This window comes from Pseudomonas sp. KH_021 (assembly GCF_057838865.1).
Window position 1 is genome coordinate 228,967 of sequence record NZ_CM174477.1, and the last position, 55,606, is coordinate 284,572.

Below are 55,606 nucleotides of genomic sequence, written 5' to 3' on the forward strand. Positions count from 1 at the left end.
CCGGGCGACGTAGGCGCTGGGGTGGCTGGCGCTCCAGTTCAGCGGGCTGGGCAATACCGCCGCGAGCAGGCTTGCCTGTTGGCGCGATAATCGTCCGGCACTGACGCCAAAATGGTGCTGCGCCGCCGCATCTGCGCCAAACACGCCGGTGTCCCACTCGACACTGTTCAGATACACCTCAAGGATCCGTTGCTTGGGCCAGAACACCTCGATCAGCGCGGTGAACCAGGCCTCCAGCCCCTTGCGCAGCCAACTGCGCCCCGACCACAGAAACAGGTTCTTGGACACTTGCTGGCTCAGGGTGCTGGCGCCGCGAATGCTGCCGCCGCGTTCATTGTGGGCAAAGGCGGCCTGGATGGCGCTGAAGTCAAAGCCCCAGTGTTCGGCGAATTTTTGATCCTCGCCGGCAATGACTGCCACTTTCAGCTCATCGGAGATCTCGTCCCAGCTGCGCCATGAGCGCTGCAGGTCGATTGGCTCGCCATCGACCCAGGATTCGATCTTGCGCTCCACCATCAGCGCAGTGCCCGGGGGTGGTACCCAGCGAAAGATCAAGACCAGCAGAACGCTGCCTGCGGCGAACCAGAGGAAGACCCGGGCGAGGCGACGGAGAATTGTAGGCAGCATAGATGGCTTGGCCGAACCGATTGAGCGGGCCATTATACAGGCCCTGCGCGTTCGAATGACTTTGACTGGAGTTTGCCCATGCTGCGTGCGTATCTGATGCTGGCCGCCTTTTTTGGGTTCACGGGGGTGGGGCTCGGGGCGTTTGCCGCCCATGGCCTGAAAAACCGCTTGAGCAGCGATTACCTGGCTATCTTCCAGACCGGCGTCACTTACCAGCTGGTGCACACGCTGGCCTTGCTGGGGGTGGCCTTGCTGAGCACACAGCTCTCGGGGCGCCTGGTCGGCTGGGCCGGTGGTCTGTTTGCGCTGGGCATTGTGCTGTTCTCCGGTAGCCTCTACGTGTTGACTCTGACCGGTTTCAGCAAACTGGGCATTATCACGCCCTTCGGCGGCCTGGCCTTTCTCGGCGGTTGGTTGTGCCTGGGGTTGGCAGCCTGGCGCTTGAGTTGAGTACGGAGACGAATGCGCCTTGGTCATACCGGCCGATCGGGCTAGAATGCTGACCCCTAAAAATGACGATGGCTGCTGTCCGCATGCACATTCAGTTGAACGGTGAACCCTACGCATTGCCCGACGGCGAAACCGTCTCGGCCCTGTTGACCCGCCTGGAACTGGCGGGGCGCCGAGTCGCGGTCGAACTCAACCAGGACATCGTGCCGCGCAGCCAGCACGACGCCACCGCCCTGCGCGAAGGCGACCAGGTTGAAGTCGTCCACGCCATTGGCGGCGGTTGATTCCTTATCGCCAGTTACCTGCACCGCCCCCGCACCCAGAAGAGGATTCCCGATGAGCAACGTTCGCAGTGACAAGCCCTTCACCCTGGCTGGTCGTACCTTTGAGTCGCGCCTGCTGGTAGGCACCGGCAAATACCGTGACCTGGAAGAGACCCGCCTGGCCATCGAAGCCTCGGGCGCCGAGATCGTCACTGTTGCCGTTCGTCGCACCAACATCGGCCAGAATCCGGGCGAGCCAAACCTGCTCGACGTGCTGCCACCGGATCGCTACACCATCCTGCCGAACACTGCCGGCTGCTACGATGCCGTCGAAGCGGTACGTACTTGCCGCCTGGCCCGTGAGCTGCTGGACGGTCATAACCTGGTGAAGCTGGAAGTACTGGCCGACCAGAAGACATTGTTCCCCAATGTCATCGAAACCCTGAAGGCCGCCGAAGTGTTGGTCAAGGACGGTTTCGACGTGATGGTGTACACCAGCGATGACCCGATCATTGCGCGCCAGCTGGCTGAAATGGGCTGCGTCGCGGTCATGCCTCTGGCAGGCCTGATCGGCACTGGGCTGGGTATCTGCAACCCGTACAACCTGCAAATCATCCTTGAAGAAGCCAAGGTTCCGGTACTGGTCGATGCTGGCGTGGGCACTGCCTCCGATGCCACCATCGCCATGGAACTGGGTTGTGAAGCGGTGCTGATGAACTCGGCCATCGCCCATGCGCAGAACCCGATCCTGATGGCGCGCGCCATGAAGCACGCCATTGAAGCGGGCCGCCTGGCTTACCTCGCCGGCCGTATGCCGAAAAAACTCTATGCCAGCGCCTCGTCGCCGCTGGATGGTCTGATCAAGTAAGAGCCTCTGATGACTGAATCGCAAGAAACGCCGATCACCGCCGACGGCGAAGAGCGCCAGCACCGCCGCATCAAGAGTTTCGTGATGCGCGCCGGGCGCATGACCGAAGGCCAGCAACGCGGCCTGGACCAGGGCCGGCCGCTGTTCGTGCTGGAGCTGGGCGACACACCGGTCGATTTCGATCAGGTCTTCGGCCGCTCTGCGCCGCGCACTCTGGAAATCGGCTTCGGCATGGGCCACTCCTTGCTGGAGATGGCGGCTGCAGCGCCTGAGCAGGACTTTATCGGCGTTGAAGTGCATCGCCCAGGTGTGGGCGCGTTGCTCAACGGCGTACTGACCCAGAAGCTCAGCAACGTACGGGTCTACGATTGCGATGCAATCGAAGTGCTGAACAAGTGCGTGGCCGACAACAGCCTCGACCGCCTGCTGCTGTTCTTCCCGGACCCTTGGCACAAGAGTCGTCACCACAAGCGCCGCATCGTCCAGGTAGAGTTCGCAGCGCTCGTGCGCAGCAAGCTGAAGGTTGGCGGTGTGCTGCACATGGCGACCGACTGGGAGCCCTATGCCGAGTACATGCTGGAAGTGATGGACGTGGCGCCGGGTTACCGCAACCTGGCCGAAGACGGCAAATGCGTCCCGCGGCCGACCGAGCGCCCGATCACCAAGTTCGAACGTCGTGGCGAGCGGTTGGGGCACGGCGTTTGGGATTTGAAGTTCGAGAAGGTCGACTGATTCGAGACGGTGTTGGATCTATTCGCTGTAGGAGCCAGCCTTGCAGGCTGTGTGAAAACTCAAAATTTGGTTGATTTAGGGGGTACTTGACCCCCTCCCGACTAGTCGATCGTCGCGTGTACGCGATTACAGGAGGTCGTTTTTTGAGTGGGTCGACTTTTGTCGGAGTTTTCACACAGCCTGCTTGGCTGCGATGGCCGCCCCGCGGTCTATCTGGCATCGGCGGTGATGCCATCGCGAGCAAGCTCTGCTCCTACGGGCGATGGCCGCCCCGCGGTCTATCTGCATCGGCGGTGATGCCATCGCGAGTAAACTCTGCTCCTACAGATGACCACACCGCGGCGCATCAGGGGGTCAGCGCCGATCCGCCACCACCCCGATCAACACCAGCACCACCAACAACACTGGCGCCAGGCTGTAGTTGTTGAACTGGCTCAAGCCCTTCACGATCCACGGCGTGGCATAGATCAGTGCCGCACCGCTGCCCAGCATGCAGACCAGCGCCATGAACGGCACGCGCAGCGCGCCTGCCAGCCCTCCCAGGCGTTGCTCCAGCCAGCCTTTGATATCCGCCCCAAATAGCACCAGCAAGCAACCCACTAGCGCCAGGGCGATCTCCGATAGATGGTTGCGGCTGTAGCGCGAGACGTTTGCAAGCAGATCGAGTACCAAGTCCATTCAGAATCCTTAAATCAGGAAATACTGCAGCAGGTCATTGAGGAACAATTGGCCGCGCGCGGTGGCGACCAGACGCGGGGTTTCGACCTGTAAAAGGCCCTTTTGTTCGGCCTCGCGACGGGCATCGGCCAGTTGCGACAGGTCCAGGCCCGTGCGCTCACTGAACAGCGAAGCGTCCACGCCATCGGTCAGGCGCAGGGCATTCATCAGGAACTCGAACGGTAGCTCATCGACGGGGAGCAGCTTTTCGCCGGCTTTATAGGCCTTGGCCGGGTTCAGGTAGTCCTTGGGCAGGCGGGTTTTCCAGGTGCGGACGATTCGCCCGTCCGGGTGGCTCAACTTGCCATGGGCGCCCGCACCGATGCCGATAAAGTCGCCAAAGCTCCAGTAGTTGAGGTTATGCCTCGCCGCCTTGCCGGGCTTGGCATAAGCCGACACTTCGTACTGGTGGTAGCCGTGCTCGGCCAGCAAGGCCTGACCGGCTTCCTGGATGTCCCAGAGGATGTCGTCTTCAGGCAACAGGGGCGGCTGGTTCCAGAACACGGTGTTGGGTTCCAGGGTCAACTGGTACCAGGACAGGTGCGTGGGGGCCAGGGCGATGGCTTGGCGCAGATCGTCCAGGGCGTCTTCCAGCGACTGGTCGGGCAGGCCGTGCATCAAGTCCAGGTTGAAGTTGTCAAAGCCGGCTCGGCGCGCCATTTCAGCAGCGCGAAGGGCTTCGTCGCCCGTGTGGATGCGACCCAAGGCTTCAAGCTTTTGCGGCTGGAAGCTCTGGATTCCGATCGACAGGCGGTTGATGCCCAGCTTGCGGTAGGCAACGAATTTTTCCTGCTCGAAGGTCCCGGGATTGGCTTCCAGGGTGATCTCGATATCGCTGACAAACGGAATGCGTTGTTCCACACCCTCAAGCAGCCGGCCCAAGGCTTTGGCGCTGAACAGGCTGGGCGTACCGCCGCCGAAAAAGATCGAGCTCAGGGGACGGCCGTAGACGGCGTGCAGATCCTGGTCCAGGTCTTCGAGCAGCGCATCGACGTACTCCTCTTCGGGCAGCACCGGGCTTGCCGCGTGGGAGTTGAAGTCGCAGTACGGGCACTTGCGCACGCACCAAGGGATATGGATGTACAGCGACAGCGGCGGCAAGTTCGGCAGGGCAGCCCGAGGCGCCTCGGAGCTAAAGCCCTCCGCGTTCAGGTGCAGCGGCTGGGCGGGCGAGTCAGTGGTCATGCCAGTTCCAGGCGCTGGCGCAGCAAGGCGATGGCGCGGGCGCGGTGGCTGAGCTGGTTTTTCTCCACAGGCGTCAGTTCGGCGCTGGAGCAGTCACGCTCCGGGACCCAGAACAACGGGTCGTAGCCAAAGCCGTGCTCACCGCTGGCCTGGGTGAGGATGCGGCCATGCCAGAGCCCTTCGCACAGAATCGGCAGCGGGTCATCGGCATGTCGCACCAGCGCCAGCACGCAGACGAACTGCGCGCCGCGCTGATCCTGCGGTACATCCTGGAGGGCTTCCAGCAGTTTGGCGTTGTTGGCCGCATCACCTTTGCCATCGGCATACCGCGCCGAGTAGATGCCCGGAGCACCGCCGAGAAAATCCACCGCCAGGCCCGAGTCGTCGGCCAGCGCCGGCAAGCCGGAAATTCGCGCGGCGTTACGGGCCTTGAGAATGGCGTTCTCGACAAACGACAGGCCGGTTTCTTCCGGTTCTACCTGGCTGAATTCGCCAATGGAGCGCAGTTTGACGCTGTCGCCAAGCATGGCCTGAAGCTCTTTGAGTTTGCCGGCGTTGTGGCTGGCCAATACGATCTGCTGGAAATTCATCACTCGTCCGGGAAGACTTCTTGGTTGAAGCTGACTTTGTTGGAGGTATCCCCGACCTTTACGTTCACGTCGAAGGTCAGGGTTTCTTGCTGGCGAACCGGGTACTGCGCGATGTAGTAGATCGCGCCCTTTTCGGTGATCTGCTTGAATGTCAGGGTGTCCTGGCGGCCGATGAGGTCCTTGACGGTACCGGTCACGGCGGCGGCGCTGGGCTGGTTGGCCTTGAGCACGGCAATGTTCAGTACGCCCTGGCTCTTGCTGCGTACAAGACCTGTGGCAGCGGCCACGTCAGGTTGCAGCATGCTGGAATTGAAGGCGCTGTAGTGGACCGTCACGTCACCGAAGACTTCCTTGCGTTCCGGCTTGGCGGCGTCGGCAGCCCATACTGGCAGGGCCAGGCACAGGCTGAGCAACAAAACGGCTAGGCGATGCATGATCGTTCTCCTCGAAGGGGCGCGGTTCAGACAGCGACCTGATGACCTTGCAAGCCAGGGCTGCTGACGCGGTAGATACCAATCTCACCTAGAAGATTAGGCCATAGCTTGCTTGCCCACCCATGCCGATGTTCGTGATCGACCGCCAGGCGGTTGAGGACCTGGGCGCGACGCTCGCTGCAGAGCGCTTCGAAGTCTTCGAAGGTGCAGAAGTGAATGTTCGGCGTGTTGTACCAAGTGTACGGCAGGAAGTCGGAAACCGGCATGCGGCCCTTGCTGGCCAGGTACCAACGGCAGCGCCAGTGGCCGAAGTTGGGGAAGGTAATGATGCACTGGCGGCCTACGCGCAGCATTTCGTCCAGGATCCGGTCAGGGTAGTGGACCGCCTGCAGCGCCTGGGTCATGACCACGACGTCGAAGCTGTTACTGGCGAAGTTGCCCAGGCCCTTGTCCAGGTCCTGCTCGATGACGTTGACGCCCTTGCTGACGCACTCGGCAATGTTGTCCGGGTCAATCTCAAGGCCGTAGCCGGTGACCTGTTTGTGGTCACGCAGCCAGGCCAGCAGGTCGCCGTCGCCACAACCGAGGTCGAGCACCCGGCTGCCGGCGGGGATCCAGTCTTGGATGATTTCCAGGTCGGCTCTCATGGGTTCCTCAGAGTGCAATGCGGTTCATGTAGCTGGAGAAACCCTGCAGGTAGCGCGGGATCGGGATCAGGAAGGCGTCATGGCCTTGCGGCGCGTCGATTTCCAGGTAGCAGACGTTCTTTTTGGCGGCCATCAACGCATCCACCAGCTCGCGCGAGCGCTCCGGCGAGAAGCGCCAGTCGGTGGTGAACGACATCACGCAGAAATCTGCCGTGACTCCGGCCAGTGTCTTGGCGAGGTCATCGCCGTGATTGGCGGCCGGGTCGAAGTAATCCAGGGCCTTGGTCATCAACAGGTAGGTATTGGCGTCGAAACGCCCGGAAAACTCCTCGCCTTGATAGCGCAGGTAGCTTTCGACCTGGAACTCCACGCTGTGGAAGTCATAGTTGAGCTTTTCGCTCTTGAGCCCGCGGCCGAATTTCTCGCCCATGGAGTCATCGGAGAGGTAGGTGATGTGCCCCACCATGCGCGCCAGCATCAGCCCGCGCTTGGGGATCACGCCCTTTTCCTGGAAATAACCGCCATGGAACTCCGGGTCGGAAAGAATGGCCTGGCGCGCCACTTCGTTGAACGCGATGTTCTGCGCCGACAACTTGGGGGCCGAGGCAATGGCCAGGCAATGACGCACCCGGTCGGGATAACTGATGGTCCACTGCAGCGCCTGCATGCCGCCCAGGCTGCCACCGACGATAGCGGCCCACTGGGTGATGCCCAAAAGGTCCGCCAGGCGTGCCTGGCTGTGTACCCAGTCTTCCACGGTCAGCACCGGGAAGTCGGCGCCAAACGGCTTGCCAGTGGCCGGGTTGATGCTGCTCGGGCCGGTGGAGCCGTTGCAGCCGCCCAGGTTGTTCAGGCTGACGACGAAGAACTTGTTGGTGTCGATCGGCTTGCCAGGGCCGATGCAACTGTCCCACCAACCGGGCTTGCGGTCGGTTTCACTGTGGTAACCGGCGGCATGGTGATGGCCTGACAGGGCATGGCAGATCAGCACGGCGTTGCTCGCCTTGGCGTTCAACTGGCCGTAGGTTTCGTAAATCAGGTCATAGGCGGCCAGCGAACGACCGCAGGCCAGCATCAGCGGTTCGCTGAAATGCGCCAGTTGTGGTGTGACCAGGCCAACCGAATCGGGGGGAAAGACAGTGGACATCGACCCTGCTCTCGCTTAAATGAGGCGTAAGTCTAAAGAGCGCGGTAGATAGCAGCAAGCGAAGAGCCTAAATGCATCGCGGGCAAGCCTCGCTCCTACATTTTCCCGGTAGGAGCAGAGCTTGCTCGCGATGAATTCCCCCCAATCCCAAAGCCAATCAGAAAAGATCAGATCAGCAAACGCAGGATCTCCGGCATGCCAGTCATGGCCGCCAGGTTGTTGATGACCAGCATGTCCAGCAGCTTGAGGACTATGAACGCCAGGATCGGCGAGATGTCCAGGCCGCCCATGCTTGGCAGGATGCGGCGAAACGGCGCCAGGGCCGGTTCGCAGATCTGGTTGACCAGCTCCGCGCCCGGGTTGTGGCTGCGCGGTGCGACCCAGGACAGGATCACGCTGATGATCATGGCGAAGAAGAAGATCTTCAGGAACAGCGCGGTCACCCCGATGATCGACCAGATCAGCAACTGCAGCGGGTTGCCGGTGGTGCCGTAGGCCAGCAGCAGGGTCAGGCCCATGACCAGCAGCTGGATGACGATCGCCAGCAGCAACGAGGACATGTCCAGGCCGAACAGGCTTGGAATGACTCGGCGCACGGGCTTGAGCAGGGGCTGGGTAGCTCGCACGGCGAACTGGCTGAGCGGATTGTAGAAGTCCGCCCGGACCAATTGCAGCACAAAGCGCAGGACCATGATCAGCAGATAAAGGCTGCCCAGGGTCTGCAGTACATAGATTGCAGCGGTGTTGAGTCCAATCATCTCAAGCTCCTTAGTTGCCCAGTTGCTCGGCCATTTCGGCCGAACGATGCGCAGCGGCGCCCAGCGCCTTTTCCACCAATGCTTCGAAACCACCGGCCTGGAATGACTTGATCGCCGCTTCCGTGGTGCCCGCAGGCGAGGTCACGCGACGACGCAGTTCGGCGGCATCCACATCGCTTGAGACGGCCATGTGCGCGGCGCCCAATGCGGTTTGCAAGGTCAGGCGCTCGGCGGTTTCGCGCGGCAGGCCAAGCTTTTCGCCGGCAGCAGTCATGGCTTCGATCAGCAGGAAGAAGTAAGCCGGGCCGCTGCCGGACACCGCGGTGACGGCGTCCAGTTGCTGCTCTTGCTCAAGCCATAGGGCAATACCCACGGCAGACAGCAGATCTTCAGCCTGCTGGCGCTGCTCAGCCGATACCCGTTCGGTGGCATACAGACCGCTCACGCCCTGGCGCAGCAAGGCCGGGGTGTTGGGCATGCAGCGCACGATCGGCTGGGCGCCGAGCCAGTTGTTCATGCTGGCGCAGGTGATGCCAGCGGCAATCGAAACCACCAATTGTTCAGGCTTAAGGCTGGGCTTCAAGGCTTCGCAAACGGCTTTCATGGCTTGTGGCTTGACGGCGAGCACCACCACGTCCGCGCCTTCGACGGCCTGGGCGTTACTTTCGAATAGCTCGATACCGTGCTCGGCGCTGACCTTGGCGCGCTGTTCGGCGCCCGGATCGCTGGCGCGGATCTGCGAAGCGGCCAGGCCCTTGGCCAGCAGCCCGCCGATAAGGCTGGCGGCCATGTTACCGGCACCGATAAAGGCAATACGGGTTTTGCTCATGACAAATCCTTAATAAAGAAAGGGAACGGCACCGGGGCTATGGCTGGCCATAGTCTCGGGCACCAAACAGGGCTGTGCCGATCCGTACCCACGTCGCGCCTTGCGCGATCGCCGATTCCAGATCGTGGCTCATGCCCATCGAAAGTGTGTCGAGCGAAAGAGCCAGGTTGTCTTGCAAGGCGCGCACGGTAGAAAAGGCAGCATCTTGTGCGGCACGGTCTTCAGTCGGCTCGGGAATCGCCATCAAGCCACGCAGTTTCAGCCGTGGCAGGGCCGCGATGGCCTGGGCCAGGGCTGGCAGGTCCTCGGGCGTGCAGCCCGACTTGCTGGCTTCGCCACTGACATTGACTTGGATGCAGATATTGAGCGGCGCCATCTCGGGCGGCCGCTGCTCGGACAGGCGTTGGGCAATTTTCAAGCGGTCCACGGAATGTACCCAGGCGAAATTTTCGGCGATTGCGCGCGTCTTGTTCGACTGAATGGGGCCGATGAAGTGCCAACTCAAGGGCAGGTCGGTCAATTCTGTCTGCTTGGCGAGGGCTTCTTGCAGATAGTTTTCGCCAAAGTCATGCAGCCCCGCAGCAAAGGCTTCGCGCACGGCGGCAGCGGGTTTGGTCTTGCTTACAGCCAGCAGGCCGATACTCGCCGGGGCGCGTCCGGTGGCCTGTGCGGCAGCGTCGATCCGCGCACGGACCGTCAAAACGTTGTCTGCTATGGTGGACATTACTTTTGTGCCAGCGGCTTTTGGGGTCTGCGGCATTCTACCTGCTTGTCTGTATTTGGGGAGTCTCATGGATATCACCGAGCTGCTGGCCTTCAGCGCCAAGCAAGGCGCCTCGGACCTGCACCTGTCGGCGGGCCTGCCGCCAATGATTCGAGTCGATGGCGATGTACGCCGCATCAACCTGCCGGCGCTGGACCACACACAGGTCCATGAATTGATCTACGACATCATGAACGACAAGCAGCGCACGGAATTCGAGGCGAACCTGGAAACCGACTTCTCCTTTGAAGTGCCCGGCATTGCGCGCTTTCGGGTCAACGCCTTCAACCAGAACCGGGGTGCTGGCGCTGTGTTTCGGACCATCCCCACCAAGGTCCAGAGTATGGAGAGCCTAGGTATGGGGGAAGTGTTTCGCAAGATTACCGAAGTGCCGCGAGGGCTAGTACTGGTGACCGGGCCGACCGGCTCCGGCAAATCGACGACCCTGGCCGCAATGGTCGATCATCTGAACAGCACTCGGCACCTGCACATCCTCACCATCGAAGACCCCATCGAGTTCGTCCACGAGTCCAAGCGGTGCCTGATCAATCAGCGTGAAGTGCATCGCGATACCCTGGGTTTTTCCAACGCCTTGCGATCGGCCCTGCGCGAAGATCCGGACGTGATCCTGGTGGGCGAGATGCGAGACCTGGAAACCATCCGCCTGGCGTTGACCGCCGCTGAAACCGGGCACCTGGTGTTCGGCACGTTGCACACGACCTCCGCCGCCAAGACGATCGACCGGGTGATCGATGTGTTTCCGGCGCAGGAGAAGTCGATGGTGCGCTCGATGCTGTCCGAATCATTGCAGGCGGTCATCTCTCAGACCCTACTCAAGAAGAATGGCGGCGGACGGGTGGCAGCCCACGAAATCATGCTGGGAACGCCGGCGATCAGGAACCTGATTCGCGAAGACAAAGTGGCGCAGATGTATTCAGCGATCCAGACCGGTGGGGCACTGGGGATGCAGACGCTGGATATGTGCTTGAAGGATTTGTTGCAGAAGGGCGTTATTGCGAGGGACAGCGCCAAGGAGAAGGCCAAGGCGCCGGATAACCTGTAGGAGCAGAGCTTGCTCGCGATGAACGCGCCGCGGTCATCTTGGTACACCGCGGTATATCAGGCAAACCGCGGCGCCTGCATCGCAGGCAAGCCTTGCTCCTACAATCAGCGTTGGCTCAGGCGCAGGGTTTTGTCCTGCTCAGCTGGGAGTACACGTTTGGCGACTACGTAGTGCTTCTGCCAGTAGGGCTTGTTCAGCGTGTCGATGGTCACGTTCTTGCCGGTGCGCGGCGCGTGGATGAAACGGTCGTTGCCCAGGTAAATGGCAACATGGTTGACCCGACGGCTCTTGATGTTGAAGAAGATCAGGTCGCCAGGTTTCAAGTCCTTGCGATCGACCTTCAGGCCGTGACCGTTGGCCATGGCGCTGGACGTGCGAGGCAAATCGACTTCATCGATGTCGTTGAAGGCGTATTTGACCAGGCCACTGCAATCAAAACCTTTGCTTGGGCTGCTGCCGCCCCAGCGGTAAGGGGTGCCGAGGACGTTGACGGCGCGGCTGAGCACGTCGCTGCTTTTTTGCGCAGATGGCGCGACGGCCACGACAGTACGCCCAGTGTTGCGTTGAGGCCCGTGTTTGACGGTGGCGGAACCCTTTTTGGTGTAGGGTGCCGAAATGTGTTTGGCGGAATAAGCGGGTAGACGTTGCTCACGGTTGGTGGCGTGAGCAGCCAGTGGCAATAACAGACAAATAGTCAGCCATGTCTTGAAAAAAGGACGCATAGGCAGGGCTCTTGGTGGGTGAATGCGCAACTTTATAACAGCTTTTTGTTCATTTTTTGTTCCGTTCATCGATTGGAATAAGCGGCCAAAAGTCAGCAAAATGCGTCTAACAAGCGCCTTTTCAGCGGTAGACCCAGACAGGACAAGCGTTTGCGCGATTTGTTCCCGAAAAAAACCACACGTCGGATTACCATCAAGAAGTCACATTTTCCTTTAGAAAATTTCAGTATCAGCCGGTAGAGGACTCATATGAACGGTTATCAACAGGGTGCTTACACCCACGATACTCACAGCAAAGTAATGGGCTATCTGCTCTGGATTCTTGGCTTTACCGGAGCCCACCGCTTTTATTACGGCAAACCGGTCACCGGCACGCTGTGGTTCTTCACCTTAGGGCTGCTGGGCATTGGTTGGTTGATCGACCTGTTCCTGATCCCGGCGATGGATCGCGAAGCGGACCTGCGCTTTAACGCGGGCAGCACCGACTACAGCGTGGCGTGGATCCTGCTGACGTTTCTGGGGATATTCGGGGTACACCGTATGTACCAGGGCAAATGGATCAGCGGGATCATTTACTTGCTGACCGGAGGCTTGTTCCTGATGGGGGTGCTGTATGACTTCTGGACCATGAATGACCAGATTTCGCTGAAGAACGCGCGGCAGGGCTGAAGGCCATTCGCTGTGGTCCGGCATACCGGCAAGCCAGCTCCCACATTGAATCAAAAGCCTTGACCTTGTGGGAGCTGGCTTGCCAGCGAATGCAGCCGCCGCAGGGTGTCAGTCACTCTGCGGCGGATAGGGCGATATCAGCGGCTGTAGCTGATATGCCCGTCCATCAAGGTGTAACGCACCACGCCCGGCAGGCTGTGGCCCATGAACGGGCAGTTCTCGCCCTTGGACAGCCACTGCTCACCGGCCACGGTGGACGCTTTGGGGTCGAACAGCACCAGGTCTGCAGGGGAGCCCACTTGCAGTTTCCCGGCAGGCAGACGCAGGGCCGCGGCCGGGCCGCAGCTCAAGCGCGCCAGCAGGGTTGGCAGGTCAAACACACCGTCTTCTACCAGCGTCAGCGCCAGCGGCAATAGCAGTTCGACGCTGCTGATGCCAGGCTCGGTTGCACCGAATGGCGCCAGCTTGGCGTCGCGCTCATGAGGCAGGTGATGGCTGGAAATGGCCTGCACCACGCCGGACTTGACTGCAGCGCGCAAGGCGTCGCGATCGGCGCGAGTGCGCAGTGGTGGCTGGACATGATAGAGGCTGGAAAAATCCACCAGTGCTTCATCGGTCAGGATCAGCTGGTACAGCGCCACATCCGCCGTCACTTTCAGGCCACGGGCCTGTGCCTCTTCGATCAACTTCACGCCGCGGGCACTGGTCAACTGACTGAAGTGAGCGCGCACGCCGCTTTGCTCGACCAGCAGCAGGTCCCGGGCCAATGCCACCGTTTCTGCGGTTTCTGGAATGCCTGCCAAACCCAGGAAGCTGGCCATCGGGCCTTCATGGGCCAGGCCGCCCTCGGCCAAATCATGATCCTGAGAGTGGAAAATCACCGTCAGGTCGAAGGTGGCCGCGTATTCCAGTGCCCGGCACAGGGTGCGGTTGTTACGAAAGCTGCTCAAGCCGTTGCCGAAGGCGACGCAACCGGTGTCGCGCAGGGCGACCAGTTCGGCCAGTTGCTCACCGCCCAGGCCCTTGCTCAAGGCGCCAATCGGGTAAACCTTGCAGTGGCCGGCCTCACGGGCGCGGTCCAGGATCAGCTCGGCCACCGCCGAGGTGTCCAGTACAGGCTTGGTTTGCGGTGGGCAGCACAGGCTGGTGACGCCACCGGCAGCCGCCGCACGTGTTTCACTGGCGATGCTGCCCTTGCGGCTGTAGCCCGGTTCGCGCAGGGCCACGCTCAGGTCGACCAGGCCAGGTGCTGCCACCAGGCCATCGGCCTCCAGCGTCTGGGTCGGTTGGAAGCCGGCTGGCGCCGCGCCCATGGCGATGACTTTACCTTCGCTGATATGCAGGTCGGTGACTTGGTCCAGGCCGCTGGCCGGATCGATGACGCGGGCGCCGAGAATGCTGAGACTCACTGGGCGTTCTCCTGCTCGAATTGGCGTTGCGCGGTCTGGCCGCTCATGGCCATGGACAGCACGGCCATACGCACGGCGATGCCGTAGGTGACTTGATTAAGGATGACCGAGTGGGCGCCATCGGCGACCGCCGATTCGATTTCGACCCCGCGGTTGATCGGCCCCGGGTGCATGACGATGGCGTCCGGCTTGGCGCCGGCCAGGCGTGCGGTGGTCAGGCCGAACAGGCGGTAGAACTCGCCTTCGCTCGGCAACAGGCCGCCCTGCATGCGTTCGCGCTGCAGGCGCAGCATGATCACCACATCGACGTCCTTCAGGCCTTGCTCCAGATCGGTATAGACCTTGACGCCATACTGCTCGATGCCGATCGGCAGCAGGGTTTTCGGCGCGATCACGCGAATATCCGGGCAACCCAGGGTCTTGAGCGCCAGCATGTTCGAGCGGGCGACGCGCGAGTGCAGGATATCGCCGACGATGGCCACCGACAGGTTTTCAAACCCGCCCTTGTGCCGACGAATGGTCAGCATGTCGAGCATGCCTTGGGTCGGGTGCGCATGGCGGCCGTCGCCACCGTTGATGATCGCCACTTCCGGGCACACATGCTCGGCGATGAAGTGGGCGGCGCCGGAGTCACCGTGGCGAACCACAAACATGTCAGCCGCCATGGCTTCAAGGTTGCGCAGGGTGTCGAACAGCGTTTCGCCCTTGCTGGTGGACGAGGTCGAGACGTTCAGCGTGATCACATCGGCTGAGAGCCGTTGGGCCGCCAGTTCGAAGGTGGTGCGGGTGCGCGTGGAGTTCTCGAAGAACACGTTGCAGACGGTCTTGCCGCGCAACAACGGGACTTTTTTCACCGCCCGGGCGCCGACTTCGAGAAACGAGTCGGCGGTATCGAGGATTTCGGTGAGCAGCTCACGGGGCAAACCGTCGAGCGAGAGGAAGTGGCGCAGCTGGCCCTGATCATTGAGCTGCAGCGGGCGCTTGGCGTCGGTTGGCGTCATCGCGAGGGACTCTTAAAAGGCGGAAGCGGATGCGAGGTCCTGGCGCTCAAGGGTGAGCGGTGCGGGGCCGGACAATTTTACCCGTTCGGTGGGCAGCAATGACAGCGTTGCGCCGACCACATTGGGCCGGATCGGCAATTCGGCAGCGTCCAGGTCCAGCAGGCAGACCAACGTTACGCTGGCCGGGCGGCCGTAATCGAACAATTCGTTGAGTGCGGCGCGAATGGTGCGGCCGCTCATCAGTACATCATCGACCAATACCAGGTGCTGGCCTTCGATCTCGAAGGGCAGCTCTGAAGGGCGCACTTGTGGGTGCAGGCCGTTCTGGCTGAAGTCATCGCGATAGAACGAGACGTCCAGGGTGCCGAGCGGCGAGTCGTTGCCCAGTTGCTCCAGCAAGGCCTGGGCAACCCAGATGCCGCCGGTGCGAATACCAATGTAGCGCGGTTCGGTGATGCTGCGACGGGCCAGATGGGCCGTGAGGTCAGAGGCCATCCGAACGATCAGTTCGGCGGGGTTGGGTAGGCTCATGCTTGCTCCTCGAGGCGCCGGGCATCAAGCGTGCCCGGCTTGAAAGCGGTTATCAGGGTTGCAGTTGGCCGATATTGGCATCCAGCCAGCCTTGCAGCAGCAGGGCGGCGGCGATGGCATCCACCGGGTTGTCGCGATAGCTTCCACGCTGACCGCCACGGGCCATGCGTTCGCCCTTGGCTTCGAAGGTGGTGAGGCGTTCATCGTGGGTATGCACGGGCAGGTTGAATCGCCCATTGAGCTGGCGCGAAAACTTCTCGGCCTTGGCGCTCATGTCGCTGGGGGTGCCGTCCATGTTCAGCGGCAGCCCAACCACCATGGCGTCAGGCTTCCACTCCTTGACCAGTGCTTCGATCTTGCTCCAGTCCGGCACGCCTTGCTGCGCCCTCACGGTACACAGCTCGCGGGCCTGGCCGGTGATGACCTGGCCGACGGCGACGCCGATCTGACGGCTGCCGTAATCAAAGCCCAGCAGTAGGCGAACAGCGGCCATCAAGCGTGCCCCGCCTGGTTGGTGAGCAGGCTCAGGTCGATGTGCAGCAGTTTGGCCGCAGCGCCCAGGCGCAGATCGCTGGCGGTGCCAAAGATGATCTCGGCATCGAATGGGCAATTGAGCCAGACGTTATCGGCCAGTTCTGCTTCCAGTTGCCCGGCTTCCCAGCCGGCGTAGCCGAGGGTGATCAGGCTTTGCTTGGGGCCGACGTCATCGGCAATGGCAAAGAGGATGTCCTGGGAGGTGGACAACGACAGCCCGCCCAGATCGATCGTGGCCTGGTAGACGTGGTCCGGGTCGGAGGGATGCAGCACGAAGCCGCGATCAGTCTGCACCGGACCACCGATATAGATCGGCACCCGCTGGCAGCGCGCCGGAGGATCGACTTCCGGGCGCAGCTGCTCGAGGATGTCGGCCAGGTTCAGCTCTTGCGGTCGATTGACCACCAGGCCCATGGCGCCACGCTCGGTGTGCTCGACGATATAGGTCAAGGTATGGGCAAAGTGCGGATCGGCCATGTGCGGCATGGCGATCAGGAATTGATGCTTGAGGTAACTCGGGCTGACGTTCTTCATGACTACTAGTGTGGCTTTGGCCACGCAGCCTGACAAGCCCGCCGCCACTCTAGATGTAGGAGCAGACCTTGGTCGCGATGAGGCCCCATCGTCGGCAAGCCGTGCTCCTACAGTCGATAGCCACACCGCAATCCAGCAGATAAACCGCGGGGCCCTCATCGCCTCATAGGTATCTACACATCTTTTGGTGTACTGCATTTCGTAGCAGTGGACGAGTAGAACGAGGCCACGTCCGGCTGCGCAGCAGTCGTAAAACCTGGCACTTCAGTATTCAGATACACCGCGAGTACAGGCTTTGCGAGGACTACGTCCCCGGACCTGGCCTCGCTGAACTCGTCTACTGCTACGAATGTAGCCGCTGACGAGGTACGAGGCTGCGATCGGCAGCGAAGCGGCCGTAAAACCTGAGACCGTAATCCATCAGGCACACCGAAGGGCCTGAATTTACGACGGCTTCGCCGCCGATCGCAGCCTCGTACCTCGGCAGCGGCTACAAGAGCCGCGCTGCCCCAGAATTGTGTAAATACCTATGCTCATCGCCGGCAAGCCGTGCTCCTACAGTCGATAGCCACACCGCGGTCCAGCAGGCAAACCGCGGGGCCCTCATCGCCGGCAAGCCGTGCTCCTACAGAGGCAGGTGGATATCAGTTGCTGGACAGCCGGTCGCCACGGGCGAAGCGCCAGGTGCGGATGATCTCCAGGCGGTCGATGTCGGCAAGATCTCCGGTAAACGGCGCAAATGGCGCCGCCAGGCGCACGATGCGCTGCGCGGCCTGATCCAGCAGTGGCTGGCCGGAAGATTGCAGCACTTGCACTTCATACAGCGAGCCGTCGCGGTTGATCGACACCAGCAGGCGCAGGCTGCCGTAGATTTGCTGGCGACGGGCGTCGTCGGGGTAGTTCAGGTTACCGATACGCTCGACCTTCTTGCGCCATGCATCCTTGTACCAGGCGCCCTTGTCGCGACTGGTCGAGGCGGCGTTCAGGCGATAGATGCGCGGGCGTTTGGCATACAGTTGCTGTTCGTTGGACAGCTCGGCTTCCAGGCTTGCGATCTGGTCGGACAGTTGCGAGCTGTCGAAATCCGGGGTGACGGCCTGGGGCTTGGGTTCGGGCTTGGTCGGTTTGGGCCGGGTCTCGATCTTTTGCGGCTTGGGAGCGGTGGTGGTGACAGCCGCCTTGGGGGGCTGTGGCTGTGGCTTGACCTCGGGCTTGGGGGCCGGAGGTGGCGTCACTTTATTGATCTTGGTGTCCTGGAAGGGCGCCACTTCGGTGGTTTTCGGCACCGCTTTCTTGTCTTGCGTGCCGCTGCCTTGCTGGTTTTCTTGGGCGGCAAAGTCGGCTTTTTTCGGCGCGACCTCACTTTTGAAGGTGGCCAGGGTGATTTCCATGCTGCGGCTGATCGTTTCCGGCGTGCTGAACGAGAAACCCAGGCCCAGGATCAGTGCCAGGTGCAGCAAGGCGGCCAGAAACAAGGTGAAGCCGAGCCGGTCCGCCGGGCGTACGCCAGAGTGGGAAAGTTCAGGAGGAATGTCGGCAGAAACGGTCATCAATTATCCAGCAGGCCTGCAATACGGAGGAACCCGGCAGTGCGCTCGCCCCAAGTAAAAAGGGCGAGCATCATAACGCACTGCGCGGTATTTCCCCGTGTTGTGCGTCAGCGGGCCTTGAGCTTGCGATCAATGGCGTCCATCAGTTGCGCGCCGATCTGGGTGCCAAAGGCATTGTCGATCTCGCGGATGCAGGTCGGGCTGGTGACGTTGATTTCGGTCAGGTGCTCTCCGATCACATCCAGGCCAACAAACAGCAGGCCTTTTTCACGCAGGGTCGGGCCGACCTGTTCGGCGATCCAGCGATCTTTGTCGGTCAAGGGACGAGCTTCGCCACGACCGCCGGCGGCCAGGTTGCCACGGGTCTCGCCGGCGGCCGGAATGCGCGCCAGGCAGTAAGGCACGGGTTCGCCATCGATCATCAGGATGCGCTTGTCACCGTCCTTGATCGCCGGCAGGTAGGCCTGGGCCATGATCTGCTGGCTGCCGTGGGCGGTCAGGGCTTCCAGAATCACCGAAAGGTTCGGGTCGTCACGGCGGTGGCGGAAGATCGACGCGCCACCCATGCCATCAAGCGGCTTGAAAATCACATCGTGGTGTTGATCGGCGAACTCGCGCAGGATGTCAGCGCGACGGCTGACGACAGTCGCTGGCGTCAAGTGTGGGAACTGCGTGGCAAACAGTTTTTCGTTGCAGTCGCGCAGGCTCTGGGGCTTGTTGACCACCAGCACGCCGTCGCGCTCGGCCTGCTCCAACAGGTAGGTCGAATACACGAACTCCATGTCGAAGGGCGGATCCTTGCGCATCAGGATCACGTCCAGATCGCTCAGGGCGGCGTCGCTTTCGGCGTCGAGTTCGAACCAGCGCTGCGGGTCGGCGAAGACCTTCAGCGGGCGCATCCGCGCTCGGGCAACACCTTCACTCTGGTAGAGGTCATGCTGTTCCATGTAGAACAACGACCAGCCGCGCTCTTGGGCGGCAAGCAGCATGGCCAGCGAGCTATCCTTTTTATAGGAGATGCGCTCGATGGGGTCCATGACGATTCCGAGGCGAATGCTCATGGGGGGCTATCCTCTGGCAGCAAGGCCGCATTGGCCTGAATTCAAGTGGCGTCAGGGTGGCGCCAGCACGCTTTGCGGTCAAGGAAAAACACGCGTCGCAAGCACTGGGCCGTGGCCTGGCAGTGGCTGATGGAACGCACTGTAAGAGTGTGTTACAAAGACTCGGCACGGGCTTTGCGCATGTCTATATTCAGCGCTGGCCGGCTCCGGCTCCCGAGATGATGATCGAGTGAACATGGAACAGCATTCCCCGGCATTGAAAGTCATGGTGATCGATGACTCGAAGACCATTCGCCGCACGGCTCAAATGCTGTTGAAGGACGTTGGCTGCGAAGTGCTCACCGCCATTGACGGCTTCGACGCCCTGGCCAAGGTGGCCGACCATCACCCTGGCATCATCTTTATCGACATCATGATGCCGCGCCTGGATGGCTACCAAACGTGCGCAATGATCAAGAATAACCCGGCATTCAAGGCAACGCCGGTGATCATGCTGTCATCGCGCGATGATCTGTTCGACAAGGCCAAGGGGCGCATCGTTGGCTCCGATCAGTTTTTAACCAAGCCTTTCAGCAAAGAAGAACTGTTGAGCGCCATTCGGGCACATGTCCCGGGTTTTGCCGCAGAAGAACAATACGCACCCTGACGTGCGGGCCGGGCCCGTGGCGTCTTTTAGAGAGTGGGGAACAGCATGGCTCGAGTCTTGATCGTTGATGATTCGCAGACCGAAACCTTTAAATTGACCCAGATGCTGACAAAGCACGGTCATGAAGTCCTGACGGCTGAAAATGGCGCAGACGGTGTCGCACTGGCTCGTCATGCAAAGCCCGACGCGGTCTTGATGGACATCGTGATGCCCGGTCTCAATGGTTTCCAGGCCACTCGCCAATTGACCAAGGACCCGCAAACCAGCCACATTCCCGTCATCGTGATTACCACCAAGGGTGAAGAATCCGACAAGGTCTGGGCCAAGCGCCAGGGCGCCAGGGACTTTCTCATCAAACCGTTCGATGAAGGTGACCTGGTCCAGCTCCTTGATTCAGTCCTGGCAGGCTGACGGCCGGATTATTTATGGAGGCGTCGCAAACCGCATTCGAGTTGCTGCTGGAAATCGACCGCCGCTGTCGGCTTCTGGCGGCCGACCTTCCCTCCCAGGAAAGCCGTCTGCAAAACTGGAGCGGCATCGGTTTTCGCATCGCCGAGCATTGGTACGTGGCGCCGATGGGTGAAATAGCCGAAGTTCTGCACGAACCCCGCTTGAGCACCATCCCAGGCGTCAAACCCTGGGTCATGGGGGTGTCCAGCTTGCGCGGTCGTCTGTTGCCGATTATCGACCTTTGTGCATTTTTCGGCCGTGAGTTGTCGGGCCTGCGCCGTCAGCGTCGCGTGTTGGTGGTGGACCACCAGGAAATTTTTGCAGGCCTGATGGTCGATGAAGTGCAAGGCTTGCAGCACTTTGCCCTCGGCAGCCTGGAGCTGGCGTTGCCGGCCGAGGTACCCGGCGCTGTCGCGCCGTTCGTGCAGGGGCACTTTCAGCGCGAGCAGGTCTGGAGTGTATTCAGCCCCTTTGCCCTGGCCCAGGCGGGAGCATTTCTTGATGTGGCGCGCCAGCAGGAAGGGCGCGGGCCATTGGTGACGGGAAGCGTCCAATGAAACAGCTAATGACCTCGTTGCTCGGCACACGCAGCAGCGCGCAAATCGCGGGGCTGTTTATCGCCCTGATCACCTCGATCATTCTGTTGTTCGCCAACTTCGCCTACCTCAGTACCCAATCCAATTACGACAAGCAGTACATCGGCCATGCCGGTGAGCTGCGCGTCTTGTCCCAGCGCATCGCCAAGAACGCCACCGAGGCCGCGGCCGGCAAGGCGCAGGCGTTCAAGCTGTTGACCGATGCGCGCAATGACTTCGAGCGCCGTTGGGGTTACCTGAAAAAAGGGGACGAGAGCACCGGCTTGCCACCTGCGCCGCCTGCGGTCGACGATGAAATGGCGGCCGTGCAGCGCGATTGGGAAGACCTGCGCAAGAACGCCGATGCGATTCTGGCCAGCGAGCAAACAGTGCTTTCATTGCATCAGGTGGCGGCGACGCTGGCCGAGACCGTGCCGCAGTTGCAGGTCGAATACGAAAAGGTGGTCGAGATTCTGTTGCAGCGCGGGGCACCGGCCAGCCAGGTCGCTGTGGCCCAGCGCCAGTCATTGTTGGCGGAGCGGATTCTGGGTTCGGTCAACACGGTGTTGTCCGGGGACGAAACCTCTGGGCAAGCGGCCGATGTGTTTGGCCGCGACGCCAACCGGTTTGGCCAGGTCCTCGACGGCATGCTGGGCGGCAACCCATCGATCCATATCACTCAGGTCCAGGACCAGGACGCCCGCGCCCGGTTGGCGGAAATTGCCGAACTGTTCCAGTTTGTCTCAGGCTCCGTGGACGAAATTCTCGAGACCTCGCCAGAGTTGTTCCAGGTACGGTCCGCGGCCGGCAATATTTTCAACCAGTCGCAGACGTTGCTCGATGAAGCCTCGCACTTGGCCAATGGTTTCGAGCACCTGGCCAGTGGTCGCTGGTTGGATAACGTCGGCGGTTACGTGCTGGGGTTCGTTGCCCTGGCCTCGATCATCCTGATTGGCCTGGTGATGGTGCGTGAAACCCATCGCCAACTGCGTGAAACCGCCGAAAAGAACGAGCGCAACCAGCACGCGATCATGCGCTTGCTGGATGAAATTGAAGACCTGGCCGACGGCGACCTGACGGTCAATGCGTCTGTCACTGAAGACTTCACCGGCACCATCGCTGACTCGATCAATTATTCAGTCGATCAACTGCGCGATCTGGTCGGCACCATCAACGTCAGTGCCGAAGCCGTGGCCACGGCGGTGCAAGACACCCAGGCCACCGCCAGGCAATTGGAGCGCGCCTCCGAGCACCAGGCCCAGCAGATCAGCGAGGCCTCGGTGGCAATCAGCGACATGGCCATGTCCATCGACCAGGTCTCTGCCAACGCCTACACCTCGGCCAAGGTGGCCGAGCGTTCGGTGGCGATTGCCAACAAGGGCAATGAAGTGGTGCACAACACCATTCATGGCATGGACAATATTCGCGAACAAATCCAGGACACCGCCAAGCGCATCAAGCGCCTGGGTGAGTCGTCCCAGGAAATCGGCGATATCGTCAGCCTGATCGACGATATTGCCGAGCAGACCAACATCCTGGCCCTCAATGCCGCCATTCAAGCGTCCATGGCCGGTGAAGCCGGACGCGGCTTTGCCGTGGTTGCCGATGAAGTCCAACGCTTGGCCGAGCGCTCGTCGTCGGCGACACGGCAGATCGAAACCCTGGTGCGGGCCATTCAATCCGACACCAATGCGGCCGTCATTTCCATGGAGCAGACCACCGCCGAAGTGGTGCGCGGTGCACGCTTGGCGCAGGATGCCGGTGTAGCGCTGGAAGAAATCGAAGGCGTGTCGCAGAACCTGGCCGAACTGATCCAGATCATCTCCGACGCCGCACAGCAACAAACCTCATCGGCCGGGCAGATCTCTCATACCATGACAGTGATCCAGCAGATCACGTCGCAAACCTCGTCCGGCTCGACGGCCACGGCCGAAAGCATTGGCAACCTGGCGCGAATGGCCAGCGACATGCGTCGTTCGGTATCAGGTTTTACCTTGCCACCTTCGCAGGAGCCGCGCTGAGTCGCCGCCCCTGAACCGGGTCAGCCCTACTGGAGTCGTTATGGCCGATCGGCACGATTATGTGGCCTTGGCATGGGTCAAAGGCGAAATCGCCGACACCCTGGCACAGGTCCGACAGGACCTCCAATCCCTTCCGGCCCCCGCCTTCGAGGCGTGCCTGGAAGGCTTGCACCAGGTCCATGGCAGCTTGCAGATGGTTGAGTTCTACGGCGCTGCACTGCTGGCCGAAGAAATGGAACAACTGGCCCTGGCCCTGCAACAGTCACGGGTCAGTGAGCCGGTCGAGGCGCTCAGGTGGCTGTTGGCGTCGGTGGAACAACTGCCGTTGTACCTGGACCGGGTGCATGTGGCCCGTCGCGATCTGCCATTGATCGTTTTGCCGCTGCTCAATGAGCTGCGCAGCGCCCGTGGCGAGCGTCTGCTGAGCGAAACCAGCCTGTTCGACCCGCCTGTGCACTTGCCAGCAGCACTGGATGCCAATGCCCTGGCGGCGCTGGACCTGGCTGACTACACCAGCCAGCTGCGCGGTTTGCGCCAGACGCTGCAGGCCGCCATGGCAGGCCTGCTGCGAGAACAAGACGAGCCCACCAACCTTATTCATCTGGCCAAAGTCTTCGAGCGCCTGGAACAACTGTCGCACAACGCGCCGCTCGCCCCGCTGTGGCAAGTGGCGGGTGCGCTGGTCGAAGGCATGGGCACCGGGATCATCGCCAACAGCCCGGCCTTGCGCAGCCTGTTCAAGGAAGCCGACAAAGAGCTCAAGCGTCTGGTGGAGCAGGGTGTTGTCGGCGTCAATCAGCCGGCACCCAATGGTTTGCTGAAAAGCCTGTTGTTTTATATCGCCAAGGCCGAAGGCTCCTCGCCCAGGATGCAAGCGATGCGTGAGCGCTACGAACTGGGCGATGTGATCAGCGAGCGCAGCCTGGCCGAGCAGGAGCGCAATCGCCTGGTCGGGTCTGACCGGGATGCCCTGCGTTCGGTACTGACGGCGGTGTGTGATGAGTTGGTGCGGGTCAAGGAGCGGTTGGACGTGTTCGTTCATGGCGACCGTTCCCGCGTTGATGAGCTTGGCCAGTTGCTGCCTCCCTTGCGGCGCATTGCCGATACTTTGGCGGTGCTCGGTTTCGGCCAGCCACGCAAGGTCATCAATAACCAGCAGACGCTGGTGCAAAGCCTGGCACAGGGTCAGCGCATACCGAGCGACGCGGTGTTGATGGACATCGCCGGGGCGCTGCTGTATGTCGAGTCGAGCCTGGCCGGCATGGCCGGGCCGCCGGAGCCGGCAAGCCTGAACCCCCATTTTGGTGCCCCGACAGACTTGAGCCAGATCCACCAACTGGTGATCAAGGAGGCCCGCTTCGGTCTGCAACAGGTCAAGGACTATATCCTCGACTGTATCGATGCCGGCTGGGATGCCCAGCGCCTGCGGCCACTGCCAGAGTTGTTGACGCAGATTCGCGGTGCTCTGGCGATGATTCCCCTGGAGCGCGCGGCGGGCCTGTTGCAAGCGTGCAATGAGTGCATTCAGGCACAGTTGCTGCCCGCTCAGGTACGACCGGCCTGGGAACAGCTCGATCACCTGGCCGAAGCCTTGACAGCTGTCGATTATTTTCTCGAGCGGCTCAACAAGGACCCGCAATCGCCTGGCGAGCGCTTTCTCGACCGGGCGGCCATGAGCCTGACGGCGCTGGGCTACCCTTGCGGCATTCAGGATGTACCGGTGCTCGATGATGTGCTCAGTGCCACCGAGCTGTCAGTGCTGCAGGACAGGCAGGTGCTGGACGATCCCGAGGTGGTTCATGCGCTGGCCCGGGTACTGGCCGAGCCTGAGCCCGCGTTCGACAGCGATGCCGCGGGTGAGGCCATCGAGTCGCAGTTGCTGGATATCTTTCGCAGCGAAGCACTGACTCACCTGGCCAGCGTCGACCATTTTCTGGAGCGTGCCGAGCAGCAATTGCCGCTGGCGGTCAGCGATGAACTGCAGCGTGCCTTGCATACCCTCAAGGGCAGCGCGTCCATGGCCGGGGTCATGCCGATGGCCCAGCTTGCGACCGCACTCGACCGGCTGGCCCGGGAATTCAAAGCCCATCAGTTGGAATTCGACCTGGATGAAATTTACCTGCTGCAGGCGGGCGAAACGCTCCTGCGTCGCGGCCTGCAACAGTTGGCCGAACATCCCCTGGCGCCGATCAGTGGTGCGGGGGCGCTGATCGCGCAGGTTGACCAGGTCGTATCGGCGCGACTGGACGCTTCTCTGAACGCTGCCAATAGCCGACGAACCCAGCGTGACTCGCAACTGATCGCCACCTTCATGGCCCAAGGCATGGACATTCTGCTCGATGCCGAATCACTGCTGCAGCGCTGGCAACAACACCCGGCCGAGCGCCATGAGTTGTCGGCATTACTGGATGAGCTGACACGCCTGGGCGAGGGTGCGCAGTTGGCGGACCTGGAGCAAATCGATGACCTGTGCGAAGCCTTGCTCGACCTGTATGGCGCCGTTGAGGAAAGCAGCCTGGCGGTTAGCGAGCGTTTCTTCAGCACGGTGACAAACGCCCACGAAGCCTTGATCGACATGCTTGATCAGTTGGCCGCAGGCCAGCAGATCGATGCGCGCCCGGATCAGATTCAAGCCTTGCGTGATTTGCTCGACGAAGGGCTGGACCCTGCGGCGACCGGTTTGATTCGCCGTGAGGCCGACCAGTCGTTGAGCATTCGCGAGCTGTCGACGGCCACCGCCCAGAAGGGTGAACTTGACGAGGAATTGGCCAGCCTGTTTGTGGACGAGGCCAGTGACATTCTCGACAGCGCAGCAGAAACACTTGAGCGCTGGCTGCAGGAGCCGGACAACGGTGGCCCGCTGTCATCGCTGCAGCGAGACGTGCATACCCTCAAGGGCGGTGCGCGGCTGGCCCGGCTCACCCCGCTCGGTGATCTGGCTCATGAGCTGGAGCACGTGTACGAAGGCTTGCTCGACCGCCGCTATAGCTTCTCACCGGAGCTTGCGCTATTGCTGCGTAAAAGCCATGAGCGACTGGCGCAGATGCTCGACCAATTGCGCAATCGCCAGCGCCTCAGTGAGCCCCAAGGCCTGATTGAAGCGATCCAGGCGTTTCGCCAAGGCAGTGGCGCGGCACCTTCCGCGCCTGCTCCATTACCGCTTCAAGAGACCGAAAGCGACAACGAGCTGTTGGATATCTTCCTTGAAGAAGGTTTAGACATCGTGGAAAGCTCAGGCGCGGCCCTGGCCCGATGGCAAGCTGAGCCGCGCAATATCCTTGAAGTGGAAAACCTGCTGCGTGACCTGCATACCCTCAAGGGAGGGGCGCGCATGGTCCAGATTGCCGCCATTGGCGACTTGGCCCATGAGCTTGAGTTTCTCTACGAAAACCTCTCTGCAGGCTTGCTGCAACCCGGCCCGCCTTTATTCAGCCTGCTGCAGAACTGCCACGATCGGCTGGCGCATATGCTCGACGCGGTGCGCTTGCGCCAGCCGGTCAAACCCGCCACGGCCTTGATCGACAGTATTCGCGGCTTCAACCAGCCTGTGCACGGCCAGAGTGAGCAGGCACCGCGCACAGAACCTGCGCCTGAGGCGCAAGGCAACGCACAGACCCCGGAGCGGGCACCGGCCGATCAGGTCAAGGTGGCTGCCGAATTGCTCGATGACCTGGGCAATCTGGCGGGCGAGACTTCGATCCTGCGCGGGCGCATCGAGCAACAGGTCAATGATGCGCAGATCGCCCTGAACGAAATGGAAACCACCATCGAGCGCATGCGCGATCAATTGCGCCGGCTCGATACCGAAACCCAGGGGCGGATTCTCAGCCGTCAGCAGGTCGACGGCGAGCGCGCCGGCTACGAAGAGTTCGACCCGCTGGAAATGGACCGTCACTCGCAATTACAGCAACTGTCGCGGGCCTTGTTCGAGTCGGCTTCGGACTTGCTGGACCTCAAGGAAACCCTGTCCGCCCGCAACCACGAAGCCCAGTCGCTGCTGCAGCAGCAGGCGCGGGTCAATACCGACCTGCAAGAAGGCTTGATGCGTACGCGCATGGTGCCCTTCGAACGCCTGGTGCCCCGTTTGCAGCGCGTGGTGCGACAGGTGGCGAGCGAGCTCGATAAACAGGTGGAGTTCGTGGTTGGCAACGCTGAGGGCGAGATGGACCGCAGCGTGCTCGAACGCATGGTGGCGCCGCTTGAGCATATGTTGCGTAACGCGGTCGACCATGGCCTGGAGCCGCGCGAGGTGCGCCTGGCGGCGGGCAAGCCGGCCGAGGGGCGTATTACCCTGAATCTGCTGCATGAAGGCAGCGAGATCATTATCGAGCTGGCCGACGACGGCGCCGGTGTGCCGCTGGAGGCGGTGCGCAAGAAGGCGATCAAGCGCGGGCTGCTGGACCCGGCCCGAGACCTGAGCGACCACGAGGTGATGCAGTTCATCCTTGAACCCGGGTTTTCCACGGCGCAGAAAATCACCCAGATTTCCGGGCGCGGCCTGGGCATGGACGTGGTTCATGAAGAGGTCAAGCAACTGGGCGGCGAGATGGTCATCGACTCGCGGGCCGGGCAGGGGGCGCGTTTCCTGATTCGCCTGCCCTTTACGGTCTCGGTCAATCGGGCCCTGATGGTGCAGGGTGGCGACGAGCAATACGCGATCCCGATCAACAGCATCGAAGGCATCGTGCGCGTCTTGCCCAACGAGCTGGAAGCCTTTTACCAGCTGGACCCGCCCACCTATCACTACGCCGGCCAACGTTACGATTTGCTGTACCTGGGCGAGCTGCTACAGACCAGTCTCCAGCCCAAGCTGCGGGGCCAAAGCCTGCCGCTGCCGGTGATGTTGATGCATTCCCACGACCAGCGCTTTGCCGTGCAGGTCGATGCGGTGGCAGGCTCGCGGGAAATCGTGGTCAAGAGCCTGGGGCCGCAGTTTGCCTCCGTACCGGGGCTCTCCGGTGCAACCATTCTGGGGGACGGGCGTGTGGTGTTGATTCTGGACCTGCATGCGCAACTGCGCCTGCTCCAGGCACGCCGGCCCCTGCCGCTGAAGGCCCAGCCCTTGCCCGCGGTCGGCCGCGTGGCGCCGCAGCAAGGCCGGCCGCTGCTGGTGATGGTCGTGGACGACTCGGTGACGGTGCGCAAAGTGACCGGGCGACTGCTCGAACGCAACGGCATGACCGTACTCACGGCCAAGGACGGCGTCGATGCCATGGCGTTGTTGCAGGAGCATCTGCCGGACATTGTCCTGCTCGACATCGAAATGCCGCGCATGGATGGTTTTGAAGTGGCCACCCGAATACGTCAGGACCCGCGTTTGAAACATTTGCCGATCATCATGATCACATCACGCGCAGGGCAAAAACACCGGGATCGGGCCATGGCCATCGGTGTCAACGACTACCTGGGCAAGCCGTATCAGGAGTCGGTCTTGCTGGAGAGCATTGCACAATGGAGCAAGACTCATGCTTGAGCATACCCCCCGTGCAGCGCCTGGACGGCGCAACAGCCTGACCGGCCTATTGTTGCCATTGGGTGACCGCAGCCTGTTACTGCCCAATGTGGCGGTGGCTGAACTGATCGGCTTTCAGTCAGGTGTGGCTGCTGAAGGTGAGCCGGCTTGGAGCCTGGGGCGCATCAGCTGGCGCAACCTGAGCATCCCCCTGGTCAGTTTCGAGGCGGCCAGTGGCGGTTCGACCCATATTGGCGAGCGGGCGCGGATCGTGGTGCTCAATGCCCTGGGTGAAAGTGGCATCGGTTTTATCGCCTTGCTGGTCCAGGGCATTCCGCGCTCCTGCAAAATCGACAACCAGCTCAACTACGTCGATGTGCCACTGGGACCGCTGGAATTGGCAGCCGTCCAAGTGGGCGAGCAGGTGCCGCGCGTGCCGGACCTGATCGCACTGGAGCAGTTGCTGCTGGACGAGCAACTGATTTGAGGACGTGAGGGCATGTATCACGGGGAACGTTTCAACGCCTGGACGCACTTGGTCGGTGCCGTTCTGGCCTGTATCGGGGCTATCTGGTTGCTGGTCGTCGCCAGCCTTCAGGGCGATCCGTGGAAAATCGTCAGCATGGCGATCTATGGGCTGACCCTGCTGACCCTCTACAGTGTTTCAACCGTCTACCACAGCGTCCGGGGGCGGGCGAAAACGGTCATGCGCAAGGTTGATCACCTGTCGATCTACCTGCTGATCGCTGGCAGCTACACACCGTTTTGTCTGGTGACCCTGCGCGGGCCCTGGGGCTGGAGCTTGTTTGGCGTGGTTTGGGGGCTGGCGGTGATCGGTATGTTGCAGGAAATCAAACCGCGCTCGGAAGCGCGGATCTTGTCGATCATCATCTATGCGGTGATGGGCTGGATCGTGCTGGTGGCGGTCAAGCCCTTGCTGGCAGCGTTGGGCCAGGCGGGGTTCACCTGGCTGGCCGCCGGTGGTGTGTTCTACACCGTCGGCATCATCTTCTTTGCGTATGACAGCCGCTTTCGCCACTGGCACGGCATCTGGCATCTGTTTGTGATTGCCGGCAGCCTGCTGCACTTTGTGGCGATCTGCGCCTACGTGCTTTAGATGTCGCCCCACAGTTGTTGCGCGACGGCCAGCGCCACCACCGGTGCGGTTTCGGTGCGCAGTACCCGTGGGCCGAGGCGAGCAGGGTGGAAGCCTGCGTGGTTGGCCTGCTGGACTTCAGCGTCCGACAAGCCGCCTTCGGGGCCGATCAGGAACGCAAGGCTTGTCGGTGCTGCGTGGCTGATCAGGGGTTCGGCCACGGGGTGCAGGACCAGCTTCAGTTCGCTATCGCAGGCTTTAAGCCATTCTTCCAGCAGTTGAGGCGGATGAATCACCGGTATTTGCGAGCGACCGCATTGCTCGCAGGCGCTGATTGCCACCTGCCGCCAGTGGGCCAGGCGCTTGTCGGCGCGTTCATCCTTTAGCCGCACTTCACAGCGCTCGCTGACGATCGGGGTGATCTCGTTGGCGCCCAGCTCCGTGGCTTTCTGGATGGCCCAGTCCATGCGCTCGCCGCGAGACAGGCCCTGGCCCAGGTGAACGTGCAGGCGCGACGGCATCTGGCCTTCGAACTGTTCGTCGAGTTGCACGCGCACGCGCTTTTTACCGACCTCCAGCAGTTGGCCGAGAAACTCCTGGCCGCTGCCGTCGAATAGCTGGACTTTATCGCCTTCAGCCATACGCAATACTCGGCCGATGTAATGGGCCTGGGCCTCGGGCAGTTCGTGGTCGCCCAGGCTCAGGGGCGCATCAATGAAAAAGCGGGACAGTCTCATGGGTTGACTCAAGGAAAATAGAAATGTGTAGCCGCTGCCGTTAGGCTGCGATCGACCGCGACGCGGGCGCAGGATCTTGAAATCCAAAACGGCGCCCCTGACGGGCCGCATCGCAGCCTAACGGCAGCGGCTACAGGGCAGCGCTACATTGTCAGATATTCAGCGAAGCTTTTAGCCTGGGTCGCGAAAATCAGGGTGGAAATCAGCCTGGACCTGCACCGTCGGCCCACTGCGGGTGGCCAGGTCAATGCCTTCGCTGGCGACTTCAGCCAGAAAATCAATTTGCTCGGGCGTGATCACATAGGGCGGCAGGAAGTACACCACACTGCCCAATGGCCGCAGCAGCGCACCGCGGGTCAGCGCATGCTCGAACACCTTCAGGCCACGGCGCTCTTGCCACGGGTAGGCCGCCTTGCTGGCTTTGTCCTTGACCATCTCGATGGCCAGCACCATGCCGGTCTGGCGCACTTCCGATACGTGCGGGTGATCGACCAGGTGTGCGGTGGCACTGGCCATGCGCGCCGCCAGGGCCTTGTTGTTCTCGATGACGTTGTCTTGCTCGAAGATGTCCAGGGTGGCCAGGGCCGCCGCGCACGCCAGCGGGTTGCCGGTGTAGCTGTGCGAATGCAGGAAGGCGCGCAGGGTCGGATAGTCATCGTAGAACGCGCTATAGACGTCATCGGTCGTCAGGCAAGCCGCCAACGGCAGATAGCCACCGGTCAGCGCCTTGGACAGGCAGAGGAAGTCTGGTCGGATGCCGGCCTGTTCACAGGCGAACATCGTACCGGTACGACCAAAGCCGACGGCGATTTCATCGTGGATCAGGTGCACGCCGTAGCGATCACAGGCTTCGCGCAGCAACTTGAGGTACACCGGGTGATACATGCGCATGCCGCCCGCGCCCTGGATCAGCGGCTCGACGATGACGGCCGCGAGGGTCGCGTGGTGTTCGGCCAGGGTTTGTTCCATATGCGCGAACATATTGCGCGAGTGCTCTTCCCAGCCCATGCCTTCCGGGCGCAGGTAGCAATCCGGGCTTGGCACTTTGATCGTGTCGAGTAGCAGCGCCTTGTACGTTTCGGTAAACAGCGGCACATCGCCAACCGACATCGCTGCAATGGTTTCGCCGTGATAACTGTTGGTCAGGGTGACGAAGCGCTTTTTGGCGGGCTGGCCGCGATTGAGCCAGTAGTGGAAGCTCATTTTCAGCGCCACTTCGATGCAGGACGAACCGTTATCGGCGTAGAAGCAGCGGTTCAGGCCCTCGGGTGTCATCTTTACCAGGCGCTCGGACAACTCGATCACCGGCTGGTGGCTGAAACCTGCCAGGATCACATGCTCCAGTTGGTCCACCTGATCCTTGATGCGCTGGTTGATGCGTGGGTTGGCGTGGCCGAACACGTTCACCCACCAGGAGCTGACGGCGTCCAGGTAACGCTTGCCTTCGAAGTCTTCCAGCCAGATGCCCTCGCCGCGCTTGATCGGGATCAGCGGCAGTTGTTCGTGGTCTTTCATCTGGGTGCAGGGGTGCCACAGGACGGCGAGGTCGCGTTGCATCCACTGTTGATTGAGGCCCATATTCTTTCTCCTGACGCCAATGCGTGCGAGGTGCGCGGAAAACAATCGGGCAAGCCTATGCAATGAGCCGCCAGCGGACAACCCATCTTTTAAATCGCAGCCCGTTTACTGGCAGGCCCTGCAGGCGTGGCGTATCCTTCTTGGCAGTCCCTGCTGTGGGACGTTTTCCTTATTTCTGCCTTTGAACCGGAGTTCGCTGAATGTCTGCTGGATGGCTGCGCGCGTCTGCGCTGGTAATGATAGGACTGTTCAGCGTGTCGGCGCTGGCCAAGGACAAGCCACCGACGGCGATCGTCGTCGGTGGTGGCCTGGCTGGCCTGACGGCTGCCTATGAACTGCAGAACAAGGGCTGGCAGGTCACTCTGCTTGAAGCCAAGCCTGGGATGGGCGGGCGCTCTGGCCTGGCCACCAGCGAGTGGATCGGCAACAGCAAGACGCAGCCGGTGCTCAACCGCTACCTGGACACCTTCAAGCTGACCACCTTGCCGGCGCCGGAGTTTGTGCGCACGCACAGTTACCTGATCGATGGCGAGCATTTCACCGTGGCCGATCTGGCAGCCAAGCAGCCCGCTACCAGCGATGCGATCAAACGCTACGAGAAAACCCTGGACAACCTGGCGGCCTCGATTGACGACCCGCTCAACCCGGCTTCCAACAGCACCTTGTTCGCCCTCGACCAGATCAACGTCTCGAGCTGGCTGGACAAGCTGCAATTGCCGCCGACGGCTCGCCAGCTGATCAACCAGCAGATTCGTACCCGTTACGATGAGCCCTCGCGCCTGTCGCTGCTTTATTTCGCCCAGCAAAACCGTGTTTACCGTGGCGTTGACGACCGCGACCTGCGCGCCGCTCGCCTGCCCGGTGGCAGCCCGGTGCTGGCCCAGGCCTTCGTCAAGCAATTGAAGACCATCAAGACCAGTTCGCCGGTCTCGAGCATCACCCAGGACAAGGACGGCGTGACCGTCAAGGTTGGCACCGTGGGTTATCAGGCCGACTATGTGGTGCTGGCGGTGCCGTTGCGCGCGCTGGGCCGTATCCAGATGACGCCGGCCCTCGATGCCCAGCACATGGGCGCCATCAAGGGCACCAACTACGGCTGGCGCGACCAGTTGATGCTGAAATTCAAGACCCCGGTCTGGGAAAGCCGCGCGCGGATGTCTGGCGAGGTCTACAGCAACGCAGGCCTGGGCATGCTCTGGATCGAACCTGTACTCAAGGGTGGCGCAAACGTTGTGATCAACCTGTCCGGTGACAACGCCCGTCTGTTGCAAGCCTTTGGCGACAAGCAGATGGTCGACCAGGTGCTGATTCGCTTGCATGCCTTCTACCCACAAGCCCGTGGTTCTTTCACCGGTTATGAAATTCGCCGCTACAGCACCGACACCGGTACCGGAGGATCGTACCTGGCGTATGGTCCAGGCCAGATCAGCAAGTTCTGGCGCCTGTGGGAGCGCCCGATCCAGCGCGTGACGTTTGCCGGTGAGCACACCGACGCCCTGTACCCTGGCACCCTGGAAGGTGCGCTGCGCAGTGGTCAGCGCGCTGCCAGCCAAGTCCAGGACCTGGCGGCCGGCAAGTCGTTCGACGTGGCCAAGGCAGCGGCTCCGGTTGCCGCGGCGGCAGCAGTGGGTGCGGCGGCGGTTGCGGCCAAAGACAGCAAGCCTGGCTTCTTCTCGCGCCTGTTTGGTGGCGGTGATGACGCCAAGCCTGTGGTCAAGGCCGAAGCGCCGATTGTGGCGCCTGTGACGCCAACGGCTGCTCAAGTTGCGCCAACTCCGGCCCCAGTTGTTGCACCGGCTCCTGCTCCCGCTCCTGCCAAGGTACAAGCCAAGCCTGCGCCTGTGAAAAAAGCGCCGGCCAAGACGCAACCAGTCAAGAAGCCGGTAGCCAAGGCAGAACCTGTGAAGAAGAAGGCTACGACCGCTCAATAAAACTACAGCGGTTTGCCTGATACACCGCGGTGTGGCCATCGCAGCATAGGTATCTACACAATTCTGGGGCAGCGCGGCTCTTGTAGCCGCTGCCGAGGTACGAGGCTGCGATCGGCGGCGAAGCCGTCGTAAATTCAGGCCCTTCGGTGTGCCTGATGGATTACGGTCTCAGGTTTTACGGCCGCTTCGCTGCCGATCGCAGCCTCGTACCTCGTCAGCGGCTACATTCGTAGCAGTAGACGAGTTCAGCGAGGCCAGGTCCGGGGACGTAGTCCTCGCAAAGCCTGTACTCGCGGTGTATCTGAATACTGAAGTGCCAGGTTTTACGACTGCTGCGCAGCCGGACGTGGCCTCGTTCTACTCGTCCACTGCTACGAAATGCAGTACGCCAAAAGATGTGTAGATACCTATGGCCATCGCAGCCAAGGCTGGCTCCTACACAGGTCTGTAGGAGCCAGGCTTGCCTGCGATGAACGCGCCGCGGTCTCTCGTTAATGTTTCCTTAACGACTGAGTTTGAGACTACTGTTCGTATTTCTCGATATTTCAAAGCGAAATTTTCCGCTTTATTTCGATAAGTAAAAAGTTAGTCTTGAACACAGCTCTCACAGGGAACGACGCTCATGCAACTGCGCAACTCTACCGCTCGCTACGGCTTGGTCAGTATCGTCCTGCACTGGGGAATAGCGCTTGTGGTGTTCGGTCTGTTCGGGCTCGGCTTGTGGATGGTCGGGCTCGACTACTACAGTTCGTGGCGCCAAACCGCGCCTGATTTGCACAAGGGCATCGGCCTGATCCTGCTGGCGGTCATGGTCTTGCGTTTGATCTGGCGTTTTGTCAGCCCACCCCCGCCGTCTCTTCCCAACCACGGTCCATTGACGCGCCTGGCTGCCAAAATTGGCCATGCGTTGCTCTATGTCGGGCTGTTCGCCGTGATGATCGCGGGCTACCTGATCTCGACCGCCGATGGCGATCCCATTCCGGTCTTCGGGCTGGTGGATGTCCCTGCCCTGATCAGCAACCTGCCGAATCAAGCCGATGTAGCGGGCGACATTCATCTGTATCTGGCGTGGGGCCTTGTGGTCTTTGCCGTGCTGCATGGCCTGGCGGCGCTGAAACACCACTTTATCGACCATGACGCGACCCTGACGCGAATGCTGGGCCGCAAAGCTTGATGTTCAACCTCAACTCTCAAGGAATACAAAGCATGTTGAAAAAGACTCTGGCCGCTCTGGCGCTCGGAACGGCGTTGCTGTCGGCTGGCCAAGCCATGGCTGCTGACTACACGATCGACAAAGAGAATCATCACGCATTCTTCAACTTCAACGTCGACCACCTGGGCTTCAGCTTCATCAAGGGTACCTTTGCTGATTTCGACGGTACATTCAGCTTTGATGCCAAGAAACCTGAGGCCAGCAAGGTTGAGGTGACAATCCAGATTGCCAGCTTGACCACCCAGCACGCCGAACGCGACAAGCACCTCAAGGGCGATAAATTCCTTGAAGCTGGCAAATTCCCTACCGCCAAGTTCGTTTCGACTTCGGTCAAATCCACCGGCGAAAAAACAGCTGACGTGAGCGGCAACCTGACCCTGCACGGCGTCACCAAGCCAATCGTGGTCAAGGCGATCTTCAACGGTGAAGGCAAGGATCCATGGGGCGGCCACCGTGCCGGTTTCAACGGCACCTCGACCATCAACCTGAACGACTTCGGTATCAAGTCCCCGAGCCCTTCGCAAGAGTTGGAGCTGGATATCTCGTTCGAAGGCGTCCAGAACAAGTAAGCGATACGCACCAACAAAAACGCCGCCCCGAAGGGCGGCGTTTTTGTGTGCCATGAAAAATCAGCGATTGCGGGTCAGCAAGGCTGGTTTTTCACCGCGTGGGCGGCTTGGCAGTTGATCCAGCTGCTCGGGCGTCGGGAACCGATCGACTTTCGATTCCTTGTGCACGATCTTTGGCTGCTTCTGCCCATCACGGGGGCTGGCAACCGCTGGCTCCTGACGCGGCTGGTCATCACGCGCCGGACGACGGTTACGAGCAGCACCGCCACCGCCGCCTTCGCGACGAGGCTTGCCGCCATCGCTGGCGCCGCTGCGCTTGGCACCTTCGCCACCGCCGGAGCCTTCCTTGCGCGGGCCGCGACCTTGCGGCGGGCGAGCACTTGGGGCTGCAGCGCCGCCAGCCGGGGCTGGAGCGCCAGGGCGACGGTTGCGGTTACCCTGGCCAGCTTTGTTCTGGTACGGGCTCACGTAGTCAGCGCGGTTGCCAAAGTTGTCGACTTCGTCGTCCAGAAACGCTTCTGGGTCACGGTTTTGCGGTGTGGCGTTGGGGCTGGCTTGTGCGGTGCGGGCTGGACGAGGCTTTTTTTCTCGACCCTGGCGCTCCGGGCGAGCGGCAGCGGCTGGTTTCTCCTTGCCTTTGTCTTTCCCTTTGTCCTTGCGACCGCCAGCATTGGCTGCGGCGCCATCACCCCGAGGGGTACGGCTGTTACGTGGATTGGCCGGGCGCTCACGCACCTCTGGCTTTTCTGCCTCGACAGCCGAGGCGTCGAAGCCCATCCAGTCACCTTCCTGGATTTTCTGCCGGGTTACACGCTCGATGCTCTTGAGCAGTTTCTCTTCGTCCGGGGCCACCAGCGAGATCGCCTCGCCACTGCGACCGGCACGGCCAGTACGGCCAATGCGGTGTACATAGTCTTCTTCGACGTTAGGCAGCTCGAAGTTGACCACATGAGGCAATTGGTCGATGTCCAGGCCACGGGCAGCAATGTCGGTGGCAACCATGATGCGCACGTTGTTGGCCTTGAAGTCGGCCAACGCTTTGGTGCGCGCGTTCTGGCTCTTGTTGCCGTGAATGGCGGCGGCGGTCAGGCCGTGCTTTTCAAGGTACTCGGCCAGGCGGTTGGCGCCGTGCTTGGTGCGGGTGAACACCAGCACCTGCTCCCAGGCACCTTGCGTGATCAAGTGCGCCAGCAGGGCACGCTTGTGGCTGGCTTGCAGGTGATAGACGCGCTGCTCGATCCGCTCGACCGTGGTGTTCGGCGGAGTGACTTCGATACGCTCTGGGTTGTGCAGCAGCTTGTCGGCAAGGTCCGTGATGTCTTTGGAGAAGGTCGCCGAAAACAGCAGGTTTTGACGCTTGCTTGGCAGGCGCGCGAGAACTTTTTTCACGTCGTGAATAAAGCCCATGTCGAGCATGCGGTCGGCTTCGTCCAGTACCAGGATCTCGACGTGGGACAGATCGACGCTACCCTGGCCGGCCAGGTCCAGCAAACGACCTGGGCAGGCGACCAGCACATCGACGCCACGCGACATGGCCTGCACCTGAGGGTTCATGCCGACACCGCCAAAAATGCAGGCACTGACGAAGTTCAGGTCGCGGGCATAGACCTTGAAGCTGTCATGGACCTGGGCTGCCAGTTCGCGAGTGGGGGTCAGGACCAGTACGCGTGGTTGGCGCGGGCCGTGACGCTGGGATTTGTCCGGATGGCCGTTGGGGAACAGACGCTCCAGGATCGGCAGGGCGAAACCGCCTGTTTTGCCGGTACCTGTCTGAGCCGCGACCATCAAGTCGCGACCTTGCAACACGGCGGGAATCGCCCGCTGTTGCACTGGAGTGGGCTGGGTGTAGCCCGCTGCCTCGATAGCGCGGACTAGAGCCTCGGAAAGACCGAGGGAAGCAAAGGACATGGGAAATCCTGTTCTAGTTAGGGCTTTGCCCGATGGGATGATCGTGCCTGGCGCGACGAACGCATGGGTATGCTGTCGCGTCCGGTCCAGCCGGGTCTTCAATGCGCAACCGAGGCGACTGAAAGGGCTAAGGCCATCGTTTCAGTGGGTCGGGATGCCTTTTGCAAGACCGGGCGTCCGGGCGTAAGCCTGGCGGGAAGGCTGGAGTATAACAGAGCAATCAGCGCGCGCTGCTTTCCCGCTGCTCAACGGTTTGACCGGATTTATCGGCCTGAGGGGCCAGAGCAGGGCCTTGGGATTCTGGCAGGCCAGCGTCGCCACCAAAGTAACGGGCATTGAGCGTGGCATAGGCCGGCTCGCGCTTGAAGCGCTTGAGCTCGGCGGCAAAGCGCTGGGCCAGCAGGTCCATGCCCACATTGCGGCGCACGGCCAGGTATTGTTTTTCCCGGCTCATGACGATTGGCAGCTCGCTGACCTGCCCTTCAAGCCCCAGTGACTTGATGGCCAGCCGGCCTACGCGGCGGTCGGTGATCAGCAAATCGATTCTGCCGCGCTCCAGTTTGCCGAAGTTGGCTTCTTGGGTGGGCGCAGGTTCGCGCTTGAAGGTCGTGGCCTCGCGAAATGCCTGGCTGTAGGTGTAGCCCGCTGAAGTGCCGACGGTCAGCCCGCGCAGGTCGTCAATGCTGTCGATGCGGTGCGGGCGCCGGTTGGACTGGAACAAGGCGAATTCCACTTCCGAGAGCGGTTCGCTGGGGTAGTAGAGCTGCTCTTCACGTTGATCGGTGCGAAAAATATCCAGTACCCCGTCTGCCTGGCCGGTTTCGAGCATGGCCAGGCAACGTCGCCAGGGCAGGAACTGCCATTCGACTTCGATTCCCAAGCGCTTGAATACCAGAGCGGTCACTTCGTAATCGATACCCTTGGGCTGGCCGTCTTCAAGGTAGACATAAGGCGCCCAGGGCTCGGTAACAATGCGCAGCTTTTCGGCCTGGGCGGCAGCGCTCAGGCACACGAAGAGCAACGTTGTCAGAAAACTTAAAAGAACAGACATGCGCCTGAGAGTACGCCGAGCCGCAAGTAAAAAACCAGAGGTCAAATGTAAAGGGTGAGATACACGCCTTATCTCTCGGAACGGGCTCACAAAAAAACCTGTAGGAGCTAGGTTTGCCTGCGATGGCCCACCGCGGTACATCAGGCATACCGCAGCGTGTTCATCGCGAGCAAGCTCGGCTCCTACAGTCGAAAATCATGTTCAGCGAGGCAGCTTGAGGTTGTTCCAGATCGCCAGGCTCGGATCCGCCTGGTTCAGCGTGTAGAAGTGCAGGCCTGGTGCGCCGCCTTGCAGCAGTTGCTCGCACATGTCGGTGATGACCTGTTCGCCAAACGCCTGGATGCTCTTCACGTCATCGCCGTAGGCTTCCAGTTGCTTGCGGATCCAGCGCGGGATTTCCGCACCGCAGGCATCGGAGAAGCGCGCCAGCTTGCTGTAGTTGGTGATCGGCATGATCCCCGGCACCACTGGAATGTCGATGCCAGCCTTCTGTACGCGTTCCAGAAAGTAGAAATAACTGTCGGCGTTGAAGAAGTACTGGGTGATCGCGCTGTTGGCGCCAGCCTGGGCCTTGCGGACGAAGTTGTTGATATCGTCTTCGAAGTTGCGGGCCTGGGGGTGCATTTCCGGGTAGGCGGCAACTTCGATATGGAAGTGGTCGCCGGTCTCTTCACGAATGAAGCTGACCAGTTCGTTGGCATAGCGCAGCTCGCCACTGGCTATCCCCATGCCCGACGGCAGGTCGCCACGCAGGGCAACGATTCGACGGATACCCGCCGCCTTGTATTCGGCCAACAGGGAACGCAGGTCATCCTTGCTGTCACCCACGCACGACAGGTGCGGAGCCGCTGGGACTTTGACTTCGCTTTCCAGCTGCAGCACGGTATTGAGCGTGCGGTCGCGGGTCGAGCCACCGGCACCGTAGGTGCAGGAGAAGAAATCGGGATTGTAGCTGGCCAGCTGACGAGCAGTGGCGAGCAGTTTTTCGTGGCCAGCGTCGGTCTTGGTCGGGAAGAATTCGAAGCTGTAGCGACGTTCTTGGGACATGGTCGTATCCTGTAGGAGCACGGCTTGCCGGCAATGTTATCGATGCGGTCTGTCTGAAAAACCCTGTAGGAGCCGGGTTTACCCGCGATGGCATCACCGCGGTATCTGGATAGACCGCGGCGATGCCATCGCGAGTAAACTCTGCTCCTACGGCAGTTGGGGACAGCCGATCAATAGCGGTAGGCGTTTGGCTTGAATGGGCCTTCCACGGTCACGCCGATGTACTCGGCCTGTTTCGGGGTCAGCTGAGTCACTACGCCGCCAAAGCCGCGGACCATTTCCAGGGCCACTTCTTCGTCCAGCTTCTTGGGCAGTACTTCAACGGTCAAGCGCTCGGCCTTGTCGGCAGCCGACAAATCGGCGTACTTCTGGGCGAACAGGTGGATCTGCGCCAGTACCTGGTTGGCGAAGGAGCCGTCCATGATCCGGCTTGGGTGGCCAGTGGCGTTACCCAGGTTCACCAGACGGCCTTCGGCCAGCAGGATCAGGTAGTCGTCGTTGTGCGGATCGAAATCGCCAGCGCCGGTACGGTGGATCTTGTGCACCTGCGGCTTGACCTCTTCCCATGCCCAGTTCTTGCGCATGAAAGCGGTGTCGATTTCGTTGTCGAAGTGGCCAATGTTGCACACCACGGCACGCTTTTTCAGGGCCTTGAGCATGTTGGCGTCGCAGACGTTGACGTTACCGGTCGTGGTCACGATCAGGTCGATCTTGCCCAGCAAGGCTGCATCGATGCTCGCTTCGGTGCCGTCGTTGATACCGTCCTTGAAGGGCGAAACCACTTCGAAGCCGTCCATGCAGGCTTGCATGGCGCAGATCGGGTCAACTTCGGTGACCTTGACGATCATGCCTTCCTGGCGCAGGGACTGGGCCGAGCCCTTGCCCACGTCACCGTAGCCGATCACCAGCGCTTGCTTGCCGGACAGCAGGTGGTCGGTACCACGCTTGATGGCATCGTTCAGGCTGTGACGGCAGCCGTACTTGTTGTCGTTCTTGCTCTTGGTGACCGAGTCGTTGACGTTGACGGCCGGGATTTTCAGCTCGCCTTTGGCCAGCATGTCCAGCAGGCGGTGCACGCCGGTGGTGGTCTCTTCGGTCACGCCGTGGATTTTTTCCAGCATGGCCGGGTATTTCTTGTGCAGGATTTCGGTCAGGTCACCGCCGTCGTCCAGCACCATGTTGGCGTCCCATGGCTGACCGTCCTTGAGGATGGTCTGCTCGATGCACCACTCGTACTCTTCTTCAGTCTCGCCTTTCCAGGCGAATACTGGGATGCCGGCAGCGGCGATGGCAGCAGCGGCCTGGTCTTGGGTGGAGAAAATGTTGCAAGACGACCAGCGAACTTCGGCACCCAGGGCAACCAGGGTTTCGATCAGCACGGCGGTCTGAATGGTCATGTGGATGCAGCCAAGGATCTTCGCGCCCTTGAGCGGTTGCTCACCGGCGTATTTACGGCGCAGGCCCATCAGCGCAGGCATTTCCGATTCGGCAATGATGGTTTCGCGACGGCCCCAGGCAGCCAGGGACATGTCGGCGACTTTGTAATCGGTAAAACCTGCAGGCGTGTTTACAGCGCTCATATAGAGCCTCCATTCGTAGTGTGCGAATGGGCGCCGTTGTGCGTTTAAGGCCCGCAAGGTTAGCCTGTGCGGACAACGCCCCATCCGAGCCTGACAGGTCGAACCTGCTGCAGCGCCCCTCGGACAGGTGGCGGGAACGGTATCAAGTGATGATGACCGTTTTGAAACGGTGGCGATTATAGCCGCGCAGCGCTATTGAGACCATAGTCGATGACCAATGGAGCGATCGACCAACGTCTGCCATTATTCAGGGCATCTATGGCAAAGAAGGTCAGGAGTGAACATGAATTTTCATACCCGCAAATGGGTCAAGCCTGAAGACCTTAACCCCAACGGCACACTGTTCGGCGGCAGCCTGCTGCGCTGGATCGACGAAGAAGCGGCCATCTACGCCATCGTCCAGCTAGGCAACCAGCGGGTAGTGACCAAATACATATCGGAGATCAATTTTGTCAGTGCCTCGCGCCAGGGCGACATCATCGAGCTGGGCATCACCGCCACCGAGTTTGGTCGTACCTCCATCACCCTGATGTGCGAAGTACGCAACAAGATCACCCGCAAGAGCATCCTCACCGTCGACAAAATGGTCTTCGTCAATCTCGGTGAGGATGGTCTGCCAGCGGCCCATGGCCGAACTGAAATCAAGTACATCGAGGATCAGTTCGACGCAGAGAGCTGACTTCAAGCCGGCTCTGCAACCCCCCGCACTAGCCGGCCGATGCTCAAGCCCTGCAGCAGGATCGAAGACAGCACCACGATATAAGTGATGCTCAACAGCAGGTCACGCTCTGGCCCAAGGGGCAGGGCCAGGGCCAGGGCCACCGACACACCGCCGCGCAAGCCACCCCAGGTCAGTACCCGGATGGTGCCGCGCGGCACGCTGCGCCGCCGACGCAGCAGCATGATCGCCGGTGCCACCGTCAACCACCGAGACAGCAAGATTGCCACGGCCAGCAGGCTGGCGGCGGCCACATGCATCCAGGAGAACGGCAACAGCAACAGCTCAAGGCCGATCAGGGCGAACAACAGGGCGTTGAGCATGTCGTCGAGCAGTTCCCAGAAGCCGTCCAGATAGCGGCGAGTCATCTCGTTCATCGCCAGGTTGCGGCCCAGGTTGCCGATGACCAGCCCGGCAACCACCATCGCGATCGGTGCCGAAACGTGCATTTCGTAAGCCATCGCCGACCCTCCGATGACCAGTGCCAGCGTCAGCATGACCTCGATCTGGTACTGCTCGATGCTCTTGATCATCCGATAGACCAGATAACCGATCACACCACCGAACACTGCACCCCCGACGGCTTCGCGGGCAAACAGCATGGCGGTCTCGGAAACGGTGGGGGTTTCGCCCAACTGCGCGATACCCAGCAGTACGGTAAACACCACGACGGCGGTACCGTCATTGAACAGTGATTCACCCACGATGGTGGTCTTGAGCGGCTTGGACGCGTTGGCGGTACGCAGCACGCCGAGCACTGCAATCGGATCGGTCGGGGAAATCAAGGCGCCGAACAGCAGGCAATACAACAGGCTGACGTGCCAGCCGAACAAGGCAAAGATCCACTGCGCCAGATACCCGATCACCACCGTGGCGATCAGCACACCGAAGGTCGCCAGCAGGCCGATGGGCCAACGGTAGTTGCGCAGGTCCGCAAGGTTGACGTGCAAGGCGCCGGCAAATAGCAGGAACGACAGCATCCAATGCATCAGCACATCGTTGAAGTCTATCTGGCCGATCAGGCTTTGCACCCGATCTTCAAGGCCGGGGAACCCGAGCAGGCTCAGGCATTGCAAGATGAGGGAGAACAGCAGTGCGGTGACCATGACACCGATAGTGGGCGGCAGGCCGATAAAGCGGTAGTTCACATAAGTGAGCAGCGTGGTAAGGCAAATAAAGGCGGCGACTAGCTCAAGCATCCGGGCTCCTGTGAGGTTCTAAATGAGTGCCCGAAGGGGTCGGGCAAGGGTTTGATGCCCCGCCAACACGCCCAAGGCACAGAAATCGTGATGGCGTTGACCCTTTATGAGCCACGGCGTTGCAGTCAGCACAGAAAAAGATCGGTAGAGTTCGAAGCCCTTTACGGCTTTGAGCAGATTCAATAAGGATTGTGGCGTGGTAGCAACCGGGCTTGTGTTGGTCGCGGCGCTCTTGCATGCGACCTGGAATACCTTGATCAAATTCAGCGCCGAGCGCCTGCTGGTGATCGCCAGCATGGACTCGGTCGCGCTGCTGTTTGCGGTGGCCATGGTGGGCTTTGTCGATGTGCCGCCGCAGCAGATCTGGCCTTGGATGCTGGCCTCGGCAGCGTTCGAATTGCTCTATCGTTATTTGCTGATCCAGGCCTATCGGGTAGGCGATCTGGGGCTGGTCTACCCGCTGATGCGTGGGCTGTCGCCGCTGGTGGTGCTGGCCTTGACGCTGATCTTTGCAGGCGAGGTGCTTACCACTCAACAGATCCTCGGCATTTTATTGATCCCGTTCGGCATGCTCTGCCTGCTTTGGCAGGGTGGGGGTGGCGATCGATTGCCCTGGTCGATGCTGCCGGTGGTGGCGCTGATTGGCCTGTGTATCGGTTGCTACACCTGGCTTGATGGGCAAGCGATCCGGCTTTGGTCGCAACCCTTGGATTACTTGGTCTGGTTGACGTTGATCAGTGCCTGGCCTTATCCGCTGCTGGCCTTGGTGGCCAAGCGCAAGCCGTTTGTGCTGTTCTGGCAAACCCAGTGGCGGCTGGGGCTCAGCGTCGGGTTTTGTGTGCTGCTCAGCTACGCCCTGGTGTTGTGGGCCATGCAGCTGGGTTCAGTCGCCGAGGCGGCAGCCTTGCGTGAGGTCAGCGTGATTCTGGTGGTGTTGATGGGGATGCGCTACCTCAAAGAACCTTTCGGCCGGCCACGGCTCTTAGCCTGTGGGCTGGTACTGATCGGCATGCTGATCATGAAGCTTTGACTCTTCAATCGAAAAAGGACGCTTCCAATGACTGTTGCCTTCTGGTGTGTGCTGATTGCCCTGCTTCTGCCCTATGTCTGCACCCTGACCGCCAAGCTCAGTGCCGGCTTCGGCCTGCGCCAGAACCACGACCCTCGCGCCTTTCTTGAAGGCCTCCAGGGGTTCCCCAGGCGGGCCCATGCCGCGCAGTTGAACAGCTTCGAGATCCTGCCTGCGTTTATCGCTGCGGTGATCATTGCCGATATCCTCGGCAACGCCGAACAGGTGACCCTGGACGTGCTGGCGGTGATGTTTATCACCAGTCGCCTGCTTTACATCATTTGCTATCTGGCGGACTGGGCGATGCTGCGTTCGCTGGTGTGGTTTGTGGGGCTGGGGCTGATCATCAGCTTGTTTGTGGTGTCAGGGTAGGCGCCGGCTTTAGCTGCGATGAATGCGCCGCGGTTTGTCTGATACACCGTGGTGTGGCCATCGCGACCAAGGTCTGCTCCTACACACCTCTGTTACCGCAGGCTGTCACCTCTCCCTCGCAAACCGGGTAACACGGAAACAAATCGTTTGGGTTTTTTGGCTTCGGTCGTGAGGCTTTTGGCTGAACCCCCCGCTTTTATTGGGTTTCTAAAAGTTGGCACGGGACCTGCTATAGGTTCTGTACAACAAAAACAATAAATGCGACAAACCCAATAAAAACAAGATGAAACGACTCTGACATAACAAGAACAAGCACGACAGAGACGAAGCTAACAGATTTTTTTGGAGAGGCTTTGCACTCCAGGGGCTTGCCCCGCAGCCGGACAGAGAACAACAAAACTACCCTAAGGTAGCTCCCGAGTCGGTTGGACCAGCGATGGTGAAGGCAGATCAGCGATCAAAAAAATACGTTTGCTCTTGACCCCGGATGGGGGTCACCAAGAACGCGGTAAAGGGTCACGGCCGACAAAAACAACAACAGGCCGCCCCTCAATAAAAATAAAGAGCACGCGACAAACTTTGAGGGGAGCCTAGGCTCCCCTCAGTGCTTTGCGGGAATTGAAAATCCCAAAGGCAACGCCGCCACCCCTCCAACCTCAGGGATTGGCCACCTGCGGCACTTGCGGCAATGCCGCGCCCTTAGGCCACAGCATCCAGATTTGCCCTTGCTGCTTCATGTTTCCTGCCAGCTCGCCAGCGGCGTGCCCAGTGCCCCAGAACAGATCTGCACGCACTTCGCCAGTGATGGCGCCACCGGTGTCTTGGGCGGCGACCGGGCGAACCAGGCTGCTGCCATCCGGGCGGGTGGTGGATAACCACAGAAGGCTGCCCAGCGGAATCACCTTGCGGTCGATCGCTACGCTGTAACCGGCGGTCAGTGGCACATTCAAGGAGCCCCGCGGGCCTTCGTTGCTGTCAGGGCGGGTGCTGAAGAAAACGTAGCTCGGGTTGCTGGCCAACAGTTCCGGGACCCGGCTCGGGTTGGCGGCCGCCCAGTCGTGAATCTTGCCCATGGTCACTTCTTCTTTCTTCAACTGACCCTGCTCGACCAGCCAGCGACCAATCGGCCGATAAGGGTGGCCGTTCTGGTCGGCATAGCCGATACGCAGTTGCCGGCCACTGTCGAGCTGGATCCGGCCCGAACCCTGGATTTGCAGGAACTGCAGGTCCATCGGGTCGGTCAGCCAGGCCAGTACGGGGGCCTTGGCGCCTTTGCTGTTGATGGCAGCGGCATCGTCGTAGGGCTTGAGTACGCGGCCTTCCAGGCGCCCGCGCAGGCGCTTGCCCTTGAGTTCGGGGTAGACGCTGTCCAGTGCGACCACAACCAAATCGTCCGGTACGCCGTAGACCGGCACCGAGGCTTTGGGGGTGGCGGTGAGGCTGCCCTTGTACACTGGCTCGTAATAGCCGGTGATCAAGCCATTGGCATTGCCATCCGCCGATTGCAGGCCGTAGACCTGCAGTTGCGACTTCAGAAATTCGCGAATGGCCACCGGTGTTTGTGCAACACCCGCTGCCGCTGCGCATGATGGTCCCCAGGTCGGGTCGTTTTTCAAGCGCGTACAAGCGCTGCGCCAGGAACCGAAGCCGGCCAGCAGGTCGTTATCACTGACGGCGGGTAGATCTTCCCAGGTGCCTTGTTTATAGGTGGCGATGGCATGGGTGGCAGGTTTTTGTTCGCTGCCATTGCAGCCGGCGAGCAAGGCGATGATCGGGGCGGCCCAGAGCAGGCGGCGCAGCGGGGTATTCATGGGTGAGTTCCTTGCGGGGTTGCGGTCGACTGCCGCGTTCAACCCCTATCATTAATAAGGCTATTGGTCTTTTCGAGTGACGCAGGGATACTGGCGGCCGATTCCTGAACCTTAAGCCATCATGATCTTGAAAAGAGTGACCATCGTTGTACTGGCTTGTCTGGCCCTCACCGCGTGCGGCGGCGTGGACCCCCATTCGCCACTGGGACAGCGCAAAACCATCTTCAAACAAATGCTCAAGACCAGTGAAGACCTGGGTGGCATGCTGCGGGGTCGGCTGGCCTTCGATGGGCAGCAATTTGCCGACGGCGCGGTCAAGCTCGACAGGTTGTCGCGTGAGCCGTGGAAACACTTCCCTTCGGTCAAGGAGGCGGACCACACCAGCGCCAAGGCTGAGGTCTGGCAAAAGCAGGCGCGCTTTCAAACGCTTGCCCAGTCGCTTGAGTCCGCCACCGCTGATTTGGTGATTGCTACCCGACAGCAACCGCTCAAGGCCGGTGCCCTGGCGGCGCCCATGCAGAAAGTCGAAGACAGCTGCAAGGCCTGCCACAAGGAATTTCGCGACCATTGAGTCGGGGGCGTTGGCGACTTACTTGTCCAGCTCGTCCAGCGCCTGTTGCAGTTCCTTGCGCGACTCGGCGAGCTTGTCCTTGCGCGTATTGATCTTCTCGGCGTCGCCTTTTTTCATGGCTTTGTCCAGGTCGGCCTGACGTTTGCCGACCTCGTGGCGGGCTTCGAGCACCTTGTTTTCACGTTCCCTTTTCAGCGACGCGTCGGTGCAGTTGGCGCTGACTTCGCTCAGGGCCTTCTCAAGGCCGGACACCTGCTCGCTGTTGCCTGCGGCGCGCGCCTGCTCAAGTTGCGTGCTGATGGCCTGGCGCTTGGCTGCGCATCCGGTCAGGCCCGGTTGCTCTTCGGCGGCAGACAGGTGGGTGGCCAGCAGCCCACAGGCGGCAATCAAAGCAAGGCGGGAAAACAGGGTCATGGTGGCTCCATACTGACCAGGCCACGCACAGGGGCGTGGCGCTCGCGGTTGTTCACTCAGGCCGCTCCTGTTGGATCGGCATCTCTGGTGGAGATGGTGCCGGGATAACGCAAAATTAGAAACCCTGGATTTGCGCTTGGCGTAATTGCTCACTGAGCGCGACGACATTCGGGTCGTTGAAAAATGCCACCCGTTGCGCGGCGCGGCCGGCGCCGATACCCGGCTGCGCTTGCCACTGCGCCAAGGTGCGCGTGGCCAGTTGTGACCATAAAGCGTCCGGGTCTGGATCATGCGGTGCAGGTACGCCGAGCCCCTTGAGCCAGCGCTGGAAAGGTTGTTGCCGAGTATTTCGAAAGCTTTCGAGCAGTGACTCGCGGGTGGCTTGCGCGATGCCTGGGATTTGCATCAGGTCTTGCGCATCGAGCATCAGCCAGTCAGCCAGACCATTGATGCGGCCGCTGTCGATCAAGATTTGCCAAGTACCCGGCCCGACGTTGGGGATCGCCAGGCCCTGCTTGCCGCCCAACCAGTTCAGGCGGGCCAGAAACTGGCTCTCGCAGCCAGCGCTTGGTGTCCAGCAACTCAAGGCATGGTAAGTGCCGGGGGCAGGCGGGGTGACTTCGAGTCGAGGTTCGCGGCGTTCGATCACGGCGTCCAGGCGCGGGATGGTGGCACCGGCCAGGCTGATGCTGACCTGATCGCCAGGGCGAATATCCAGTTGTTGCCAACGCTTGAGCGAGCCGAGGCTGACCTGCCGGACTTGGCGGTCATCCAGTTGTACAGGCGTAACGCTCAGCATGGGTGTGATACGCCCAGTGCGTCCTACATTGAACTGCACCTTGCGCACGTAAGCTTGTGCCTGGGCGAAGGGGTATTTCCAGGCCGCGGCCCAGTACGGCTCAGCGGCTCGCCAGCGTTGGGCGGGTGGGCGGCGGCTTTCACGCAGCACCACACCGTCAGTGGCAAACGGCAGGGGCGAGCGATACCAGCGGTCGCGCCACCTTGCGGCTTCGGACAGATCGTCGACCTTGACGCTGTAGAGCACCGGCTCGACAAAACCCAACTCACTCAAGCGGCTCAGGCGCTCCAGCTGCGTCGCTGGGCCTTGGGGCCAGTCCCAGACGAACAGACCCAAGTTCGCCCCTTCGGTGGTGGTCAGTTGTTTGCGTGCCATCAGCCCGGCAACTTTGCTGCGGGCATTGATCCCGCCCGCCTTGGCCTGGATATGGTCTTCCAGAGACAGGTACAGCTCGCCCTGCATGACCAGGTCGACAGGCTCGGGCAACTGCCGGTTGAGCCCCGAGAGCAGGGGGATGTGCCGGCTCCAGTCGTGGCCATGACGGCCATTGCCGCGGCTGATCAGTTGCGTCAGGCGACCTGCCTGGTAGACAGCCGTGACGGCCACACCATCGACCTTGGGCTGAATCCAGACCTCCTTTCGATAGCGCAGCCAGTCTTCGACAGCCTTGGCGTTTTCCAGCTTTTTAAGGCCGGTGTGGGCAACGGGGTGCGGGATTGGGCCGGCTGCTGTTTTCAACGGGTCGGGAGGTGTCTGGCCGGTGCCGGGGAAACAGCGTAGCCATTTGTTGAGCCGAGCGCGGGTTTGGTCGTAAAGCTCGTCCGGGACTTGCGAGACACCGAGGCGGTGGTATTGATCGTCCCACTGCTCCAGGCGTTCAGTGAGCTGGGTGATGTGCCGAGAAACCTGCTCGGTTGACAGGGCGTTCGGGCAGTTGGCGGCTTGGGCGCTGAAGGCCCATAGAAGCAGCAAGCCTATCCAGGGACTGGGCATGGCGAGTGTCCTTACTCGGGGAGGGAACCCGTAGCCTAGGAACACCTGAGCGATGCTGCAGCGCAACTTGATGAGGCGATGTTTCGGTGAGGGTGCTATGCACGGTCAAGCCGGTGATCCGGCCCGACCGTGAAGCTTTTACAGAGGATTACAGGCCAGCAGCGATGCGCAGGGCTTCGGCGCGGTCGGTACGTTCCCAGGTGAACGCGGTGAAGGTGTCGTCGCCGACAGTCATCTCGACCGGGGTACGACCGAAGTGGCCGTAGGCAGCGGTCGCCTGGTACATCGGGTGCAGCAGGTCGAGCATGGTGGTGATCGCGTAAGGGCGCAGGTCGAAATGCTCGCGCACCAGCTGGATGATCTTGTCATCGGACAGCTTGCCGGTGCCGAAGGTGTTCAACGAGATCGACGTCGGCTGGGCGACTCCGATGGCGTAGGAAACCTGGATTTCGCAGCGCTCGGCGAGGCCCGCGGCAACGATGTTCTTGGCCACGTAGCGACCGGCGTAGGCGGCCGAACGGTCAACCTTGGACGGGTCTTTACCCGAGAACGCGCCACCGCCGTGACGGGCCATGCCACCGTAGGTGTCGACGATGATCTTGCGACCGGTCAGGCCGCAGTCGCCTACCGGGCCACCGATGATGAAGTTGCCCGTTGGGTTGATGTGGAACTGGGTGTCTTTGTGCAGCAGTTCGGCAGGCAGGGTGTGCTTGACGATCAGCTCCATGACCGCTTCACGCAGGTCTTTTTGCGAGACTTCCGGGTTGTGCTGGGTCGACAGCACAACAGCGTCGATGCCCACCACGCGGCCGTTTTCGTAGCGGCAGGTGACTTGGGACTTGGCGTCCGGGCGCAGCCACGGCAGCAGGCCGGACTTGCGCGCTTCGGCCTGGCGCTCGACCAGGCGGTGCGAGAAGCAGATCGGTGCAGGCATCAGTACGTCGGTTTCGTTGCTGGCGTAGCCGAACATCAGGCCCTGGTCGCCGGCGCCCTGGTCTTCTGGCTTGCTGCGATCCACGCCCTGGGCGATGTCGACCGACTGTTTGCCGATGATGTTCATCACCGCGCACGTGGCACCGTCGAAGCCGACTTCGGAGCTGTTATAGCCAATGTCGACGATGACTTTACGAACGATTTCTTCCAGATCGACCCAGGCCGACGTGGTGACTTCGCCAGCGATGATCGCGACGCCGGTTTTCACCAGGGTTTCGCAGGCGACGCGGGCGAATTTGTCTTGCGCGATGATAGCGTCCAGTACCGCGTCAGAAATCTGGTCGGCGATTTTGTCTGGATGCCCTTCGGACACGGACTCGGAGGTGAAAAGGGAATATTCGCTCATCTCGACGGGTTCCTAAATTTACCGATGGTGAGTGTCGCCAGTCGTTCGCCGGAAATGGCGAACCTGTATCTGGAAACCGTTACGCAAGCCTACATAGAGGCTGTCACCGGGAATCAGCCCGGCGGCGGTGGCCCAACGGGCCAAGTCTTCCTGTTCGAACCCCAGCCAGAGATCTCCACAGGCCTGTCGGGCCCAGCTCTGGTCGTGGCTGCACAATTCGGTGACCAGCAGGCTGCCCCCGGGCTTGACCCGGTTAGCCAGCTGGCGCAAAGCCTGATCCGGCGCGCTGAAATGGTGCAAGACCATGTTCAGCACCACGCAATCGGCCTCCAGTTGCAACTCGCCCAAGGCATCGGCCAGTTGCAGGGTGACATTGTTCAACGTTTCGCGCTGGCACACCTGGCGGGCCAGCTCAAGCATGGCCGGGCTGTTGTCCAGCGCCCAGACATGGCTGAAGCGGCGCGCCAGCTCCGGCAGGAAACCGCCGTCGCCGGGGCCGACTTCCAGAGCGCAGGCATCGGGGCCAAAACTCAGTTTGTCGAGCAGCGCCAGCAGGCTTTCACGGTACTGCGGCAGCCCAGCGATCAAGTCCTGCTGGGCGCGAAATTTTTCCTCGACGCGCTCGAAGAAGTCCTGGCTGGTTGCAGCGCGTTGCTGCTGGACCTGGCTGATGCGCGCCAGCACGTCCAGGGGCAAGTCGAGGCTGTCGACTTCTTCGAGCAGTGCGCAATGCAGCTTGCCGCCCAGCTGGACGGTATTGGGCAGGGCGCGACGATAGAAAATCGCATTGCCCTCGCGGCGCGTCGCCACAAGGTCAGACTGGGCCAACACCTTGAGGTGATGGCTCATGCCGGACTGGCCCATGGCAAATATCTGCGCCAACTCCAGCACACCGTACGAATCGCTGGCCAACACCCGCAGCACCTTGAGCCGCAGCGGGTCGCCGCCGGCTTTGCACAGGGCAGCCAGCTGATCGCTGTAGGGGTGGCCAATCGAGGGTACGCGCAGGTTCATGGGGCGGCAGTCTAGTGAGGGGGCGGCTGGCTCGCAAGGGCAATATCAAAACTTTTTGATATTGCGCGATGGGCGGAGCCGAATCTGCTGCGGCACGGTCCAAATCGCAGACATTCTGGTGATTCGGGCCATCGGTGCAGGAAAATAGTGCGCCTGCGACTATCCGTCATTGCCCCGAGGGCTCGGAGTGGGCGAAAATGCGCGTCTTTTTTCTGCCGTACTACTTTTAAGCCCTAGGAGATCAGCGATGCCAAGCCGTCGTGAGCGTGCCAACGCCATTCGTGCCCTCAGCATGGATGCCGTGCAAAAAGCCAACAGCGGCCATCCCGGTGCCCCAATGGGCATGGCGGATATCGCCGAAGTACTTTGGCGTGATTATTTGAAGCACAACCCGAGCAACCCGAAATTCGCCGACCGCGACCGCTTCGTGATGTCCAATGGCCATGGTTCGATGCTCATCTATTCGCTGCTGCACCTGACCGGCTACGACGTCACCATCGACGATCTGAAGAGCTTCCGCCAGCTGCACAGCCGCACCCCAGGCCACCCGGAACTCGGCTACACCCCAGGTGTTGAAACCACCACCGGCCCGCTGGGCCAGGGCCTGGCCAACGCCGTGGGCTTCGCCCTTGCCGAAAAGGTCATGGGTGCTCAGTTCAACCGTGAAGGCCACAACATCGTCGACCACCACACCTATGTGTTCCTGGGTGATGGCTGCATGATGGAAGGGATCTCCCACGAAGTGGCTTCCCTGGCCGGCACCCTGGGCCTGAGCAAGTTGATCGCCTTCTATGACGACAACGGCATCTCCATCGACGGTGAAGTCGAAGGCTGGTTCACTGATGACACGCCTAAGCGTTTTGAATCCTACAACTGGCAAGTGATCCGCAATGTCGACGGTCACGACCCGGAAGAAATCAAGACCGCTATCGAAACCGCCCGCAAGAGCGCGCAGCCGACCCTGATCTGCTGCAAGACCATCATTGGTTTTGGTTCGCCCAACAAACAGGGCAAGGAAGATTGCCACGGCGCTCCGCTGGGTAATGACGAAATCGCCCTGGTCCGCAAAGAGCTGGACTGGAACCATGGCCCGTTCGAAGTCCCGGCTGACATCTATGCCGAGTGGGACGCCAAGGAATCCGGTGCTGCCGCCGAAGCCGAGTGGGACCAGCGTTTCGCGGCCTACTCCGCTGCTTTCCCGGAGCTGGCCAATGAATTGGTCCGTCGCCTGAGCGGCGATCTGCCGGCCGACTTCTCCGAAAAAGCCGATGCCTACATCGCTGAAGTGGCTGCCAAGGGCGAAACCATCGCCAGCCGTAAAGCCAGCCAGAACACCCTGAACGCCTTCGGCCCGCTGCTGCCAGAATTCCTCGGCGGCTCGGCGGACCTGGCCGGTTCCAACCTGACCCTGTGGAAAGGCTGCAAGGGTGTCAGCGCTGAAGACGCCAACGGCAACTACATGTACTACGGCGTTCGCGAGTTCGGCATGACCGCGATCATGAACGGCGTGGCCCTGCATGGTGGCCTGGTGCCTTACGGCGCGACTTTCCTGATGTTCATGGAATACGCTCGCAACGCGGTGCGCATGTCGGCACTGATGAAGCTGCGCGTTATCCACGTCTACACCCACGACTCCATTGGCCTGGGCGAAGACGGCCCGACTCACCAGCCGATCGAGCAACTGACCAGCCTGCGTACCACGCCGAACCTGGACACCTGGCGCCCTTGCGATGCGGTCGAATCGGCCGTGTCCTGGAAGCACGCGCTGGAGCGCAAGGACGGCCCTTCGGCGCTGATCTTCTCGCGTCAGAACCTGCAGCACCAGGACCGTGATGCTGGCCAGATCGCCAACGTCAGCCGCGGTGGTTATGTGCTGAAGGACTGCGCGGGCGAGCCTGAGCTGATCCTGATCGCCACCGGTTCCGAAGTCGGCCTGGCCGTGCAAGCCTTCGACAAACTGACCGAGCAAGGCCGCAAGGTGCGCGTGGTTTCCATGCCTTGCACCACCGTCTTTGATGCCCAGGATGCTGGCTATAAGCAGGAAGTACTGCCTCTGCAAGTGGGCGCGCGGATCGCCATCGAAGCCGCTCACGCCGACTACTGGTACAAGTACGTGGGCCTGGAAGGCCGCGTGATCGGCATGACCACCTACGGCGAATCGGCACCTGCCTCGGCGCTGTTCGAAGAGTTCGGTTTCACCCTGGAAAACATCCTGGGTCAGGCTGAAGAACTGCTGGAAGACTAAGTCTGGATCTTGTGTTGTCTGGGCGGGCCTCATCGCGGGCAAGCCCGGCTCCTACTGTAGGAGCCGGGCTTGTCGGAACGCCGCACCGCCGCGATAGGGCCCGCACAGGCACCCCAAATCCTGAATTTCACCCCGGTAATCGAGAACCCCATGCCTCAACCGCGTCCCTACAAAGTTGCTCTGAACGGCTACGGCCGGATCGGCCGTTGTGTCTTGCGTGCACTGGTTGAACGCGGGGAAAAGGCCGGGTTTGAAATTGTCGCGCTTAACGATCTGGCCGATCAGGCCAGTCTCGAATATTTGACACGCTTCGATTCCACCCATGGCCGGTTTCCCGGCGAGGTGCGAATGGAGGGTGACAACCTGCTTATCAATGGCGACTGCATCAAAGTCTTGCGCAGCGCCACCCCCGAGGGCATCGACTGGGCCTCCCTGGGTATCGACCTGGTGCTGGAGTGCTCCGGCGCCTACAACACCCGCGAAGAGGGCCAGCGCTTCCTCGATGCCGGTGCCCCGCGGGTGCTGTTCTCCCAGCCGATGGCCAGCGAGGCCGACGTGGACGCCACCATCGTCTACGGCATCAACCAGGATGACCTGACCGGCCAGGAGCGGCTGGTGTCCAACGCTTCCTGTACCACCAACTGTGGCGTGCCGTTGCTGCGCATTCTCGATCAGGCCTTCGGCCTTGAGTATGTGTCGATCACCACGATTCACTCGGCCATGAACGATCAGCCGGTCATCGATGCCTATCACCACGAAGACCTGCGCCGCACGCGCTCGGCCTTCCAGTCGGTGATTCCGGTGTCCACTGGTCTGGCGCGTGGCATCGAACGCCTGCTCCCGGAACTTGCTGGCCGAATTCAGGCCAAAGCGGTACGTGTGCCGACCGTGAACGTCTCGTGTCTGGACATCACCCTGCAGACCGCTCGTGACACCGACGCGGCCGAGGTCAACCGGGTGCTCCGTGGAGCGGCAGCCAGCGGCCCGCTCAAAGGCCTGCTGGCCTACACTGAGTTGCCGCACGCCAGTTGTGACTTTAACCATGACCCTCATTCGGCCATCGTCGATGCCAGTCAAACCCGCGTCTCCGGCCCACGGCTGGTGAACCTGCTGGCCTGGTTCGACAACGAATGGGGTTTCGCCAATCGCATGCTCGACGTGGCAGAGCACTTTCTGCACGTCATTCATCAACCCAGCTTGCAAAAACCGTAACGGCCCCGAAGGATTGCATTATGACCGTGTTGAAGATGACCGACCTCGATCTGCAAGGTAAGCGCGTATTGATTCGCGAAGACCTCAACGTTCCTGTGAAGGACGGTGTGGTGACCAGCGATGCGCGTATCCTTGCTTCGCTGCCGACCATCAAGCTGGCGCTGGAAAAAGGCGCGGCGGTAATGGTGTGCTCGCACCTGGGCCGTCCTGTCGAAGGCGAGTTCAGTGCCGAAAACAGCCTCAAGCCTGTGGCTGACTACCTGAGCAAGGCCTTGGGTCGTGACGTTCCACTGGTTGCCGATTACCTGGGCGGTGTTGACGTCAAGGCCGGCGACATCGTTCTGTTCGAGAACGTGCGCTTCAATAAGGGCGAGAAAAAGAACGCCGACGAGCTGGCCCAGCAATACGCGGCGCTGTGCGATGTGTTCGTGATGGACGCTTTCGGTACGGCCCACCGTGCCGAGGGCTCGACCCACGGCGTGGCCAAGTTCGCCAAAGTAGCTGCCGCAGGCCCGCTGCTGGCTGCCGAACTGGACGCATTGGGCAAGGCCCTGGGCGCTCCGGCCAAGCCGATGGCTGCCATCGTTGCCGGCTCCAAGGTCTCGACCAAACTGGACGTGCTCAACAGCCTGAGCCAGATCTGCGACCTGCTGATCGTGGGCGGCGGCATTGCCAACACCTTCCTGGCCGCAGCCGGTTACAAGGTCGGCAAGTCGCTGTACGAACCGGACCTGGTTGAAACCGCCAAGGCCATCGCTGCCAAGGTCAACGTACCGCTGCCAGTTGACGTGGTGGTTGCCAAGGAATTTGCTGAAAGCGCTGTGGCTACCGTCAAGTCGATTGCCGACGTTGCCGATGACGACATGATCCTGGACATCGGCCCGAAAACTGCCGAGCAGTTCGCAGAACTGC

53 protein-coding genes and 1 riboswitch (2 of these 54 running past the window's edge) are annotated in these 55,606 nt (G+C 61.1%); of the genes, 23 read left to right on the top strand and 30 right to left on the bottom strand.

Annotation, left to right across the window (positions count from 1 at the left end; translation table 11 throughout):
- Positions 1-627, bottom strand: partial view of a monofunctional biosynthetic peptidoglycan transglycosylase gene (gene mtgA / locus AC3IX4_RS01070; RefSeq protein WP_489261183.1) — the 5' portion only. The gene continues 96 nt to the left of window position 1, outside the view; the window shows 627 of its 723 coding nt (coding positions 1-627); its start codon is at positions 625-627; its stop codon lies beyond the left edge, outside the window.
- Positions 628-705: 78 nt separating this feature from the next.
- On the opposite strand from mtgA, the gene AC3IX4_RS01075 reads away from it, so the two are divergent.
- From AC3IX4_RS01075 to trmB, 4 genes are all read left to right on the top strand, one after another.
- Positions 706-1,077 (top strand): DUF423 domain-containing protein, encoded by a 372-nt coding sequence (locus AC3IX4_RS01075; protein ID WP_489258850.1) that lies wholly within the window; start codon positions 706-708, stop codon positions 1,075-1,077.
- An 83-nt stretch (positions 1,078-1,160) separates the two neighbouring features.
- Positions 1,161-1,361 carry a sulfur carrier protein ThiS gene (gene thiS / locus AC3IX4_RS01080; protein ID WP_489258851.1) on the top strand — a complete coding sequence of 67 codons (201 nt, stop codon included), beginning with the start codon at positions 1,161-1,163 and terminating at the stop codon, positions 1,359-1,361.
- A 52-nt stretch (positions 1,362-1,413) separates the two neighbouring features.
- Positions 1,414-2,208: a thiazole synthase gene (locus AC3IX4_RS01085; protein WP_489258852.1), complete on the top strand. Its 795-nt coding sequence runs from the start codon at positions 1,414-1,416 to the stop codon at positions 2,206-2,208.
- Between the two features lie 9 nt (positions 2,209-2,217).
- Positions 2,218-2,940 (top strand): tRNA (guanosine(46)-N7)-methyltransferase TrmB, encoded by a 723-nt coding sequence (gene trmB / locus AC3IX4_RS01090; RefSeq protein WP_489258853.1) that lies wholly within the window; start codon positions 2,218-2,220, stop codon positions 2,938-2,940.
- A 354-nt stretch (positions 2,941-3,294) separates the two neighbouring features.
- Here the strand turns inward: trmB and AC3IX4_RS01095 are convergent, their stop codons facing one another.
- The 9 genes from AC3IX4_RS01095 to AC3IX4_RS01135 all read right to left on the bottom strand — a co-directional run bounded on the left by AC3IX4_RS01095 (position 3,295) and on the right by AC3IX4_RS01135 (position 9,971).
- Entirely contained in the window at positions 3,295-3,618 is a 324-nt protein-coding gene (locus AC3IX4_RS01095) for a DUF3392 domain-containing protein (protein WP_489258854.1), read from the bottom strand.
- A gap of 9 nt (positions 3,619-3,627) precedes the next feature.
- Positions 3,628-4,842: a radical SAM family heme chaperone HemW gene (gene hemW, locus AC3IX4_RS01100; protein ID WP_489258855.1), complete on the bottom strand. Its 1,215-nt coding sequence runs from the start codon at positions 4,840-4,842 to the stop codon at positions 3,628-3,630.
- Positions 4,839-5,432 carry an RdgB/HAM1 family non-canonical purine NTP pyrophosphatase gene (gene rdgB, locus AC3IX4_RS01105; protein WP_489258856.1) on the bottom strand — a complete coding sequence of 198 codons (594 nt, stop codon included), beginning with the start codon at positions 5,430-5,432 and terminating at the stop codon, positions 4,839-4,841. Before rdgB ends, hemW begins: the two co-directional genes overlap by 4 nt.
- Positions 5,432-5,866, bottom strand: a complete 435-nt coding sequence (locus AC3IX4_RS01110; protein ID WP_489258857.1) for a DUF4426 domain-containing protein — start codon at positions 5,864-5,866, stop codon at positions 5,432-5,434. Before AC3IX4_RS01110 ends, rdgB begins: the two co-directional genes overlap by 1 nt.
- 26 nt (positions 5,867-5,892) lie before the next feature.
- The gene (gene metW / locus AC3IX4_RS01115; protein ID WP_489258858.1) at positions 5,893-6,513 is read right to left on the bottom strand and encodes a methionine biosynthesis protein MetW; all 621 of its coding nucleotides are present in this window, start codon (positions 6,511-6,513) and stop codon (positions 5,893-5,895) included.
- Between the two features lie 7 nt (positions 6,514-6,520).
- Positions 6,521-7,660: a homoserine O-succinyltransferase MetX gene (gene metX, locus AC3IX4_RS01120; RefSeq protein ID WP_489258859.1), complete on the bottom strand. Its 1,140-nt coding sequence runs from the start codon at positions 7,658-7,660 to the stop codon at positions 6,521-6,523.
- A 167-nt stretch (positions 7,661-7,827) separates the two neighbouring features.
- A complete protein-coding gene (locus tag AC3IX4_RS01125; RefSeq protein WP_489258860.1) occupies positions 7,828-8,418 on the bottom strand; it encodes a YggT family protein in 591 nt (196 codons plus the stop codon).
- 10 nt (positions 8,419-8,428) lie between these two features.
- Complete coding sequence (proC, locus tag AC3IX4_RS01130) at positions 8,429-9,247, bottom strand: pyrroline-5-carboxylate reductase (protein WP_489258861.1); 819 nt, start codon at positions 9,245-9,247, stop codon at positions 8,429-8,431.
- Between the two features lie 37 nt (positions 9,248-9,284).
- Positions 9,285-9,971: a YggS family pyridoxal phosphate-dependent enzyme gene (locus AC3IX4_RS01135; RefSeq protein WP_489258862.1), complete on the bottom strand. Its 687-nt coding sequence runs from the start codon at positions 9,969-9,971 to the stop codon at positions 9,285-9,287.
- A 67-nt stretch (positions 9,972-10,038) separates the two neighbouring features.
- Between AC3IX4_RS01135 and AC3IX4_RS01140 the strand changes: the two genes are divergently transcribed.
- Positions 10,039-11,073, top strand: a complete 1,035-nt coding sequence (locus AC3IX4_RS01140; RefSeq protein ID WP_489258863.1) for a type IV pilus twitching motility protein PilT — start codon at positions 10,039-10,041, stop codon at positions 11,071-11,073.
- Between the two features lie 104 nt (positions 11,074-11,177).
- On the opposite strand, the gene AC3IX4_RS01145 is transcribed toward AC3IX4_RS01140, so the two are convergent.
- Entirely contained in the window at positions 11,178-11,795 is a 618-nt protein-coding gene (locus AC3IX4_RS01145; protein WP_489258864.1) for a C40 family peptidase, read from the bottom strand.
- Positions 11,796-12,044: 249 nt separating this feature from the next.
- Between AC3IX4_RS01145 and AC3IX4_RS01150 the strand changes: the two genes are divergently transcribed.
- On the top strand, positions 12,045-12,464 hold the full coding sequence (locus AC3IX4_RS01150) for an NINE protein (RefSeq protein ID WP_489258865.1): 420 nt from the start codon (positions 12,045-12,047) through the stop codon (positions 12,462-12,464).
- Between the two features lie 137 nt (positions 12,465-12,601).
- On the opposite strand, the gene AC3IX4_RS01155 is transcribed toward AC3IX4_RS01150, so the two are convergent.
- The 7 genes from AC3IX4_RS01155 to gshB form a co-directional block, all read right to left on the bottom strand.
- Positions 12,602-13,873 carry a dihydroorotase gene (locus AC3IX4_RS01155; RefSeq protein WP_489258866.1) on the bottom strand — a complete coding sequence of 424 codons (1,272 nt, stop codon included), beginning with the start codon at positions 13,871-13,873 and terminating at the stop codon, positions 12,602-12,604.
- On the bottom strand, positions 13,870-14,874 hold the full coding sequence (locus tag AC3IX4_RS01160) for an aspartate carbamoyltransferase catalytic subunit (RefSeq protein WP_489258867.1): 1,005 nt from the start codon (positions 14,872-14,874) through the stop codon (positions 13,870-13,872). Before AC3IX4_RS01160 ends, AC3IX4_RS01155 begins: the two co-directional genes overlap by 4 nt.
- Before the next feature lie 12 nt (positions 14,875-14,886).
- Positions 14,887-15,405, bottom strand: coding sequence for a bifunctional pyr operon transcriptional regulator/uracil phosphoribosyltransferase PyrR (pyrR, locus tag AC3IX4_RS01165; protein ID WP_489258868.1), 519 nt, complete (start codon positions 15,403-15,405; stop codon positions 14,887-14,889).
- 52 nt (positions 15,406-15,457) lie between these two features.
- A complete protein-coding gene (gene ruvX / locus AC3IX4_RS01170; protein ID WP_489258869.1) occupies positions 15,458-15,898 on the bottom strand; it encodes a Holliday junction resolvase RuvX in 441 nt (146 codons plus the stop codon).
- The gene (locus tag AC3IX4_RS01175) at positions 15,898-16,473 is read right to left on the bottom strand and encodes a YqgE/AlgH family protein (RefSeq protein WP_489258870.1); all 576 of its coding nucleotides are present in this window, start codon (positions 16,471-16,473) and stop codon (positions 15,898-15,900) included. Before AC3IX4_RS01175 ends, ruvX begins: the two co-directional genes overlap by 1 nt.
- 644 nt (positions 16,474-17,117) lie before the next feature.
- Positions 17,118-18,023: an energy transducer TonB gene (locus AC3IX4_RS01180; protein ID WP_489258871.1), complete on the bottom strand. Its 906-nt coding sequence runs from the start codon at positions 18,021-18,023 to the stop codon at positions 17,118-17,120.
- 107 nt (positions 18,024-18,130) lie between these two features.
- A complete protein-coding gene (gshB, locus tag AC3IX4_RS01185) occupies positions 18,131-19,084 on the bottom strand; it encodes a glutathione synthase (RefSeq protein WP_489258872.1) in 954 nt (317 codons plus the stop codon).
- A 235-nt stretch (positions 19,085-19,319) separates the two neighbouring features.
- Between gshB and pilG the strand changes: the two genes are divergently transcribed.
- Genes pilG through trhA form a run of 7 tightly spaced genes read left to right on the top strand, consistent with a single transcriptional unit; the run spans position 19,320 to position 29,345 of the window.
- Positions 19,320-19,730 (top strand): twitching motility response regulator PilG, encoded by a 411-nt coding sequence (gene pilG, locus AC3IX4_RS01190; protein ID WP_489258873.1) that lies wholly within the window; start codon positions 19,320-19,322, stop codon positions 19,728-19,730.
- A 45-nt stretch (positions 19,731-19,775) separates the two neighbouring features.
- A complete protein-coding gene (gene pilH / locus AC3IX4_RS01195) occupies positions 19,776-20,141 on the top strand; it encodes a twitching motility response regulator PilH (protein WP_489258874.1) in 366 nt (121 codons plus the stop codon).
- Positions 20,142-20,155: 14 nt separating this feature from the next.
- Complete coding sequence (locus AC3IX4_RS01200; protein WP_489258875.1) at positions 20,156-20,737, top strand: chemotaxis protein CheW; 582 nt, start codon at positions 20,156-20,158, stop codon at positions 20,735-20,737.
- A complete protein-coding gene (locus AC3IX4_RS01205; protein ID WP_489258876.1) occupies positions 20,734-22,776 on the top strand; it encodes a methyl-accepting chemotaxis protein in 2,043 nt (680 codons plus the stop codon). Before AC3IX4_RS01200 ends, AC3IX4_RS01205 begins: the two co-directional genes overlap by 4 nt.
- A gap of 40 nt (positions 22,777-22,816) precedes the next feature.
- Complete coding sequence (locus AC3IX4_RS01210; RefSeq protein ID WP_489258877.1) at positions 22,817-28,249, top strand: hybrid sensor histidine kinase/response regulator; 5,433 nt, start codon at positions 22,817-22,819, stop codon at positions 28,247-28,249.
- Positions 28,242-28,715, top strand: a complete 474-nt coding sequence (locus AC3IX4_RS01215) for a chemotaxis protein CheW (RefSeq protein ID WP_489258878.1) — start codon at positions 28,242-28,244, stop codon at positions 28,713-28,715. The genes AC3IX4_RS01210 and AC3IX4_RS01215 overlap by 8 nt, the downstream gene beginning before the upstream one ends.
- Positions 28,716-28,727: 12 nt before the next feature.
- Entirely contained in the window at positions 28,728-29,345 is a 618-nt protein-coding gene (gene trhA, locus AC3IX4_RS01220) for a PAQR family membrane homeostasis protein TrhA (RefSeq protein WP_489258879.1), read from the top strand.
- On the opposite strand, the gene AC3IX4_RS01225 is transcribed toward trhA, so the two are convergent.
- On the bottom strand, positions 29,342-30,061 hold the full coding sequence (locus AC3IX4_RS01225) for a 16S rRNA (uracil(1498)-N(3))-methyltransferase (protein WP_489258880.1): 720 nt from the start codon (positions 30,059-30,061) through the stop codon (positions 29,342-29,344). The genes trhA and AC3IX4_RS01225 overlap by 4 nt on opposite strands.
- A 171-nt stretch (positions 30,062-30,232) precedes the next feature.
- Positions 30,233-31,639: an adenosylmethionine--8-amino-7-oxononanoate transaminase gene (locus AC3IX4_RS01230; RefSeq protein ID WP_489258881.1), complete on the bottom strand. Its 1,407-nt coding sequence runs from the start codon at positions 31,637-31,639 to the stop codon at positions 30,233-30,235.
- A gap of 200 nt (positions 31,640-31,839) precedes the next feature.
- On the opposite strand from AC3IX4_RS01230, the gene AC3IX4_RS01235 reads away from it, so the two are divergent.
- From AC3IX4_RS01235 to AC3IX4_RS01245, 3 genes are all read left to right on the top strand, one after another.
- On the top strand, positions 31,840-33,570 hold the full coding sequence (locus AC3IX4_RS01235) for an FAD-dependent oxidoreductase (RefSeq protein WP_489258882.1): 1,731 nt from the start codon (positions 31,840-31,842) through the stop codon (positions 33,568-33,570).
- A 622-nt stretch (positions 33,571-34,192) separates the two neighbouring features.
- Positions 34,193-34,744, top strand: coding sequence for a cytochrome b (locus AC3IX4_RS01240; RefSeq protein ID WP_489258883.1), 552 nt, complete (start codon positions 34,193-34,195; stop codon positions 34,742-34,744).
- A gap of 32 nt (positions 34,745-34,776) precedes the next feature.
- On the top strand, positions 34,777-35,352 hold the full coding sequence (locus tag AC3IX4_RS01245; protein WP_489258884.1) for a YceI family protein: 576 nt from the start codon (positions 34,777-34,779) through the stop codon (positions 35,350-35,352).
- Positions 35,353-35,412: 60 nt separating this feature from the next.
- On the opposite strand, the gene rhlE2 is transcribed toward AC3IX4_RS01245, so the two are convergent.
- The 4 genes from rhlE2 to ahcY form a co-directional block, all read right to left on the bottom strand.
- Positions 35,413-37,260, bottom strand: a complete 1,848-nt coding sequence (rhlE2, locus tag AC3IX4_RS01250) for an RNA helicase RhlE2 (RefSeq protein ID WP_489258885.1) — start codon at positions 37,258-37,260, stop codon at positions 35,413-35,415.
- A gap of 220 nt (positions 37,261-37,480) precedes the next feature.
- The gene (locus AC3IX4_RS01255; RefSeq protein WP_489258886.1) at positions 37,481-38,311 is read right to left on the bottom strand and encodes a substrate-binding periplasmic protein; all 831 of its coding nucleotides are present in this window, start codon (positions 38,309-38,311) and stop codon (positions 37,481-37,483) included.
- A 201-nt stretch (positions 38,312-38,512) separates the two neighbouring features.
- Positions 38,513-39,358 carry a methylenetetrahydrofolate reductase [NAD(P)H] gene (metF, locus tag AC3IX4_RS01260; protein ID WP_489258887.1) on the bottom strand — a complete coding sequence of 282 codons (846 nt, stop codon included), beginning with the start codon at positions 39,356-39,358 and terminating at the stop codon, positions 38,513-38,515.
- 170 nt (positions 39,359-39,528) lie between these two features.
- Positions 39,529-40,938 (bottom strand): adenosylhomocysteinase, encoded by a 1,410-nt coding sequence (ahcY, locus tag AC3IX4_RS01265; RefSeq protein ID WP_489258888.1) that lies wholly within the window; start codon positions 40,936-40,938, stop codon positions 39,529-39,531.
- 21 nt (positions 40,939-40,959) lie between these two features.
- Positions 40,960-41,065: riboswitch (S-adenosyl-L-homocysteine riboswitch) on the bottom strand.
- Between the two features lie 156 nt (positions 41,066-41,221).
- Here ahcY and AC3IX4_RS01270 point away from each other — a divergent pair.
- Positions 41,222-41,617, top strand: a complete 396-nt coding sequence (locus tag AC3IX4_RS01270; RefSeq protein ID WP_489258889.1) for an acyl-CoA thioesterase — start codon at positions 41,222-41,224, stop codon at positions 41,615-41,617.
- Between the two features lie 2 nt (positions 41,618-41,619).
- On the opposite strand, the gene AC3IX4_RS01275 is transcribed toward AC3IX4_RS01270, so the two are convergent.
- Positions 41,620-42,855 carry a cation:proton antiporter gene (locus tag AC3IX4_RS01275; protein ID WP_489258890.1) on the bottom strand — a complete coding sequence of 412 codons (1,236 nt, stop codon included), beginning with the start codon at positions 42,853-42,855 and terminating at the stop codon, positions 41,620-41,622.
- A 196-nt stretch (positions 42,856-43,051) separates the two neighbouring features.
- Here AC3IX4_RS01275 and AC3IX4_RS01280 point away from each other — a divergent pair, with 196 nt between their 5' ends.
- On the top strand, positions 43,052-43,885 hold the full coding sequence (locus AC3IX4_RS01280; RefSeq protein WP_489258891.1) for an EamA family transporter: 834 nt from the start codon (positions 43,052-43,054) through the stop codon (positions 43,883-43,885).
- A gap of 27 nt (positions 43,886-43,912) precedes the next feature.
- Complete coding sequence (locus tag AC3IX4_RS01285) at positions 43,913-44,296, top strand: MAPEG family protein (protein ID WP_489258892.1); 384 nt, start codon at positions 43,913-43,915, stop codon at positions 44,294-44,296.
- A gap of 656 nt (positions 44,297-44,952) precedes the next feature.
- Here AC3IX4_RS01285 and mltA read toward each other — a convergent pair.
- On the bottom strand, positions 44,953-46,107 hold the full coding sequence (gene mltA, locus AC3IX4_RS01290) for a murein transglycosylase A (RefSeq protein ID WP_489258893.1): 1,155 nt from the start codon (positions 46,105-46,107) through the stop codon (positions 44,953-44,955).
- Between the two features lie 121 nt (positions 46,108-46,228).
- On the opposite strand from mltA, the gene AC3IX4_RS01295 reads away from it, so the two are divergent.
- Positions 46,229-46,678: a c-type cytochrome gene (locus AC3IX4_RS01295; RefSeq protein WP_489258894.1), complete on the top strand. Its 450-nt coding sequence runs from the start codon at positions 46,229-46,231 to the stop codon at positions 46,676-46,678.
- 18 nt (positions 46,679-46,696) lie between these two features.
- On the opposite strand, the gene AC3IX4_RS01300 is transcribed toward AC3IX4_RS01295, so the two are convergent.
- The 4 genes from AC3IX4_RS01300 to AC3IX4_RS01315 all read right to left on the bottom strand — a co-directional run bounded on the left by AC3IX4_RS01300 (position 46,697) and on the right by AC3IX4_RS01315 (position 51,237).
- The gene (locus tag AC3IX4_RS01300) at positions 46,697-47,092 is read right to left on the bottom strand and encodes a DUF1090 domain-containing protein (protein ID WP_489258895.1); all 396 of its coding nucleotides are present in this window, start codon (positions 47,090-47,092) and stop codon (positions 46,697-46,699) included.
- Between the two features lie 115 nt (positions 47,093-47,207).
- On the bottom strand, positions 47,208-48,884 hold the full coding sequence (gene ligB, locus AC3IX4_RS01305; RefSeq protein WP_489258896.1) for an NAD-dependent DNA ligase LigB: 1,677 nt from the start codon (positions 48,882-48,884) through the stop codon (positions 47,208-47,210).
- A gap of 148 nt (positions 48,885-49,032) precedes the next feature.
- Positions 49,033-50,223: a methionine adenosyltransferase gene (gene metK, locus AC3IX4_RS01310; protein ID WP_489258897.1), complete on the bottom strand. Its 1,191-nt coding sequence runs from the start codon at positions 50,221-50,223 to the stop codon at positions 49,033-49,035.
- Between the two features lie 18 nt (positions 50,224-50,241).
- Entirely contained in the window at positions 50,242-51,237 is a 996-nt protein-coding gene (locus tag AC3IX4_RS01315) for an ArsR/SmtB family transcription factor (RefSeq protein WP_489258898.1), read from the bottom strand.
- A gap of 247 nt (positions 51,238-51,484) precedes the next feature.
- Between AC3IX4_RS01315 and tkt the strand changes: the two genes are divergently transcribed.
- The 3 genes from tkt to AC3IX4_RS01330 all read left to right on the top strand — a co-directional run.
- On the top strand, positions 51,485-53,482 hold the full coding sequence (tkt, locus tag AC3IX4_RS01320; RefSeq protein WP_489258899.1) for a transketolase: 1,998 nt from the start codon (positions 51,485-51,487) through the stop codon (positions 53,480-53,482).
- Positions 53,483-53,632: 150 nt separating this feature from the next.
- Entirely contained in the window at positions 53,633-54,694 is a 1,062-nt protein-coding gene (gene epd / locus AC3IX4_RS01325; protein ID WP_489258900.1) for an erythrose-4-phosphate dehydrogenase, read from the top strand.
- A gap of 20 nt (positions 54,695-54,714) precedes the next feature.
- Positions 54,715-55,606, top strand: the 5' portion of a protein-coding gene (locus AC3IX4_RS01330) for a phosphoglycerate kinase (RefSeq protein WP_489258901.1). The gene runs 272 nt beyond the window's last position; only the first 892 of its 1,164 coding nucleotides appear in the window; it begins with the start codon at positions 54,715-54,717; its stop codon lies off the right edge, out of view.

Excerpts from the sequence above, each read along its gene's own strand:
- metX (WP_489258859.1), bottom strand. The coding sequence starts at position 7,660 with ATGTCCACTGTCTTTCCCCCCGATTCGGTTGGCCTGGTCACACCACAA.
- AC3IX4_RS01085 (WP_489258852.1), top strand. The coding sequence starts at position 1,414 with ATGAGCAACGTTCGCAGTGACAAGCCCTTCACCCTGGCTGGTCGTACC.
- AC3IX4_RS01275 (WP_489258890.1), bottom strand. The coding sequence starts at position 42,855 with ATGCTTGAGCTAGTCGCCGCCTTTATTTGCCTTACCACGCTGCTCACT.
- metW (WP_489258858.1), bottom strand. The coding sequence starts at position 6,513 with ATGAGAGCCGACCTGGAAATCATCCAAGACTGGATCCCCGCCGGCAGC.
- AC3IX4_RS01245 (WP_489258884.1), top strand. The coding sequence starts at position 34,777 with ATGTTGAAAAAGACTCTGGCCGCTCTGGCGCTCGGAACGGCGTTGCTG.
- hemW (WP_489258855.1), bottom strand. The coding sequence starts at position 4,842 with ATGACCACTGACTCGCCCGCCCAGCCGCTGCACCTGAACGCGGAGGGC.
- AC3IX4_RS01210 (WP_489258877.1), top strand. The coding sequence starts at position 22,817 with ATGGCCGATCGGCACGATTATGTGGCCTTGGCATGGGTCAAAGGCGAA.
- AC3IX4_RS01200 (WP_489258875.1), top strand. The coding sequence starts at position 20,156 with ATGGAGGCGTCGCAAACCGCATTCGAGTTGCTGCTGGAAATCGACCGC.
- trmB (WP_489258853.1), top strand. The coding sequence starts at position 2,218 with ATGACTGAATCGCAAGAAACGCCGATCACCGCCGACGGCGAAGAGCGC.
- gshB (WP_489258872.1), bottom strand. The coding sequence starts at position 19,084 with ATGAGCATTCGCCTCGGAATCGTCATGGACCCCATCGAGCGCATCTCC.
- rdgB (WP_489258856.1), bottom strand. The coding sequence starts at position 5,432 with ATGAATTTCCAGCAGATCGTATTGGCCAGCCACAACGCCGGCAAACTC.
- AC3IX4_RS01240 (WP_489258883.1), top strand. The coding sequence starts at position 34,193 with ATGCAACTGCGCAACTCTACCGCTCGCTACGGCTTGGTCAGTATCGTC.
- epd (WP_489258900.1), top strand. The coding sequence starts at position 53,633 with ATGCCTCAACCGCGTCCCTACAAAGTTGCTCTGAACGGCTACGGCCGG.
- proC (WP_489258861.1), bottom strand. The coding sequence starts at position 9,247 with ATGAGCAAAACCCGTATTGCCTTTATCGGTGCCGGTAACATGGCCGCC.
- AC3IX4_RS01180 (WP_489258871.1), bottom strand. The coding sequence starts at position 18,023 with ATGACCGTTTCTGCCGACATTCCTCCTGAACTTTCCCACTCTGGCGTA.
- AC3IX4_RS01225 (WP_489258880.1), bottom strand. The coding sequence starts at position 30,061 with ATGAGACTGTCCCGCTTTTTCATTGATGCGCCCCTGAGCCTGGGCGAC.
- AC3IX4_RS01135 (WP_489258862.1), bottom strand. The coding sequence starts at position 9,971 with ATGTCCACCATAGCAGACAACGTTTTGACGGTCCGTGCGCGGATCGAC.
- metK (WP_489258897.1), bottom strand. The coding sequence starts at position 50,223 with ATGAGCGAATATTCCCTTTTCACCTCCGAGTCCGTGTCCGAAGGGCAT.
- metF (WP_489258887.1), bottom strand. The coding sequence starts at position 39,358 with ATGTCCCAAGAACGTCGCTACAGCTTCGAATTCTTCCCGACCAAGACC.
- ruvX (WP_489258869.1), bottom strand. The coding sequence starts at position 15,898 with ATGGCCGCTGTTCGCCTACTGCTGGGCTTTGATTACGGCAGCCGTCAG.
- tkt (WP_489258899.1), top strand. The coding sequence starts at position 51,485 with ATGCCAAGCCGTCGTGAGCGTGCCAACGCCATTCGTGCCCTCAGCATG.
- pyrR (WP_489258868.1), bottom strand. The coding sequence starts at position 15,405 with ATGAGCCTACCCAACCCCGCCGAACTGATCGTTCGGATGGCCTCTGAC.
- trhA (WP_489258879.1), top strand. The coding sequence starts at position 28,728 with ATGTATCACGGGGAACGTTTCAACGCCTGGACGCACTTGGTCGGTGCC.
- ahcY (WP_489258888.1), bottom strand. The coding sequence starts at position 40,938 with ATGAGCGCTGTAAACACGCCTGCAGGTTTTACCGATTACAAAGTCGCC.
- thiS (WP_489258851.1), top strand. The coding sequence starts at position 1,161 with ATGCACATTCAGTTGAACGGTGAACCCTACGCATTGCCCGACGGCGAA.
- pilG (WP_489258873.1), top strand. The coding sequence starts at position 19,320 with ATGGAACAGCATTCCCCGGCATTGAAAGTCATGGTGATCGATGACTCG.
- AC3IX4_RS01285 (WP_489258892.1), top strand. The coding sequence starts at position 43,913 with ATGACTGTTGCCTTCTGGTGTGTGCTGATTGCCCTGCTTCTGCCCTAT.
- AC3IX4_RS01175 (WP_489258870.1), bottom strand. The coding sequence starts at position 16,473 with ATGAAGAACGTCAGCCCGAGTTACCTCAAGCATCAATTCCTGATCGCC.
- AC3IX4_RS01150 (WP_489258865.1), top strand. The coding sequence starts at position 12,045 with ATGAACGGTTATCAACAGGGTGCTTACACCCACGATACTCACAGCAAA.
- AC3IX4_RS01255 (WP_489258886.1), bottom strand. The coding sequence starts at position 38,311 with ATGTCTGTTCTTTTAAGTTTTCTGACAACGTTGCTCTTCGTGTGCCTG.
- AC3IX4_RS01140 (WP_489258863.1), top strand. The coding sequence starts at position 10,039 with ATGGATATCACCGAGCTGCTGGCCTTCAGCGCCAAGCAAGGCGCCTCG.
- AC3IX4_RS01205 (WP_489258876.1), top strand. The coding sequence starts at position 20,734 with ATGAAACAGCTAATGACCTCGTTGCTCGGCACACGCAGCAGCGCGCAA.
- pilH (WP_489258874.1), top strand. The coding sequence starts at position 19,776 with ATGGCTCGAGTCTTGATCGTTGATGATTCGCAGACCGAAACCTTTAAA.
- AC3IX4_RS01315 (WP_489258898.1), bottom strand. The coding sequence starts at position 51,237 with ATGAACCTGCGCGTACCCTCGATTGGCCACCCCTACAGCGATCAGCTG.
- rhlE2 (WP_489258885.1), bottom strand. The coding sequence starts at position 37,260 with ATGTCCTTTGCTTCCCTCGGTCTTTCCGAGGCTCTAGTCCGCGCTATC.
- AC3IX4_RS01160 (WP_489258867.1), bottom strand. The coding sequence starts at position 14,874 with ATGACGCCAACCGACGCCAAGCGCCCGCTGCAGCTCAATGATCAGGGC.
- AC3IX4_RS01295 (WP_489258894.1), top strand. The coding sequence starts at position 46,229 with ATGATCTTGAAAAGAGTGACCATCGTTGTACTGGCTTGTCTGGCCCTC.
- AC3IX4_RS01145 (WP_489258864.1), bottom strand. The coding sequence starts at position 11,795 with ATGCGTCCTTTTTTCAAGACATGGCTGACTATTTGTCTGTTATTGCCA.
- AC3IX4_RS01300 (WP_489258895.1), bottom strand. The coding sequence starts at position 47,092 with ATGACCCTGTTTTCCCGCCTTGCTTTGATTGCCGCCTGTGGGCTGCTG.
- ligB (WP_489258896.1), bottom strand. The coding sequence starts at position 48,884 with ATGCCCAGTCCCTGGATAGGCTTGCTGCTTCTATGGGCCTTCAGCGCC.
- AC3IX4_RS01270 (WP_489258889.1), top strand. The coding sequence starts at position 41,222 with ATGAATTTTCATACCCGCAAATGGGTCAAGCCTGAAGACCTTAACCCC.
- AC3IX4_RS01095 (WP_489258854.1), bottom strand. The coding sequence starts at position 3,618 with ATGGACTTGGTACTCGATCTGCTTGCAAACGTCTCGCGCTACAGCCGC.
- mltA (WP_489258893.1), bottom strand. The coding sequence starts at position 46,107 with ATGAATACCCCGCTGCGCCGCCTGCTCTGGGCCGCCCCGATCATCGCC.
- AC3IX4_RS01230 (WP_489258881.1), bottom strand. The coding sequence starts at position 31,639 with ATGGGCCTCAATCAACAGTGGATGCAACGCGACCTCGCCGTCCTGTGG.
- AC3IX4_RS01215 (WP_489258878.1), top strand. The coding sequence starts at position 28,242 with ATGCTTGAGCATACCCCCCGTGCAGCGCCTGGACGGCGCAACAGCCTG.
- AC3IX4_RS01235 (WP_489258882.1), top strand. The coding sequence starts at position 31,840 with ATGTCTGCTGGATGGCTGCGCGCGTCTGCGCTGGTAATGATAGGACTG.
- AC3IX4_RS01110 (WP_489258857.1), bottom strand. The coding sequence starts at position 5,866 with ATGCATCGCCTAGCCGTTTTGTTGCTCAGCCTGTGCCTGGCCCTGCCA.
- AC3IX4_RS01075 (WP_489258850.1), top strand. The coding sequence starts at position 706 with ATGCTGCGTGCGTATCTGATGCTGGCCGCCTTTTTTGGGTTCACGGGG.
- AC3IX4_RS01125 (WP_489258860.1), bottom strand. The coding sequence starts at position 8,418 with ATGATTGGACTCAACACCGCTGCAATCTATGTACTGCAGACCCTGGGC.